This is a genomic window from Priestia megaterium, from assembly GCF_023824195.1.
Classification (GTDB): domain Bacteria; phylum Bacillota; class Bacilli; order Bacillales; family Bacillaceae_H; genus Priestia; species Priestia megaterium_D.
The window spans coordinates 1-56,519 of the sequence record NZ_CP085443.1 but is presented as its reverse complement, the minus strand read 5'-3'; the positions used below and the strand labels follow the sequence as shown (position 1 = coordinate 56,519).

The window sequence follows — 56,519 nt, the reverse complement described above, 5'->3', positions numbered from 1 at the left end:
CTTATGGTTTTATTTTATATGAAATAGCTATCTATTTCAAGGGCTTAGTTCATCAAAATCACGACATTGTTTTCCTTTTTCCAGGGAAACAGTGTCTTTTTTTGTTCCTTAAAGGGGATAATGAACAAATGACAAAGATATTAACTTGCTATTTAAAAGATGTAGATACTTTCAATGGGCGTTTCAAATGGTTATGGACCAACAAGTCCACGCTTCGTAAAAAGAAAGAAGAGTTTTTAGACATTCTTCGTACCCACTTTAAACAACAACAATCAGCTATACATAAAGAATTTCCTAAAAAAAGAATGGAAATGCTCGATCACGTCATCTATAACCTAGTGGCTACGGGCATTCAAGCGATCCGTTCTGAAACGCTTATGAAGAAATTCGATGTTTCCAAAAGTACGGTTTCTCGTTTTGTACGCTCGCTAAAAGCGACACCCTTTATACTTGTGGCACGATACATTAAAGAGGATGCAACAGGCACTCATCCTGACAGTTATGTATTTATCCTTAAAAGCCATAAGAACTTTCATCACATTTGCGACGAAATCTTTTTTGCCCATGATACAACAGGTATACAAGCGCTTCAACAAGAAGAAATGACCACTCCTGTGACACGTCCTGTGACGCATCCAGAAAGTGCTGAAAACGTTGATATAACAAGCTTAGAGGCCGATAAATCACCTGATGCCTTTATTAACCTTGATTTACCTGTAAATCATGTAAATAATCATTTAATGTCTGTTTCACAGGCCTTCACCTATATCAAAGGTGTTCCTAAGAAAGTCAATCAAGTATATGCAGGTAAGTATGGACATCAAATACAAGCCTTCTATGCTCGTATTCAAAATGCAGCAAAAGCTGTAAAAAGAGATACAGAGATTACGATTGAGAAAGAGCAAGTACACGAAGTGGCTTATTCAGCCATTGTTGGGTTAGATAAATATGTACATGAAGCCAATCAACAAGGGAATCCTTTATCCCTAGGGGATATGTGTCGATTAATCTATCAAATTGCGAAAAACCAATTCTACGAATTCGTAGAACCTAAAGGGCAGAATTATTCATCAGTATACGCACACCAACACGAAGTTATACATAACGAAAGTCAAACAACATTGGTTAAGCCCAAACATATTATCCGTAAGGAAATGATTCCTGATTGGTTAAAAGCTGAAGGAGATCAAAAAGAGAGTGTACAAGAAACAGAAGTTACGTTGGAACAAAAGCTTGAAATGGTTCAGCTGAAGCAAGATCTAGGACAAGATCTAACCCCAGAAGAAGAGAATTTGCTGCAGGAACACTGCTCAACGTACAGTTCGTTAGAAATGGCGAAACTGAAACAAGAATTAGGACAAGCATTAACATCTGAGGAACAAGAATTATTGTATCAACATGCTAAATTAAAGGAACCAGCTTCTTAATTTTTAAAAATAGTTAAAGTATCATAAGGATTTTCGCTATTTTTAACGTATTCAATGTTTTAAGAGAGGACTTGGCAGGATTTGAACCTGCAAGACGCCACAGTTGTATAGTGTAATACGACTGGCTGCTCTGCCATTGAGCTACAAGTATGCACATAGTCTCTGTTTATATGTACGACAGGAGAAAATGTAAGAAGTGAAGAAATCCCTTAGAAGCTAAATTATTATTAGGATATATTTATTTAGAACACTGTTCTGAATAATAAATAAATTTATATCTACGCAGGAGGAGAACATTATGCCACATAAAATTACGTTAACCGGATCAGCCACAGGACCACTACGAGAATACGATCGCTATGTTGCCTTTGATATGCGTGAAAAAGGGTCACCATCTGCGCCTAAAGGGTTGAAGAAGAGTACGTTTATTTCGTATACGGTATTTGTTGCAAAGAAGGCTTTTAACAAAACAGGTCTCACGAAAAAAAGTATTATGCATGAAAAAATCTTAATTCAAGGAGAACCAACATTAGACATTCCGATTGATGAATGCCCTGGTGAAGTAGGCGTAATCTGCTTCCAGATTACCGTTCTCCCGAATAAGAAAGACAAAGAAGGCAATGAATCAAACGATAAAAAAGAGGCCAAACAAGAGGCTTCTGCAGCGCAACAAGAAGTTGCTGCTACCAAACAGGAAGAAAAACCGGTAACTACTTCTCAACCTGTAGCAAAAGAAGAGAAGAAAGCTGAAACAGTACAGTCAGAAGTGAAGGAAACGCCTGTTCAAGCGAAAAAGGCGGAGCCACAAAAGAAACAGATGCCAAATCAGCCAAAAGGGACACAGGATGTTTTAAGCTTTGATGACATTATCGTACCTGAAGAGTTCTCAAGGACACGTCCAAACCCTGAAAAAACACAAAAGGTCATTGATTTTGTGAAACGCACAGGACGCTTAGATGAGCCTTTGACAATTGAAAAAGGGTCCAAGATTTTAAAAGACGGCTATCGTCGTTATGTCGTGGCCAAAACTGTCAAAATGGACAAAGTTCCGGTTACTTATGAATACGAGAAGTAAGTGAAGTGAAAGTAGAAGCGTTTAGGGGGAGAACGTCTTGACTCAAAATGAAAAAGAAAACCCAACGAGTGAACACATGGCTGATGTTATCGATTTCAATGAAAAGAAAGAAAAAAGTAACATCCATGTAGAAGAGGGAATCAAATGGTTAAGGCAAGCTGCCCTAGCTGGAGATAATGGAGCGATGAATGAGTTAGCGTTTCAATTATTAACCGGCAAGCTAGTGAAACAAGATGCTGAGGAAGGCGAAAAATGGCTCAGAAAATCTGCGGATACTGGAGATCGATGGGCCATGATGGAGTTGGGTTACCGTTTGCTCGTCGGGGAAGACCTGGATAAAAATCAGGCTGAAGGTGAAAAGTGGATTCGAAGATCTGCGGAGTTGGAGTATCCAATGGCTATGAGAGTATTAGGATACAGATTACTTGAAGGATTGGATATAGAAAAGAATGTAGAAGAAGGCGAGTATTGGCTTAGGAAAGCAGCTGATGTATATGAACCAATAGCTATGAGAATATTAGGCTATCGATTATTAACTGGAAAACATGAGTTGAAACAGAATGTGATGGAAGGTGAAAAGTGGTTACAGAAAGCAGCTGAAGCTGGAGAAACCATTGCGATGAGGGAATGGGGTAAATATTTAATTCATGGAGTGATTAAATAGCTGAACATAATAGCTTACCTTCAGCCAAGACTGTACTGACTACATTAACAACAGAAAAAACATATACCACCTCATAATTAGCTGATATTTTTGTTATCCAATAGTTCTTAAATAGAAAACCTTTTTTCTTTGATCTAAAGCAAAAAGGTTTTCCTGTGTGAAGTTCAATTTGGAAGAATATCTACAACAAAGACCGCCCATTATGTATCAGTGTATAAGGCGGTCTTAACTGTATTCATGCTATATGTTTATGACCAAAATATCGACACTATTCTAAAAAGACGTCAGGTAAAAAAGGCGATCGCTAATATCGCTGCCACACAGGCTAAATAGACATTCCCACTCCAATCCCTCTTTTCCTTTTCATTCACCGTATAGCTATTATAAGAACCTTCAATCGGTTCTATTTTTAGTTTTCTTTGTAAGGCTACTTCTTTACCTGAAATCAAGTTTGATTCCTCCATTATTTGATAATTGTAAGGTAGGAAACGTCCTTGTTCGTCTCTCAATCGGTTGCTGACGTCTTGCAGGCCCTGCTGCCTTTTCACTGGTAGAAGGCTGCTGTTTGGATTGAATAGTTGCTCCTGACATTGATTGGCCATCTGTTGATGTTCTAAGTAACGTAGAAGTGTTTGTAGACGTTCCTTTTCGCTCAAGGTCATCATGTTCTCCTCCTCCTTTCTCTTCGATGTTGGGCTCTTGTTCCATCCATAATGGGTGGGAAGAAGGCTGCCACGGAGAGGAGGGGAGAGGGACGTCACTCATTTTATACTGATTCATTAACGCTAAGAAAACAGGATTGTGCGCTGCAGTAAAAAGCGCACACCTCATAATTTGATTTCGGTCTAATTCTGTAGCTTGAAACAGACTATCTACATATGTACGATACAAAGAATGGTACCGCACGGTTGGTCGATAGGTGTCAACTTGATTTTTCGACTTCTTATTTCTCTTCATACGCGTTTTTCTCTTTCAAGATGACCTCTAACATCTGTTTGCCTTCTAGCGTTAAATAGACGTCTTTTCGACTTAGTAACGAGATTGCTAATTCTTTTGTCATCTCATTCGCTCCATTCCTGGTGGTTTATCCTGACGTCTTGTTGTGACGTCTCAATGAAGTATATGCTTAGTAGCTTGGACAATATCCCCTTTTTTTGTATACAGTATAAAAAAGGGGAGTTTAGGCAAGAATCCTTACTAACGAGTAAGGAGTGAATGACCATGTTATTTAATAAACTAGGGCAAAAAAGAACTAAATTCGGTTATTGGATTGATTCACAAAATGATATTAATCAATCAAAATTAATAAATGCATCAGGAATGAGCAAAGGAACAATTTACAGACTCTGTCACGATTCTAAATTCAAGCCTAAACACTCAACTGTAATATGTATTAATAAAGGTTTGAAAAAGTTAAAAAAAGATGTGAAAGTCGAAGACTTTATTTAATATAATTAACCCTTGCTTGTCTACTCTCATAAAATAAAGAAGAAAAATTACCGCAGTAGGTGATTAGTAGATGGTAATGGAATATATCCTTTTTTTTACTGCTAGGAGTTGGCTACTGGACTTTATTTTTCATGAAATGAATGAGAAATCGAAGGATGCTCTACCCATTGAAAGACGCTTATATAACCCCTTAGTGATAAATGACTATTCAGTACGCACGCCAGTAAAGTATGGTCCTTGTCGAATTGACTTTGTCATAGGTAGGCTTGCGATTGAATGTGACGGAAAAGCTTATCATTCTTCACCAGCGCAAAAGGCACATGATCGGAAGAAAGATGCTTATTTGAGGAAACAAGGATATAAAGTGATGAGGGTCAGTGGAAGCAGCATTTTAAAACGTATGCCTGAAGTTCTTAAAAGAGTAAAAACAAGGTTGAATTTAAAAAAAGAGAAGGCTAAAAATCCTTCTCTTTTTCATATATAATCATCTATTCTTATATACTCTTCTTCATGCCACAATCCCTGCATTCGCGCAAGAAAACGCCACCTTTTACCGAACTTTTGAAGTAAGCTGAGTTGTAGTGATAACATCTGCCACTTATCTGAATATAAAGTGTAGTCATACACTTTATCAAGATCGATTTCTTACTTTCACTATTCTTAATGTTTAATTTCTAAATGCTAGCCCATTGACCTGCAAAGCTTTTCTAAGTTTAGGTAAAGAAGCTGGTCCCATACCATGAAATTTTAGTATCTCTTTTTCACTAAATTTTGATAACTGCTGCAAAGAAGCTATCCCGTTGTTTTCCAATGCCCGTCTTGCTGGTGCTGATAGTATTGAAAGAAATCCATTGTCAGGTTTGCGTTCCTGCTCACAAATGGGGCAGGTCGGACAGTCACTACTTTTATAATAGTTGTGTCCTTTGTTACAAATTCTTAGATATTTCTTTGGAGTTGTCATTGTTAATCTCTCCTTTTCTCAAGAGCTTTTTTAGCTTTCTACCTCCTAAAAATTCTTCAATGGATGGTTTATTAAGAAACAAAAATATTATGCGTACAGTAAGCTATTTATCACTAGATGCTTTATTGTCTTGTTTCATGTAGTATAGTTACACTACAAATTATGCTAACACCTTACGTATTTACGTTTGAAACCAAGCCGGCCTCTATCTATCTCCTTTTGAATAGTTTCAGAAGCAAGAAGGATACTACTTTTTTTCTTGTCCTTCCTAACTTCCACTGGACCTACTGCCTTTGCGATTTCAATCGCCTTATCATGAAGTGGCAAATATGAGATTCCCACTGTATAGATAAAATTATTCATAGCTGATTTCGTTCGATCTGGAGAAGCATGAATCGTATTTTCCACTTGGTCAAGCATAGTAGAAATCTTACTTGCGCTAAATTCATGGTCCGGGCGATTACCCAAAAGCCAGCAATAACAGCTCCAGCCTGCTGACATTTTAAGTTCTTTATCGCTTGCGATCCATTTATCAGCAACAATTTGTGCAAAATCAGTTTCTGCCAAAGTCACTGCAACTACATAATCGGAAAGCATGTAAAAATACGCTTTATCGATCCAACGCTCAAAATCCTCCTCAGTCATCCTTGTTGGGTCTGCAATGATACCAGCAAAATACATAGCATCATAATTACCAGAGGCATAAAACTGCTCGGCTAAATGCTGGTTTTTCTTGATTTTCTTTGCAATAGGCTTCATTTTGCCTGTTGCCACTCCAAAAAGTGGATCTTGTGCACCATTTTTTATGTAAGTCTTTTTAATTCGTTCCGTACCGAGTGCTTCAAGTTCTTTCATAAAAATTTCAAAATCCATCATTTTGTCCTCTCCTTCTTTTCGGTTCATAAACTGGACCACCTTTTTTTAAAATTTAGCTTCCAATTTATCCTATGATTTCTAAGCCATTCGAGGGTTAGTTCACCGTTCATAATCTCCTTTTTATTTTCTCCAAAAAGTTGAACAGTCTTTCTTATCTAAAATATTAAACTCGATTATTTTCTTAAGTAATTCATAGTTTACTGGCTCAGTCCATAGAATCCGAAACAAGGCTTTGGTAGCGCTATACCCAGATTGAGCAATGTCATCAGCAAAGTGCGCAATACCTACTTCTTCAGGTGAAATGCTCAAATGATGCTTAGCTGAGGAAAAACCGACGATAAATGTACCATGATTAGTAAACATTGGCGTGTTCCACTTGATTTGTGGTTCCAAATTCGGGAAAGTATTAGCAACCCAAGCCAAAACTTCCTTTGTTCGGTCGCGGTGGTCAGGGTTATCGATATACGCTAAATATTCTGCCAAAACTCCCATGCCATTTCCTCCTAAAATAAAAAAATATTTTGAACGGTGCAGTCTTTCAATCTATTCCAATTTTACATGAAATTAACGTCAATAAGTTTACTTAATCTCATTTTATTTTTTAATTCAAATACGTCATCAATAAAGATAAATAGTTCCCCCAGCGAATCAACAAACTGAATGAACCCTGTCTCTGTTATGCAATGGCCTTGCTTATAGTATTTCGCAAAGGCATAGGCTCTTTCACGATACGAACAGCTAATATTTAAATAACAGTTCGTCATTATTAAAGTATCAATCGTACGCGATACGAATAATAATTTTCTTGATTTATCTGTTGTATATAAATATAATGTAACTGGAGTACGCAAAAAGAGAACATGAAATTTAAATATACTTTTCGGTATTATAATTTTTTCGATTCCATTCATTACCTATATACAAAAAAAGGATGTTCATTATAATGAAATTACAGTATAAAGAGATTAAAAGAGATACTCTAACTTAATGCTGTAGTTTCGTTAATTAAGTTACACATGGAATAAAACCTAAATTCCTTTAGCTTTCGGAGAAGATATATGTAGTTATTACGATTGAGATTTTTGAAAGCGATATCATTTCATTTAAAGAAAAACTTTTAAGACATTTAATTATTTTAACAAATTATAGAGATATCTAGTGTTATTGCTAACTTATCTCTAGACATTAGATAAAGGAGAAGATATTGTTTTATATGAAATGAGGGAATAATAGATTAGGATATTATTGTCCAATTCTAGGAGTATAAATATAGAAGTGACTTTTACTATATTTAGATGAATGTTAGACAAAAAACAGAACTTCAAAAAGGTTAAAAGGATAATGGAAAATCTCTTTATAAACGCTATTATATGCTCAAGTATATAAGGTGAGCCGAAAAAGTGTAATTTTACAATGAAGATTATGAAAACGCTTTACTGAAGGGGGAAGCTAATTTCAAATTATATGATTACCATTTATGTTAAAGATTATCCACACATTAGACTTATTTTTAATTATTGTCTTTTTTATGGACGCTAGCCTAAGCATAGGCTCTCTTTAAGTGTTTTAATGAACTAGAAATTGAAAGGGGTTACAACTGTGAAAAAATTGGGATTAGCTACACAAATATTTATTGGACTTGCGTTCGGGATTGCTATAGGCGCTATTTTTTATGGAAATAGTACAGTGATGGCCATTCTTCAACCTTTAGGTGATATTTTTCTTCACCTGATTAAAATGATTGTTATTCCTATCGTTGTATCCGCACTTATCGTATCTATAGCTGGTGTGGGTGATATTAAAAAGTTAGGAAGACTAGGTGGAAAAACCATTCTTTATTTTGAAATTGTTACTACAATTGCATTAGCAGTGGGCTTATTAGCCGCAAATTTATTCCATCCAGGTACCGGTATAGATATGGGGAACCTTGAGAAAGGTGATATATCCAAATATGAAGAAACATCTAAAACAACTGAGAGTACAGGAATAGGAGATCAAATCGTTCATATTATACCAACTAATATCTTTCAATCTCTAACTGAGGGGAATTTATTAGCGATTATCTTTTTCTCAGTCTTATTTGGTCTAGGAGTTGCAGCCATTGGAGAAAAAGGCAAACCAGTCTTAAACTTTTTTGAAGGCGTACTGGAATCCATGTTTTGGATGACAAACTTAGTTATGAAATTTGCCCCATTTGGTGTATTTGCTTTAATTGGTTTGAATGTGGCGAAGTTTGGAATTGGTTCATTAATCCCTTTAGGAAAGTTAGTACTCGTTATATACCTGACCATGATTTTCTTTGTTTTTGTAGTATTAGGTATTATTGCAAAAATGGCTGGAACTAATGTTTTAGTGCTTATAAAAATCTTAAAAGATGAGTTAATTTTAGCGTTTACAACCGCAAGCTCTGAAGCAGTATTACCAAGGTTAATGACTAAAATGGAGAACTTTGGTTGTCCGAAAGCTGTCACATCATTTGTTATTCCGACAGGATATACGTTTAACCTTGATGGATCATCCATTTACCAAGCAATTGCTGCACTTTTCATTGCACAAATGTATGGCATTCATTTATCTTTCATAGAACAAATTACACTTTTACTTGTGTTGATGTTGACTTCTAAGGGAATGGCAGGAGTTGCAGGAGCATCATTTGTTGTTGTACTAACAACACTGGGTTCAATGGGATTACCTCTAGAAGGTATGGCATTCATTGCTGGTATTGATCGCATTTTAGATATGCTTCGTACATCTGTCAACGTAGTAGGTAACGCATTAGCTGCTATTGTGATGTCTAAGTGGGAAGGCGGATTCGATAAAGAAAAAGCAAAGCATTATACAGATTCTATTAGAAAATCGGACGTAGCATAAAAATTCTTTTTATGTAAAGAAGGAGACCAATGTTATGGTAAATATCGAAACGCCTGAAAAACAAAATGTAAGAATTGAAAAAGATTTCCTAGGAACAAAAGAAGTTCCTACTTATGCTTATTATGGGATTCAAACTTTACGTGCAGTTGAAAACTTCCCAATAACAGGATACCGAATTCACCCAGAACTTATTAAAGCATTAGGAATCGTTAAAAAGGCTGCTGCTCTTGCTAATATGGAAACAAAAAGGTTATATGATGGGTTGGGTAATGCAATTATTGAAGCAGCAGACGAGGTTATTGAAGGAAAAAGAAACGATCATTTTATTGTTGATCCAATACAGGGTGGCGCGGGGACCTCAATGAATATGAATGCAAATGAGGTTATCGCAAACAGGGCTTTAGAGTTACTTGGTCATAAAAAAGGTTCTTATTCTGATTTAAGCCCTAATAGTCATGTAAACATGTCACAATCAACAAATGACGTATTCCCAACTGCTATCCACATTGCAACCCTTAATCTGTTAAATAAGTTACTAAAAACAATGCATTATATGCACAGTGTATTTCATAAAAAGGCAGAACAATTTGATTATATTATAAAGATGGGACGTACTCACCTACAAGATGCCGTTCCAATCCGTCTTGGTCAAGAATTTGAATCATATAGTCGTGTTCTTGAGCGCGATATGAAACGTATTAAGCAATCCTATGGACATCTATATGAGGTGAATATGGGAGCAACTGCAGTTGGGACGGGTTTAAATGCGGATCCACGTTATATCGAAAATGTTGTAAGATATCTAGCAAATATCAGTGGTTTACCACTTAAGAATGCCGATCATCTTGTAGACGCGACTCAAAATACAGATGCTTATACAGAAGTTTCTGCAGCATTAAAGATCTGTATGGTAAATATGTCAAAAATAGCTAATGACTTACGCCTAATGGCATCTGGACCCCGTGCAGGACTAGCAGAAATCACTTTGCCAGCTCGTCAGCCAGGATCTTCTATTATGCCTGGAAAAGTTAATCCTGTCATGCCAGAGATGATTAATCAGGTTGCCTTTCAAGTTATCGGTAATGATCATACAATTTGTTTAGCTTCTGAAGCAGGTCAACTTGAACTTAATGTTATGGAACCTGTTCTTGTTTTTAATTTACTTCAATCAATTAGCATCATGAATAATGCTTTTCAAACATTTACGGATTATTGCCTGCAAGGGATTGAGGCGAATGAAGCACATCTAAAAGAATACGTAGAAAAAAGTGTAGGTATTATTACAGCGATTAATCCTCATATTGGATATGAAGTGGCTGCTAGAATCGCACGAGAAGCAATACTAAAAGGTGAATCCGTACGTGAATTATGCTTAAGGTATGATGTTTTGACAGAAGAAGAGCTTGATCTTATTTTAAACCCTTTTGAAATGACTAATCCAGGGATTGCTGGAAACTCCCTTTTTGATAGAGAATAAACAGATTTTAATATGAAATGAAATTCACTACTATCATCTGTTTGATTCTTTAATTAATTAATATATGAAGGAGAAAACTATAAAAAATCTGTTGGATTAACGTTTTAGCTTTAAAACATGTGGTACACATATAGTACAACGCTAATATTATTGTTGGTTGTTGTGAGAAGGTAAATACTTAACTCATGAAGGGACTGATTAGTTTTGAAAGAATTAACAGCGACTTCAACAAACGTATTGCCTCAAATTGAAAGTAGATATTCGTATCTCACACAAGGCACTTTGGTTATGAACCGATATACGTAACGAAAGTGCCTAAACAAGGGCAAATGAACAAATTCTTAAACAGTATGGGAAGAAGCCTGTATCTCCTTAGATACAGGCTTCTTCTTTTCAAGTTTACATAAGATATGAAGGGGTTAGGTAGAAAAAAGCCACTTGTTTTATACAAGTGGCTTTTTATATTGGAGATGTATTAAATAAAATGTACAATACTAACAAAATAGATATTATGTAGCTCCTTCAGTAAGCTTACTTGTCTACTAAAAGAATAAAAAAGAAACTATACCACAGTAGGTGATTGTTAGATGATTATCGAATAAGTTATAGGCAGCAACATTGTAAATCGGATGCCTCAAGTTTTAGCAGAGATTTTGTTTTTTTAATGATTGCTAAAATATATATGAGGTGAGAATATGTGTGGAAGGTTTTCTTTAGCGACAGATATAAATGTGCTTCAAGAGCAATTTAATTTCGAATTTAATGATAAAGTAACAATTAATCCAAGGTTTAATGTAGCTCCCTCTCAACAAATTCTAACAATAGGATCTAATGGTGGAAAAAGAATTGGGTCAACGATGAAATGGGGACTAGTACCTTCTTGGTCTAATGATAGCAAAATTGGATATAAGATGATAAATGCACGAGCTGAAGGTATTGATTAAAAGCCAAGTTTTAAGACACCTTTTAAAGGCAAGAGATGTTTAATTGTATCTGATGGATTTTATGAATGGAAAAAAGAAGGGGAAAACAAGCAGCCTTCTCGATTTGTTATGGAAGATGGCCGGCCATTTGCATTTGCTGGACTTTGGGATGAATGGGATAAAAATGGTGAGCCTCTTTATTCGTGTACAATTATAACCACAACCCCAAATGAGATTACACAAGAAGTTCATAATAGAATGCCTGTAATTCTTGAAGAAGATGCATATGACTTATGGATGGACCCTAAAATGAATAATACAGAGTATCTTAAATCACTGCTAATTCCTTTTCCTGCGAAAAAGATGAAATCATATCCTGTATCTACAATTGTTAATTCACCAAAAAATGATGTTGCAGAGTGTTTAGCTCCCATTAACAGTTTATAAAGTAAAACAGTTCAATTCGCAATGTTGTGTACAATACTGCTGATATATAATTTCTGTACTTCTAGGGGTTGGACTATTATATAAAGCTATGTGGATCAATGGCAACAGTATCGTAAACTGTATACCTCAAATTTTAAAAATACGCCTTTGTAATAAGTACAACCTCTCATTCTGTACTAGTTGCAAATCTGGCGTTGATTCATTTGTACAATTTACTAATATGACACTTAAGTTTTTAAGGAGAGAGAAAATGGGAACATTATTTAATCAAACACCACGAAAAGATTATTTTGATAATGATGCTGTTAAATTTCTTGATACAGTAAAAACTCTTGCAAGAGATCATGGTCTGACAGTTGAAGAGACCTGTCGTATTTTAGAATTATCTATGAAAATTGATGATTATGATCGCAAAGATAGACAATTAGCAGGGTTGGGAAGATTAATAAAGGATTTAATTGAAGAAATTTCTATGTTAAAAGAAAAGTTATAACACGATAAATTAGGAAAAAAGCCTAGAGAGTAAGGTGTTTTTTCTAATTTAAGAGGCTTAAAACACAGTTGAATTAAAAAAGTGCCACTTATTTTATGGCCCCATCTATCCAAAATCAAAAAGAATTCATTGATCAATTGTTTGGATTATCATCATAATTTAGTGATTTAAAGGAAGCTGCCACTTTATATTTCTATAAAAGATTTTTTGTACTAGAACTATTAAGGGTCTTTTAACTCAAATTCACTTTACAGGCTATAATCCCTATCCCTAAGGAATTATTTACATAAAAATTAGCTTCCAATAAGATAAATAGAAGTTATATTTAGAGGAAGATGTTAGCAAAGAATTTCATAGGCCTAGTACATATAATGTAACTAGGGTATTTACGTAAATCTATTGTTGAATGCCGAATTTTCTAATGAAGGAGTGAGATTGTTGAAAAAGAGAATCTGTATTATTGGTAGTGGGGTAGCCGGACTGCACTTAGCTTATTCTTTAAGGAACGATTTTGATATTACGGTCATTGAACGTCAATCACCAGCTCAGATTAGAAGAGGTAGGATCATGTCCACCCAGGTACATTTTGGACCAACAAGGACACGTGAAACACGCTTTAATATGACAAAATGGGGAGAACAATCTCTTATTGAGAGTATTCATATTACAATTGGAAATCAGAAACTATTTGTAGGAAATTTGCAAGAACCTGCATTATCTGTTGATCAACGTTTATATTACTCACATTCTATTAATGACCTTGTAGAAAAAGGAGTTTCATTGCGTTTAGAAAAGGTAGATAAAGCGAGTGTGGAAGTACTAATAGATGAGTTTGATTTAGTTATTGATTGTACAGGAAAAAATGGGCCTCTTTTGCCGTTTTCAATCGAAGAGGATCTTTCTCCTTTTAAAACCCCTCAGCGAAAATGCATCGTTGGTTATTTTACGGGTATAAAAGCAAATGTTCCTCTAGGAGTAGGCGTAACGGTTCTTCCTGAGGTGGGTGAAATGTTTGAAATACCTGCAGTAACAGAACACGGTCCTGCTACTATAATGTTCATTATGACAATACCAAACAGTGATTTAGACGTATTTAAAGGAATAAAAAGTGCAGAAGAGTTTACTCTTAAAATGAGAAGCACAGCTCAACAGTTTTTCCCTGAAATTTATAATCGAATTGATGAAAAAAATTTTGCTTTATGTGATGAAAATAGCTTTCTTCAAACTGCCTTAACACCTATTATTCGAAAGCCATATCTTATGGTTAAAAACAAGCTGGTAGTGGGCTGTGGCGATAGTGTATTTCTAAACGATCCTATTACAGGTCAAGGTTGTAATCTCTCTTCCTATTGTGCGGAACAATTGTATGAAACTCTTATGGAATACAAAAATTCTAAGTGGGACGTAGAAACAGGAGAGTCTTATTGGAATCGAACGAAACAGTATGTAAAAGAGGTAACTGAATGGACAAATGCTATGACGAAACCATTACCTGAGCATGTCATTCAATTGCTACTTCAGGGTGCACAGGACCAAGTAAAAGCAAATGAAATTGCTGAATGGTTTGCCAATCCCACAAAAGCATATGAAGCGTTTACTTCAACAAAATTCATTGTTTAAAAATTATCTATTAAAAAGAAGCAGTGTACATAAGACACTGCTTCTTTTTAATTCATTGATGACGAAGCATTTCAATTTCTTCTATAGAAAGGCCTGTCAATTTACTTATTACGTTGTTAGCTATACCTTCTTGAATCATTCCAATAGCCATCGCTTTTATAGCTTCTTCTTTCCCTTTTTTTTCAGCTCTTTTTAAAGCAGACTTTTCATCTAATAACGCTTTTCTTCGTGCTTCATAAGCTAATAATACTTCTGGATCTTGACTCACACGTTCCCATTCGTCCATCGCTTTCTTTAATACTTGATCTTCTTGCATCGCAATCTCCTCCAATACCTGAGTGATTTCTTCATCTTCGGATGCTTCAAGTAATAATAACCATCGTACGAGTTGATCTTCTCGAGGATCTACCTCTCTGTTACGCCATTTAATTAATAACTTAGGTAGCTCCATAAAATGAATTTCGAGCATATCCGTTAAGAGTAACTTCTGTTCTCGCTCATATAACTGAAAGGTGGAGTGATAATCATGAATATGAGATAAATAACGGAAGTTAACAATGTTAATGGTGATTGTTTTACAAAGTTCTCCATAGTCCATGCCTTCTTTCATTTGACTACTATACATTTTGGACCAGTAATAGAGCGTTCGTTTTTCCATGTCATGTTTATTATTAAGCTGAATTTCAATATTGACACGACTTCCATCTTCTAGCTGCGCGTGTACATCCAAAATAGAACGTTTATCTTCTTGGTTTTCTTTATTAAAATGAGGATCTAATAATTGAACCGTTTGAATTTTCTTCTCATCTGGAAAACGGAGTGCTGCGTTTAAAAAGGCAGCTAAAATAGATTCATTTCCATGTGTGCCAAATAGTGATTTAAAAGCAAAGTCGACACGTAAATCTAATCGTTTTGTCATAATATCCTCCATCATCTCCATGTTTGTTATTAGTATACCATGGCTGTATGGGTTCTTTCTATTTCTCGCTTTATAGCGTAATAAATTGGCCATCAGGCATCTTTCGTCCTTCATTATTTATAAAGACAAAAAGTTTAAAAATAAAAGCTCTACAGTACTTCTGTTAAAAAAATTCATAAAAATGACGTGAATCTCTTTTAGACAAAGCGATATAATTCATAAAAACAACTACAGTTTTAAGTTAATTGTAGCTTTATGGTTTTACTTACATTATAAAAGGCACTTGCTATATGCAAGTGCCTTTTGCTACGTTGATATTTCTAAACAGCTATTATAAAAATAGATGCTCTTAAAGAGGTGACGAGTTCATGTCGGAAAACAACGTCATCTCTTATTATAGACCAAATTCCTTTATCCTGATACTAAAGTACAATAGTAAAAACACTATTTAGATCACCTTAAGTCCAACTATAACAAAATAGATAGCCTTCGAGATAAGTCAATGTTAATCATTAGAAACTTATAGAAAGGTTTTTAGGGTTTATTTACTTTAAATATGCTCTTTCTTTTCTCCTGTTTAATCCGTTTTAAGCGTAGTTCTATTTTTTTATCTAACGCTCTATATAGTATTTCGCTAATTGTGCATATGCAAAATAAGATTACAGTAATAATTAAAGGTTGTGGTACATGAAAATAGAAACACAGTATAACTACAAGTAGGGATATAGCGTAAATCGAGTTGATTACCCATCTTCTACTTCTATGAGCTTCAAGGCTTCTTTCAAGCAACTCTTTTTGTCCTTCTTCCCTGTTTATACCTTCTAAATTATTGTGTGTAAGGTTCATCGTTGTTTCTCCCCAAGAAAACTAATTTTGTATAATCTACGCATTAGTTTGTTCCCAAGTTGGCGCCTTCTTGGAACAAATAAGTCATAGTTTTTTCCTTTTTATTATAAATTAAACAATATTAAAAGTTATAACTAATTTTTCATAAAGTATCCAAGTAGTGAACCTTCTGTTTGTTAAACAAGAGTAATTTTAAATTTTATTCCTCCTTTTCAAGGCGATAGCATAGTTCGGTACTCTTAAAGAGAAAGCTAGCCTCTGATAATCTTTTATATTTACTGCCTTCGTGCATCCAACCTATACAAATCGAACATCAATGAGCGAATTTAACCTCATTTTATTCTTTAACTCAAATACGTCATCAATGAAGACAAATAGTTCACCCAGAGAATCAACAAACTGAATGAATCCTGTCTCTGTTATGGTTTGACCTTGCTTATAATATGTAAGGTACACTTGTTTATTTGTATGTAAGGCTTCAATTAAGGTGAAATTAATCTGTTCTATTTGCTCTTCTGTTAAAACAGGTTGAGCTACTTCTACTTGCTTATTTATCATTTCCTTTAACCCTATGTATTGCTCTGGCATAGTGGCGAATGGACGCCATTTTTTCATTCCTCTAGATTCCATATCTTTTTCCTCCTTAAGCTTTATGGCCACCCATAAGGCTATTTCGATAACGAGCTGTTGAATGAGGAAGGTGACTAGACGCACGTAGTACACTATTCTTGCCATAACGCAGCCGAATGTCATCAATCGTTTTGGCAAGAGCATAGGCTCTTTCACGCTGATCGATATCCTCAAATAAGCTCATTTGCTCCTCTTCTTGAATGCTCGTATTCGATAATGAAATGCCAATGGAGCGAATCGGCATTCCACTATCATAGGTATGTAAAATGGTTAAACAATACGGAAAGATATCTTGGCTTAAGTTTGAAGCTCTTCCCATTTTCTTTTGTCTGGAGAAGCCTCCAGCTGTTTGTTTGCTGTAGCCAATCGATAAATGGGCCGTTTGAGCCACCACTTGATGCATGCGCAAACGAAAACAAACATCATCCAAGAGTTCTAACAGCAATAATTCTACTTCTTTTCGGCTGCTATAATCCCGAAATAGAATTTGACTCTTTCCAAAGGAACGAGAACTAGGAATGTACACATCAGAAATACGACTAAAATCAACGCCATTTGCATGCTGATGGATTTCTTCCCCTAAGACACCAAATTCTTTACATAACATCTCTACAGAAGAAAGAGCGAGTTCTTTGATGGTGTGAATGCCTAACCGGTGTAAGCGTCTTTCCGTAGCAGACGAGATCCCCCAGAAATCCTTCATCGGATGAATGGACCACAACGTAAAGGGAATATCCTCATATCGCCAATAAGCAACCCCCGTTGGGCTATTCTTTGCCTCATGATCTAAGCTCACCTTCGCCAGTAAGAGATTCGGACCGATGCCTGCGGTAGCTGTCAGCTGTGTTTTGCGATAAATCTCATGGATGATTTTATGGGCTAATTCTTCTGGTGTTTTAGCGAATAAATGCAAAGAAGCTGTTGCATCAATAAACAACTCATCAATGCTATAGGCATGAAAGTCTTCAGGAGCCACATACTGTAACACCAAACTCGAAATATAGTTTGAAGCCTTGATATATCTCTCCATGGATGGATTCACCACATGGATATCTTTCCTTTTAGGAATGTCGAAAAGACGACTTCCTGTTTTGATCCCTTCTTTCTTTAATAAAGGTGTGGCAGCTAACACAACCGATCCCGACCGTTTGATATCTCCTACCACCGCAAGCCTTGTTTTCAACGGATCTAATCCTCGTATGACAGAGGAAACCGAGGCAAAAAACGATTTCATATCAATACAAATAATGACTCTGTTTGGTAGCTGCTCATAATCCATTGAAAGAACTCCTTAAATAAAAGAACGTTTGTTCTCTATATTATACACGAACAAACGTTCTCTATTCAATAAAAACCTCTAAAGTTTTCCCGATTATTGCTATTGCCTCTACTTCATCTTTCTACATTTTATAATTTAGGTGTCATTTACATAGTCACACGTATCACGTTTTAAATAGAAATCCACTGGGTACATGATATACACAATGGGGATGGAATTAAATATGAAAATAAGTTTTCGTTTAATTAAAATTTAAGGAGATGGGAGAATGGGAACGAGAAAACGAGTTGCAGGAACTTTTCATTCAGAGCAAGAAGCGATACATGCAATTAAGGGGTTAAAACGTCAGGGATATCGTGAAACAGATATATTGGTAGTAGCAAAGGATATCAATAATACTCTACAGCTAAGGGCCGAAATGAATGTAATGATAGAAGCAGGAACGCCAGCTGTAAGTTCGTTGGCAGGTGTGATGATGGACAGCTTTTTTACCATGATGACAGGTGGAATGATTTCTACTACCCAAGCTGGTGGTCTAACTTCAAAACTTGTTAGAATGGGTATTCAAAATTTCACTGCAAAACAGTGTGAAACGGATGTAAATAAAGGGAAAATCCTTGTCCTAATTGATGTGGATGAAACTCGAAAAATCCCTTCATATACTATGGGTAGGGAGTCTCAATACGAGACAGAGGAGCATAGGTCAGTGCAACTTCGCGAAGAGCAACTGGATGTAAGAAAAGAACGTGTTCAGACTGGGGAAGTACAACTTCGTAAGGAAATTGTAGAAGAACTACGAACTATCCAGGTTCCGGTTATGCGTGAGGAAGTCTACGTAGAACGTCGCCCGGTCATAGACGGTCAGTATGATGGTAGCCCATTGACAGAGAACGAAATCATTCGTATTCCTATTATGGAGGAGCGAATCGAAGTAACCAAGAGACCTGTGATTGTGGAAGAAGTGATCATTGGTAAGCGTAAAATTCAAGAGATTAAAGAGATGAAGGATACTGTTCGAAAGGAAGAAGCGCAAGTTGAACAGTCAGAACTTCCCGTGATTCCTGAACTTGCTGACTCTGAAATCTATCAAAACATGGATAATCACGTAGATCAAAGTTATCAAGAAGTTGCTGCTGCAATTGCCTCTGATGCTCCAAAAGAAGAAAAAGTTAAACTTTCACCCAACAAGAAACAAGAAGCTCAACTTAAAGTGACAACTTCTCCTGTTATCAAAGAGATTGAAGAGGTTACAGCCTCAGTAAGCAATCAGAAACCAGAAAATCAAGTTGAAGATACGGATATTAGTACTTCCGAAAAAGGGAAAAACAATGAGAAATCAACAAACAAGCAAAAAAATAAGTAAGTCTCCTCTATAGTTTATAATAGAGGGAATAATTGAGAAGATTTAAGGAAGGGCTGCCTAGCTGTATTGGCAGCTTTTTTTATTCCCCTTTAGATTAGCATAAGTAATGTTCCCAAAATCAAAAAAGAACCAAAATAACTCATTAAATGAGCATAAACAGGCAATATAATAAAAGTCCTGGAGATTATATCAAATTCCAACAGGTATTCTCACTAAATTCTAGAAATATTACTTATCAAAATGCTATATAAATATTTCCAATTATGATAAAAGCAGGTGATAAAATGGAACGAAAGAAGTTTATTGAACACATTGATAAGTTAATAGAACAATCTGATGCATGGAGAAAGGATGCGGAGAAAAGAGAAGACTGGAACAGTGCATGTTTTTACCAAGGTGAGGTTAAAGCTTATGAGAGAGTAAAGAGATTGGTTAATCAGCAGTTACATGTATAAATAAAAATTACAACCCTAACTCAAAAATGAGTAGGGTTTACTTTATTTCTTTTTCTAGTTTCCATAAGTTTGATTATAGGAAGTAGACTTTTCAATCTATTACTTTGCTAAAAACGTTCGTAAAACTACATGTATTTTAAAGAACGTTCGTAAATTATTTTTAAATTTAAACGAACGTCGAAAATGATAAATTTTTTATATAAACTCAAAGTCCGTAAACGTATACTTTTACGGACGATGTATTTGATTCTGTTTCAAAACGTTAAAGGAATAAAGTCAAGGGTTTCCTTTTAATTCTTCTTGTCTTAATTTTTCTCTTCTTCTTTCAGGTTCTTATACAACTAAAGGGGCAGTTTGATTGAGTAAGGGATCAGATGTTTTTTTCTAATTGCTATTTCTTGTTTATTTGGTATGAGTGCATCTGTAGAAGAGTTTGATCCATTAATTGAAACAGTGGGAGAAAACAATCCTGAAGAAACTAAACGAATAGAAGAAATGTTTGGCGGTACCCCTAAGTGAAAGTTAATGGATAATATTGTGATATGTAGCAGATTATTTAGAAATTATTGGTTAGTTATAATTCTTTACTAATCGTTCTAAAAATGTTATTGTTTAATCATGGTTTGAAATTCATGTCTTTATTTTAGAACGTTCATTCTATAATGGATTATGACGTTTGTTTTTGTTAGTATTGACTCATGAATTTTTTTAAGGAGAAATAAAATGGCTAGAAGTAAAGAATTCGACGAAAAAGCAGTATTAAGAAAAGCAATGGAGCTTTTCTGGGAACAGGGTTATGAAAAAACATCCATGCAAGATTTGGTTGATTATATGGGGATACACCGCAGGAGTATATATGACACATTTGGTGACAAGCGTTCATTGTTTTTAGCTTCCCTTAATCACTATGAAGAGCTCATCGTCAAGGAGATGGAAAGCATAATTAGCAGCACTTCATCCACTAAACAGGCGATACGTGATGTTTTTATTTTCATACTGAATGCCATTGAACAATACCCAAAAGGTTGTCTATCAGTAAATGCAGCCGTTGAATTATCTTTGTTGGACAAAGAAATTGGATGCATAGTTACAAAAATGTTTAACCGTACTGAAGATATGTTTAATAACCTAATAAAACGGGGCCAAGCTAGTGGAGAACTATCAAAAGAAATCGATTCTGATAACACATCTCGTTTCTTACACAACAATTTGGTAGGTATAAGAGTACTAATAAAAACTAATTATAATAAAAAAGAATTAGAAGGCATTATTGCTCTAGCACTTGCGGTGTTAGACTAGCTTTCTTTTTTTACCTTTTTTAGAACGTTCATTCTAAAATTAATGTGAAACAAACCATCATAATGCATACTTATAAAATCGTATTTTTAATTTCTAAGGAGGAACACAAAAATGACAAACTTTAAAATACCAACAGAATCAGAATTTATTGAAGCAGGTGGAACTCGTTACGCATACAGAAAATTTGGTACACAAGATGGTATACCAGTAGTATTTCTTGTTCACTTTAGAGGAACGATGGAAAACTGGGATCCAAATATGATTGAATCTATTGCAAATACACGCCCAGTAATCTTATTTGACAATAAAGGGGTTGGTGAGACCGATGGGCAAACACCTACTACGATAGCTGAAATGGCACAGGATGCAGGAACATTTATTAAAGCACTAGGATTAACTCAAGTCGATATTCTTGGTTTTTCAATTGGCGGAATGGTTGCACAAGAATTAGCGTTACAAGAAGGCAAATTGGTTAGACGAATCATCATGGCAGGTACTGCACCTAAATCGGGAATTAATCCAGATCCAGAGATCTTTGAAAGAATGAATCGACACGGTGGGAATGCAGAGGATGCTTTAAATGACTTCATGTTTTTCTTCTACCGTCCAACTGAAACAAGTAAATCTGCGGGAATGGCCTCTTTACAAAGAATTATTAATCAGAAAAAGGTTGAAAGTTCTGACCAAGTACAACAAGCACAATTACAGGCTATTGCAAATTGGGCACAACCAAAAACTAATAATGATTACGATTGGTTACAGAATATTAAACAACCTGTGCTTGTAACAAATGGTATTAATGATGTTATGGTTCCGACCAAAAATAGTTATATACTAACTGAACACTTACCAAAAGCACAACTCATTATCTATCCTGATTCTGGTCACGGACACCTATTTCAATTTCCTGAATTATTCGCCGAAAATGTTAACTCATTCCTGAATTCAACATCTTTATAAAAATAATATAACGATTAATAAGAGAAGTTATATGAGCAAATTATAAGAACCATTTTAAAACATGGATAAAAACAACAGATTACACTAAGAAAATAAGTTTTATTATTAAATAACAAAATGGAGATGTAAGAGTATGAAATATACGGTTATTACTGGTGCAAGTTCAGGTATAGGGTACGAATCAGCACTTGCTTTTGCAAAAAAAGGGAAAAATCTTATTTTAGTTGCTAGAAGAAAAGACAGATTAGAAAGTCTAAAATCTTTAATAAACGAATTATATAAAGATTTAGATGTGGTGCTAACAGTAAGCGACTTATCTAATCCAAAACAAGCTTACGATTTGTATAATAGCTTAAAGTCCTATGAGATTGAAACATGGATTAATAATGCTGGTTTAGGTGACTCTTCACAAGTAATTCAAGAAAATTTGGATAAAATAGAAAATATGTTAAAAGTTAATATTGAATCGTTAACTATCTTATCTACTTTGTATGCTAAAGATTATGCTGACTATGAGGGAGCTCAATTAATTAATGTTTCCTCTGCAATGGGTTATATGGTTGCTTTAGGGAGTGTTGTTTATTCAGCTACCAAGTATTATGTCAGTGCGTTTACTGAAGGGCTAGCTAATGAATTGATAAATAATAAAATTAGTGTGAAAGTTTTAGCGCCAGCAGTAACAGAAACAGAATTTATTAATAAATCTCTTAATGTGACAGAATTTGATTACAAAGCAGGGGTAAGTAACTACCATAGTGCTAAAGAAATGGCAGAATTTATGATAACCTTGTACGAAAGTGATAAAGTCATTGGAATTGTTAATGAAAAATATGAATTTAATTTGCTTGATGGTATTTACCCTATACTAAGAGGATTATAATTTTTTATATTATAATTAGAATAATCATTCTAATATACATTATTTATTACTATGGAGGACTAGTATGAATAAATTATTTGATCAATATCAACTAAAAGGATTGAAATTAAAGAATAGACTGGTAATGGCTCCAATGACTAGAAGTCGCGCTACGGAGAATGGGGTACCTGGAGAATTAACTCCAAAATATTATTCACAACGTGCTTCCATGGGATTATTGATTAGTGAAGGTGTATTTCCTTCTCCAGAAGGGCAAGGGTATATGAATACTCCTGGAATTAGCACAAAAGAACAAGTCGATGGATGGAAAAAGGTAATAGATGCTGTTCACGATGCAAATGGACGAATTTTTCTTCAGTTAATGCATGTTGGAAGGATATCTCATCCTGATAATTTACCAACTCATTATCAAGCAGTAGCACCTTCTGCAATTGCACCAGGTGAAGATATCTTTACTGCTACAGGTATGCAAGAGGTACCAGAGCCAAGGGAGTTAACAGAAATAGAAATTATGGAAACAATCAATGCCTTTAGAAAAGCTGCATTAAATGCTATCGAAGCTGGTGCGGATGGAGTTGAAATTCACGGAGCTAATGGATATTTGATTCACCAATTCTTAGGTGAAAATTCCAATGTTCGTTCAGATGAATTTGGTGGATCCATAAAAAAACGTGCCAGATTCGCAATAGAAGTGGCAAAAGCAGTAGTTGATGAGATTGGTGCTGATAAAACAGGATTTAGAATTTCGCCGATGAATCTTCTTGGTGGAGTAAACGAAGGACAACAAGGAGAAGAATTATATCGATATTTAGTAGGGGAGTTAAATAAACTAAATTTGGCTTACCTCCATATTATGCACGTTAATAGAGAACATTTATTAAAAGACATTAGAGGAATATGGGGAAATACTTTAATTGTTAATAGACCATCAAGACCAGTAGATCAAATTAGCTTGGACATTGATAATGGTTTAGCTGATTTATCCTCAGTAGGAGTGTTAGCATTAGCTAATCCTGATTTAGTAGAAAAACTAAAAAACAATATGCCATTAAATGATCCAAATCCACAAACATTTTATATTAATAAGGGTGAAGAAGGGTACACAGACTATCCTACAATGAATGAATGAAATAATAAAAATTGAAACCATCAATGTAAGAGTTGGTGGTTTCTTTTTAAAAAGGAGATGAAGAGTATGAAAGCTGCTCAAATACAAAAATACTCAAAAAAAATTGAAGCACAAGTCGTTGATATTCCTATACCGAGTATTAAAGATAACGAAGTATTAGTAAAGGTAAAAGTTGCTGCCATAAATCCACTTGAAATATTAAATATTACAGGAAGCGTAAAACTAATTCAAGATTATGAAATGCCTCTTACATTAGGAAATGAACTAACTGGAATAGTTGAAAAAGTTGGTGAAAATGTACATGAATTTAAGGTAGGAGATTCTATTTATACGAGACTCCCTATCGAGAAGATTGGAGCATTTGCAGAGTATGTTGCAGTTGATGCAGCAGCCATCTGGCATTTGCCGAAAAATTTAGATTATGTCACTGGAGCTGCTGCACCTCTAACTGGTTTGACGGCATTTCAAGGGTTAACAGAAGAGTTAGAAGCGAAAAAAGAGCAAACAGTGTTCATTCCAGGAGGATCCGGAAGCTTTGGCCAAATGGCTGTTCCAATTGCTAAAGAAATGGGATTGAAGGTCATTGTTTCTGGGAGTCCTTCTGCTAAAGAAAGGACGTTGAATGCTGGTGCGGATCAATATATCGATTACACGAAGGAAAATTATTGGGAAATACTAGACAAAGTTGATTATGTTATTGATACACTCGGTGCAGATGAATTTGACAGAGAGTTGTCCATTATCAAATCAGGTGGTCGCTTACTAAGTCTTCGTACAGGACCAAATAAGCAGTTTGCAATAGATCGAGGTTTTCCCAAATGGAAACAAATCCTTTTTGGACTAGTTGGTGCTAAATTTGATAAGAAAGCAAAAAAACAGGCTGTTCAATATCGATTTCTTTTCGTAAGAGCTGATGGAAAGCAGTTAGAAAAAATTACGAACATTATTGAAGAAAACAATATTGTTCCAGCTATCGATCCTACTAATTTCACAATTGATAACATTAACGAAGCACTAAACTTAGTTGCAAATGGTCATCCAAAAGGAAAAGTGGTTATTAAATTTTGAAGGTAAGTAGGAGGAGTAGCAATGTCGATTTATTATTCTTATATTGACGCACCTAACTTATTCATTCAGCAACAGAATGGTAAAAGGTATGCGTATAGAGAATTAGGAGAAAAAAAAGGAACCCCTATTATTTTATTGACACATCTATCAGCTAATCTTGATAATTGGGATCCAAGGGTTATCGATGGTCTTGCTAAAAGTCATTGGGTCATCGCATTTGATAACACAGGGGTCGGACTATCCAATGGTGAAGTACCAAACAACATCCCTCAAATGGCAGATGATGCTATCACATTTATAAAACTATTAGGATTTTTAAAGGTTGATTTGATTGCTTTGTCTATGGGCGGAATGATTGCGCAAGAATTAATTTCAAAAGAACCAAACTTGGTAAGAAAGGTGGTATTAGTTGGTACGGGACCTCGAGGAGGAAAAGGGATTTCTAATGTCATCCGTATTACTAATTTTGATCTTGTCCGTGCTGCCTTGACTTTTAAAGACGTCAAGACCTATCTGTTTTTTCCAACCACAGATAATGGTAAGAAAAAGGCTAAGGAATTTCTAACTCAAATAAAAAAAAGGAGAAAACATCGAGATAAAACAATTAGTTTAAAAGCTTATAGAAAACAATTAGATGCAATCACTAAATGGGGTAAAGAGAAGCCTGCAGATCTATCCAAAATTGTTCAGCCAACATTAATAATAAACGGAGATAATGATCGCATGGTTCCAACAGAAAATTCATATGACTTATCAAATAGAATTCCTAATAGTAAGATAATAATATTTAATCATGCAGGACATGGTTCTTTATTTCAATATCCAAAAGAGTTTGTCGAAATTGTACTAACATTTTTAAGTTAATGAACATTAAAATACAGACTATCCTTTTGAAAATATGAATATTAGTCTTCGTTTATCAATTATAACCAAAAGTGGAGGATGAGCATCCATCTCCATAATTAAAACAACGATCCTGGCAAAAAATATTGAATTATTTTAGCAAATATACATTCATATTTTTTGCTAAAATTTTTTTGGAAAGAAAGGAATCAAAATATTACCATGGATACCCTGTGCTGTTGCCCAACGATAGTTATATAAACCCCAAATTTCTTCATGGTCAGCAACTTTTTAATAAAATATTCATATCTTATATCGGGGAGTTGTTTAATGGCCAATTCAAATTCTTCTTTATTCATTATATTTTCCTCCACAACAACTCAAAGAGCTGATAATACGTGAATCTTACCGATTAACGAATAGTTTAGAGTGTTTGTTAGAATCATTATTTGAAGAAAAAGATTATTTATTACATTCTAAGTTTAGTGCTGATACTGCTACGGCAGCCTATCTCACCATTCTAGATGGATTATTTGTAGAGATGTTGTATGGAGGAAGATCAGAGAGTTTAGAGAAAAGAATCTCTTCAACTTGGGATGTCTTTTAGCAAGGAATTAATAGTAGTAAACGAGCATAGACATCAAGCTTTCTTAACTTTCATTTACGTAAATCTTTATTCATAACAAATGAAAGGAGGAAAATTCATGAAAAGTAGACAAGAAGCTATTAATTACTGCATGAAATATAGGAATGTATTTGAAGACCAACCGTTTCGAGATAAAAACTGGACTACCATTAGGCATAAAGAAAATCAAAAAGTTTTTGCATGAATTTTTGAGAGAGCCGATCATATTTGGATAAACTTAAAGGGTGAACCAGAGGTAAATCGTCATTTACGCCAAATTTATCATTCCATAACAAAATAAAAAGCCACCCAGTATTTGCAGGACAGGTGGCTTTTTACTATAAAATGCATGTGCAGACACATAATAACATATTTTTCAATATAAATACTACTTTTGATGTGTTCTAACATATGAATAAAAGGTGCGCTTTTTATTCATCTATTTGTCACTCAGCCCGAGAGGAAACGTTGATAAATCAAGGATGTATAAAAAGCTGCATAAACGATAAATTTAAAAAGCGAACGATCCCTTGAGTACCAAGGGTTCTTTTTTGAGTTGTGTACCGAAAAGAGGTATTATGTTAACTGAATTTGTATATCATATACAGTCAAAAAAGAGAAAAGACCTACTGTCATGAGATCAGTCCCCATGTTCAGTAGGTTTTTCTGCTGCGTCCTTTTATCAAACATTATGCTTAATTTCCACTTTTTAAGACTTTCGATAAAATTCAGTATGTTAACTAAATTTATATGCATTATATTAAATGGAAAAGCTAAATAGAGTTGTTTTTTTATTAAATCTAAACTTCCCACTTATACGTTGTAGAGAAAGTATCCTTACTTTTATTGGTTAGATAAACCGTTTTTCATTTGGCTTCTACTCATCATTGTTTGCATGGTTGGTGCTCCCGTCTTATTTCCATTTCCTTTTATTATCCAAATAACTAGAGTCCCAATTCCTATGCTTAAAAGTGACAGTAACATGCCTCTGTTATTATTTTTCTTCCGAAATAGGCCATTAACATTAAATAAAGAAGTTAGCTGCTGTACATTATTCATTATGCAAATTCCTCTTTGATAAGTGTTTGAAAGAAAACTCTCTTCCAACATCTTTATTTTTTGACGATTCTACATATATATACTGGAAAAATGATGCTATCACCACTTGGATTTTCAAATTATTTCCTGTAATTATTTTGAAAACAATGTAAACCTTAATACATATATGACTATTAGAAGGAGTGAAAAGGAATGAAGACAAAAAAATATGTACTGGGACTCTTATCAGTTATTTTATCAGTAGGTTTTCTTTTTGGTTGTAATGATAAAAAAGATGAAGCTGAGCCTGATCCAACTGAAGAACCGTCTGAACAAAAAGCTCAAAATAATCGTGACAACAATGATCTACGAGACGTGGGATTTCAACCCGACGGTGTTCAAAATAATAATGTAGATAATAATAATCAGACACGATTAGAAGTAGCTGATAAAGCTGCGGATCGTATTGCTAAATTAAATGAAGTAGACACTGCAAATGTGATTGTTACAAATGGAAATGCATACGTAGCTGTTGTTTTAAAGAATGAAGAAAATGGAGAAGTAACCGACCGTTTAAAAAAGAAGATTTCAGATCAAGTAAAAGCTACAGATAAGGATATTCGAAATGTGTATGTGTCATCCGATCCTGATTTTGTGAATCGTATGGAAGGGTACGGAAATCGAATTAATGAAGGTGCGACAAGAAATGGCCTATTTGAAGATTTTACTGAAACCGTTAAAAGAGTATTCCCTAACGCTCGTTAAATTAGAGTGATTGAACATAACAAGTCAATTTAGTATGTTCTAGAAAAATGTTTTATGTAAACCTACATCTTGTATGTAGGTTTTTAATTTTGTTAAAAAATATCATTGCTTTCTGTAATAAAACCATACAGTATCATTAACCTTACCTGAGTGTTTTAGAATTCTAACGATTATTCATCGAACAGTCATATATTTACGTATAAAACTTAATGAACAGTTATATTTACATGAGAAAAGAAATAGATTTGATAGAGTGACAAAGGGATTTCAAGCCTGAATAACATCAGAGAATTTGTAGAACATATAGAGCTGATAAAAAAGTAAAGAGAGGGAAACCAAATGGGAAAGAATCCAATGGGACAAAACAACAGTAGCTTTTCTGCAACAGGGCTGAGCAGTATGCGCGACGTGCTGACGCGGCACGTTGAGAGTGGAAAGATTCCTGGGCTCGTCGCTCTGGTTAGTCGGAACGGTGAGACGCATGTCGAAACAATCGGCACAATGCACCATGGGGGTAGCGCATTGATGCGTCGGGACACGATTTTCCGGATGGCCTCGACATCCAAACCTGTTACGATCGCGGCGGCGATGATCCTGCTCGATGAGTGCAGGCTACGATTGGATGACTTGGTAGAGACTTGGCTGCCGGAACTAGCCGATCGGCGGGTTTTGAAGCGCATCGATGGACCTCTGGACGATACCGTACCGGCACGGCGACCAATTACCGTACGAGACATTCTTACCTCGACTTTCGGGCTTGGCATGGATGTAACGTTGTTGGGCACTCCGATCATGGGCGCAATCTTTGCACAGGGACTCACGCCCGATTTACCGGAGCCAATGCCGGATCCGGATGAATGGATGCGCCGTCTTAGCACCCTTCCGTTGATGTACCAGCCCGGAGAGCACTGGCAGTATCACATTAGCAACGATTTACTCGGTGTGCTTGTTGCTAGAGTCACGGGGCAGCCATTTGAAACATTTTTGAGAGAACGCATTTTCGAACCTCTAGGGATGAAAGACACCGGCTTCCATGTGTCTGCTAACGAAATCGACCGGCTTCCGCCTCTCTATGCCCCCGATCCACAGATTGGAGAATTTATCATGTGGGACGAAGCGAAGGGAGGACGCTACAACCAACCTCCTGCATTCCAAGGCGGTGGTGGTGGACTGGTCTCAACTGTTGATGACTATCACGCGTACTTCCAAATGCTGCTGAATCATGGAATGCATGGGAACACACGAATCCTGTCTCGACCTGCCGTTCAACTAATGACTACCAACCGCCTCACGTCTGAGCAACAAGCAGCCAGAACCGCCATGGCTACCAATAATGTCCATATTTCATTCGGACAAGGTCAGCACGGCGGCTGGGGAATGGGGATGGCGGTGCGAACTTACCGCGGTGATTATGCGCCCATCGGCCAATTTGGCTGGGACGGAGGAAGTGGCACCTCTACCTACGCCGATCCGAATAACCAGCTCACCGGAATCCTGCTCACCCAAGTTGGGATGTCCACTGCAGATTCCGCACGGGTTATCCACGACTTCTGGACCATGATCTACCAAGCAATCGAAGACTGACACCCAGCCCGAAATTCATATATATAAAAGGCCTCTGCTAGAAAGCAGAGGCCTTTTATATATATTCCCGATAACATCCATTATGGTAACTACATATGTATATCATATACAGTTTTTTCAAAGGTTATGCTAGGTGAGATGATGATATCCATCATCTTGGGTAGTTTGCTGTAAATCTCATATTACTCCGTACTCTTTCTTTCTACTATGGATAACATAAAAGAAAGGATTAATAACACTACAAAGAAGAAGAATGAAAAATTAAGATTTGAAGACATCTCTAATAAACGGCTGGATATGGAAGGACCAAAAGACATTCCTAAAAAGTTGAAGAGATTATATACGCCTATCCCCATCGACATTTTCTCCTTCTCTATTGTATGAGGAATTTCAATATTAATAATTACACTTAAAGCACTAAAGCTTATATAGATAAATAATACTCCTAGTGTGGTCATAATCATAGAGTGAAGACTAAGAAAGATTAGAAGACCAAAACCTATTAATTGTAAACCAATAAATATAATCATTAATTTCTTGTTACTTATAAAATGAATAGCTTTCCTCACAAGTAGACTAATCAAAAATGCCACTATTGAGATACTACATAAGATGAGACCAATTAGGATAGCTGATACATGAAATGTTCGAATAGCCTGTAAAGGAAAAAGGAACAAAATAGCTACCATGGCTGCATTATTAATAAAGCTAACTAAGATTAATCTATTAAAAGAATAAGATTGGAATACGGAAAAATCAATAAATAACAAGACTCCTTGTTTTTTACTATGCAAGCCCAATAAGAGGATAGAAAGGACGCTTAAAATAAGCAAATATCCATTTAATTTCACTCCTAAAATAAAAGAAATAACAAAGAGAAATAAATAAAATAACCCGGAAAAATCAAAGGGTTTAGTCACTTTCTCTTTACCGGCATATCCAGATGGGACAAAGTAGTATAGGCCAAAAACTGTGAGTAAAGTCAGGCTCATAAATAAGAATAAGGACGGCCATCCCCAGGTATGAGTTAGTATTCCTCCCATCAAAAATCCAAATCCAGAACCTAGAGATAAACACCCTCCTATTAATGTAAGAGTGACATTTCGTTTAGCTAAAGGAAGATATTGATTTGCTATGATCATGGATAAAGCAATAAAAGAACTGCCCCCCATAGCTTGAATAATACGGCCTATCAGAACTCCAATATATCCATTAGATAAGTAGCCTATTACTGAACCTAAAGTTAATAAAAGGACCCCAATTATTAATAATTTTTTCATCTGAATATAGGAAGATAATTTGCTGTATGTGATTGAACCAAAAGTAATAATCAATGTATAAGAAATAACAATCCAACTGATTGCAGAGCTCGTAACATTCAAATCTTTTGTCATATCCTCAAGAGCCACGTTAAATAAAATAGCATTAGTGACACCAGATAGAATAATGAAACATAACGTTACAATGAGATAATTAGTCCGGTTTTTCATAAATAACTCCTCTTTAATCAAATAGTCATAAAACTTTAAAACTAATTAGTAAAAAAAAAGCTACTTTATAACGTAGCCAAAAATCCAGGAAGGTATTGTTTAAACATTTCGGTATTCAAAGAAACGTATTTAGTTACACCTTCTCGTTTAATTGTTACCAGCTGTGCATCAGATAAAATTTTCAAATGATAAGAACCATTTGATTTACTAATCCCTAAACTCCTTCCGATATCTGTACATCGCGGGCAATTTTCTTCTTGAGATAAGATACGAATAATATTTATTCTCTTTTCATCTGCTAATGCATTAAATATTTTAACTCTTTGAAGATCATTTGTTTGTTCTAAAGTCATAAAACTATTATATAATAATCAATTAAATTGTCAACTATTGTTATTTCCCTTAGAGATGGCAGCTTTAATTTATTTCTTAGTACCTAGAAAATGTTTTATGGTAACTAACTTTTCTTGTCTTATAAAAAGCTTCTTTGACAGGAATCCAATTATTCTATAACGAATTACTAAAAAGATTTTATATAAAGAAAAGGAGGCATTTACATGATTGTAAAAATCGAAGAATACGAATTACCTCATGTAGATTCAGGTCCTTATGGAATTACCTTGGGAAAAGACGGCGCACTCTGGTTTACACAACATAAAACCAATCAAATTGGGCGAATGACTGTAGAAGGTAAGTTGAAGCAGTTTAATGTCCCTACTATTAATGCAGGGGCACTATCCATCATTTCTACAACTCAAGGGGACATTTGGTTTGCGGAAAATAAGGCTAATAAAATCGGAAAACTGACAATAACAGGAGAGATTATGGAATATGTTTTACCTAACCCAGATTCAGCACCTTTTGGAATAACTGAAGGACACAACGGAGACATTTGGTTCACAGAAATGAATGGAAATAGAATAGGACGAATTTTACCATCAGGTGAAATAATCGAGCATGATCTACCGCATCCTGGTTCCTACCCTTCTTTTATTGTGGCAGGTTCTGATAATGCTTTATGGTTTACTCTAAATCAAAGTAATCAAATAGGGCGTATTACGTTAGAAGGAGAAGTAACTACATATCAGTTACCTACAGAACAAGCTGGTCCTGTAGGGATTACAAATGGTCCGGATGATGCACTTTGGTTTGTAGAAATTAACGGCAATAATGTTGGCAGAATTACCACTTCTGGAGTTATAAATGAGTATTCTATTCCTACCCCGAATGCTCGTCCACATGCAATTGTAACAGGTCCCGATAATGCTTTATGGTTTACTGAATGGGGAAGCAATCAAATAGGGCGTATTACCGTGAACGGAGAAATTACGGAATATCCTATTCCTACAACAAATGCAGAGCCACATGGTATTGTAGTAGGATCTGATAAAGCCTTATGGTTCGCAGAGGAATGTAATAAGTTGGGTCGATTGAGTTTTGCCCAAAAACCATGAGAGGCAGTGAATATTTATGAAATCAAATAAAGCACACGGCCCAAATCCTACAGATTAATATCTAATTAAAGGAAATGATGTTGTACAATTCATTAAAAATACAGCCACTAGGCCAAATATCATTGTAGGCGATTATTCTTATTACGATGCAAGAAACGGGGAATCTTTTGAAGATCAAGTATTGTACCATTATGAATTTTTTGGTGATCGACTTGTTATAGGGAAATTTTGTGCCATAGCCCCCGGCGTGACGTTTATTATGAATGGAGCTAATGATAGGATGGATGGCTTCTCAACGTATCCGTTTAATATTTTCGGAGGAGGTTGGGAGAAACATACACCCACGTTAAATCAATTGCTGTTTAAAGGAGATACGATAATTGGAAAGGATGTTTGGATGGGGACGGACACGGTTATTATGCCTGGGATTAATATAGGTGATGGTGCCATTATAGCAGCCAAGTCAGTTATTACAAAGGATGTGGAACCCTATACGATTGTTGGAGGAAATCCTGCACAGAAAATCAAAGAACGTTTCCCAGAACAAATTATTAATAAATTATTAGAAATTAAATGGTGGGATTTAACTATTGATATTATTTCTGCCCACATTGATGTAATAGTTAATGGAGACATAGAAAAGCTAGAAAAATTGAAAAATCACAATTAAGAAAGGACAATTATCTATAATTTCTATTAGGTTAACTAAAAATGTGTAGGGTACACGAATGAAAAAACACGAAGGTCTTTTGATAAATAGAGAGAATTATAACATGAGGAGGAGATTGAATTGAAGCTGCTACAAATTAGGCTATTAGTTAAGGATTTTAAAAAAAGTGTTGAATTCTATAAAGATTTACTCGGAATTCCAATAAGTTGGTATGAAGAAGAAATGGAGTATGCACTTTTCAATAATGGAGAAACGAAAATCGAGCTTTTATCTCAAAAGACCATGATAGAAGTAATTGGAAAGGAAGATAAGTCTTTAGGTGGCGAATCCCCATCAAACTTTTTACTTCAATTTGAAGTAGAAGACGTTGATAAGACCTATGATTATTTAAGAGAAAATGGGATTGAATTTGTTACTGAACCACACGATCGTAAAGAATGGAGATCACGTATTGCACATTTTCGGGATCCAGATAAGAATCTTATTGAAATATATAAAATGCTGTAATTAACCAGGAAATTTTCATACTCATTGTAACTCTGTTTCGATTTATTTGAACAGAGTTATTTGTGCTTCTACCCATAATTGTGATTATGGTGCGACAAGAAGTCGCTTTCTTACAGTGTAGCTAACGCTACTCATCTAGACGCAGAGATGATCTCCATCCGAAACGGCATTCTTGGTAACGAGTCTGTCGGTTGCATGAGGAAATGTGGAAACAGAGGACAAATGCATGGTCCAGAATACTACTAGGAGAAGATGGGTATGGGAAACAAAAGTGAAGGTTTGTAAGCTTCGTAAGGGTTAGCTCAAGATAATGCACAGCTTTGCTAAAGGCTGTAAGGTTGCAGTTTTAATTAAACCTTTTGTGCCTATAACAGGTTTTAAGTTAACTAGCTATACGTTGTCCACCTTGACCATTTAATTATGATACAGTGAGGAAGGGTTTCTCCAATTTTTAAGGAATTAATTATCAGTAGCAATAAACTTAACGAGGTATCTAGAGTAATGAAATAAATGGAAAATCGAATTAATTATTGTTACATGTAAATATAGATATTTATTTTGAAAGGGGCTGGGACTATGAGTGTTTCTATCTTAAATAATTTAGCGAGAAAAAAATATCTAAAAAGGACAAAGGGGAGTTCAACCAATGGACAGAAATAAATTCTCATCAATTGCCCACAGTAAACATTTATTTAGTAACCCGATAAGTGAAACTAAAATCAATAGAATTATAGATTTTCTTCAGTTAGAACCGCATGCAAAAGTGTTAGATATCGGGGCTGGGAAGTGTGAACTGTTAATACGTTTAGTTGAAGAATATGATATTGGAGCAACAGCCGTAGAGTTATATGAAGGTTCTATTTTAGAGGCAAAGCAACAGGCCCAAAAAAGAATCCCTGAAGAAAAAATTACGTACATTGTAAAAGATGCCAAACAAGTGGTAAGTGAATACGTCAATCATTTTGATGTAGGAATTTGTGTTGGTTCTACTCATGCTTTGGGGAGTCTGGAATTAACGTTACAATCTCTTAAAAGAAATGTTAAAAAGGGCGGCTTTATTCTAGTAGGAGAAGGATACTGGAAGAAGAAACCTAGTCAGGCATATTTAGAAGCACTTGGTGGAGCAGATGAGTCAGAATTAAAAAAACACCATGAGAATGTTTTTATGGGAGAAAGTATGGGGCTCGTGCCGATTTGGTCAGTTGTTGCAAGTGACGATGATTGGGATGAATATGAAGGACTATATGCTATGTCTATGGAAAAATATTGTTATGAAAACCCGAACGACCCTGATTGTGACAGTATGTTAAATAAAATTAGGTCATGGAAACGTACTTACCTTACATGGGGTAGAGATACTTTAGGATTTGGCCTTTATCTTTTTCAAAATCAATAAATTTCAAAAGAACCTGAGATACCTTCCATTATGGAACAAGGAATTTCAGGTTTTCTATTTTCTGTAATCCACATTATGATAACTAAATATTTATACGTTATACATATTTCTTTCATCAACTAACAAGCCAAATATTCCTTTTAATAGAGGTTCCGAAAAGATCCATTATGTTAACTGAGCTTGTATATTGTATATATAATTAGCCCAAAAGAGCCAAGACCTTACAAGGGAACTGGCTCTTTTATGACCTTTTCAATAATTTGTGTGTCGTTAACTAACTCTGTATATCGTATATAGTTAAAACAAAAGTATTAAGCCTTTATTTCTTCGGCTAAATTTTGGATTAATTCTTTTGTGGTTAAAACTGTAGCAAACTCATTGTCTAAAGTAGCTAGTGACACATTATGTATTTGGTCAGCTGAATAATACGTATTGTCTGCCCCTTTTATTGCAAATGCAGCTGTTGCATCTGATACTAAGTACGTTTCAAATCCGAAATTACCACTCATTCGAGTAGTAGTTGAGACACAGTGTGGAGTTGTTAACCCTACTATTACAACCTTTTCTATTTGGTTTTCTTTTAAATGTTTTTCGAGTCCAGTTCCTATAAATGCACTATTTACTTTCTTTTTAAAGATTGGTTCATTTTCAGCTGGGACTGCAACATCTTTAAAATCTGAACTTGGTTTACTAGGATGAAAAATCGAATCGTCGTTATCAGATAAGTGCTGAATATGTATAATTGGGTATTTCTTTTCTCTCCATGTCTTTAAAAGGACTTGAATATTGTCTTCAGCATTGAGGTTATTTCTTATCCCCCACTTTTCATCTTCAAAAGCCCTTTGAACATCGATAATAATTAAAGCCGTATTGCTGAAATCTTTTCTCATATGTAATTCTCCTCCACTCTTTTCTACATATTTTAACATTTATGTTAGATTGGTGAATTAAAAATAAGAATTTTATTTAAGTATATAACCTTCCAAGAAGCAGTATTATATTGGCTATTGGTGCTTATTATATACATTTCGAAGAAGGATAGATTTCGTAAGTTCGAGCTATATAATATAAGATTTTAATTTGATATAATATTATTTTGAATTTTTTACCACAAAAATCAATAGGGGGATACAATGAAATGAGTAAAAAAACAGCTTTGTTGCTTATCGATGTTCAAAACATCATGTTTTCTTATGAAGGTGGATCTTTATGGAATGAACAGCAAGTACTTAAAAATATTACTTCACTAAGGGAAAAAGCGCACCAATCTAATGTACCAATTATCTATATACAGCATACAGACTCCAGTTCCGATAGTATGCTTAGTGAAGGAAAAGTCACATGGGAAATCCACCGGGATGTTCGCCCCCTACCAACAGACACAGTTATTCAAAAATCTTCTTGGGACGCATTTTATCAAACAACTCTACATAAAAAACTTCAGGCACTTGAAATCGGAAAATTAGTCATTGCAGGCATGCAAACTGAATTTTGTTTAGATACTACTTGTAGAAGAGCATATAGCTTAGGTTATAAAGAGAATATCTTAGTAAAAGATGCCCATAGCACATTTGATACGACTGTGCTTTCAGCTTCTAAAATAGTAGAACATCATAATAATATGCTGGGTGGCAGATTTGTTACATTAAAAGAAGTAAACGAAGTTATATTTTAAGCTAATAAAAAACTTTTCAAAGGAAAAACAGCCCATACGACTTTATTTATAACTTTCTCTTACTCCTATGAAATAGGTATCTATAAATATTTGTCGAACTAATTAATACCCCCATTAAAAAAGAGTCAAAGTGAAAAATACAATAAACGGAGGAATTAATTTGCAAACTATGTTCCATTATAACTGGTTGGTTAGAGAAGAGTGGTATCAATGGTGTGAGAATATTCCACTAGAGGAATTGCTTCGGAAACGAACAGGAGGAGTAGGAGGAATATTACATACTCTCTTTCACATTGTTGATGTAGAGTGGAGTTGGGTTCGCGTTCTTCAGGGAAAGGATGATTTTCAGGAGAGTTTTGAGGAATATCAAAGCTTAGAAAAAGTTCGTCAGTTAGATACAAACTTTCAACCCGAGGTAAGAGAGTTTATTAGGTCTTGGAATCTAGAAAAAGAAAATAATATTCTTTATGACCCACAACCAGACGGAAGCATAGTAACTGATACCTGGGGAGAAGTTATGCGTCATATGATTGCTCACGAAATACACCATATTGGACAATTATCGGTATGGGCTAGGGAAATAGGAGAGAAACCAGTTTCAGCCAATTTAATTGGTAAAGAACTTGGCCATACATTGCCCAAAATTTAATTTAATGAACTCTATTGCGAGTTCTCATGGCTTGTAATTAAGAGACTATGGGCTTTTAAGTTTGGTATCTTCGATTACATGCACTACTCTTTACTAGTTACGGGAGGAAGGCACTCTCATGAATGCCTTTCTACCCAACCAAACTAAAGATTCGTGTAATATGAAATCCTGGTATGTCAGAGGCAGTTCAAGATCCATGGGCTTTCTTTTTTAGTTTCCATAAAACGGCTTATCGGTACTTATTAAATAAACGAATTAAGATATGTTTCTTTGTCACATATTAAAGCTTCAAGGTTAAGAGATTTAATTGTATCCTCGATATTTGTGTCTTTAGCTAGAAGCAATGTTATAAACGAATCATAAATTCCCATAAACGCAAAATCCATATTTTCATCTGTAATAATTGACTCATTAGGAGATAAGTTAGCTATTTCTAAAGATGACATATCGTTGATTTTAAATGAACCATTTGTGTCATGAATAGGTTCAGAAAAGTATAAAGTATTTGCCCCTTTCGAGCAGAGGATCTTTAATAAACTATTTAATATAAACAACGATGTACGATCTTCTTCAGGGTAATAAAAATCAGGATTAACCTTAACATAGGAAGCTAACTTTTTATATTCATCGCTAGACGTATCAGTCAGAGTTTGCAACGCTACCGATAATTCCTTGTAGGATCTTAAATTACTTTTGGACATTACTTCTTTCCATGATATTGGTTCCCCAAGGTTAAACATTTCTTCGTCACTAGGATATATATGCTGATAAGGGTTTTCCCTTTTTGATTTCTCCCAACCAGAGGGCATTTGAATAAAAGGATGTAATAGAATAGCAGCAGACTTAAAGCCATTAGGTAATTGAGATAAGATAGGTAAATCCCAGTCTAACCGTATATAATCCAACAATATATAAACATCTCCTTTTAATGTACTTAGTTACGTATATTTTATATGTATAGAACACTTACTTCTAGTTACCATAATGGGTTTTCTAGGTAGTTAAATAAAAAAGATTAGCTTCTTACAGCTAATCTTTTTTATTTAAGAGATAATATCCTAATTTCGAGACTAATATGAATGAGAATACTATCTTTAAGAATGTTTTAAAGGTAGTAATCATTACTGTAATAATCGATGGGACTTAGAGATAGCAACTAATTTTTCAACACAAGCTCTTACTATAATTCCAATTACAATATAATAAATAAAAGAGTATATATATTTCCATTTTATATAGATGACAAGATGCGCCCATATAGAAAAAGGTTCACCAATAAAAGCAAATGCGCTAGCCATACATATGAGTGAAACAATAAAAGATTTCCAGGTTCTAAAATATTGATACAATAACATGAACGTAACTGGAACCATGCTGAAATCAAAAGGTAAAGCGCCAGGATAAATGGGCAGGAATTGCGTAATGTACCCCCAGAAACGAAACGTAATTCCAATAAGATCTAGAAGAAATGTAATGATGATAATGAAGATACCAAACAATAAGGTTTCAAGGATTTGTTTACGGTTTAAAAAGATACTCCAAATGATCCAAGGAAGAATAAGAAAAACAAGAAGCAATCACCAGCTCCCTGTTAAAAATTCATCGTGTAACCAATACTTTATATCTAATTCTGCTATTTTATCTTGTAAGGACCTGACTCTCCAAAAATTCTCTATTCTTTTATCCATGGATTTATCCCCTTTATAATGATATACAACACTTTAATTTCCATTTTATTATTTGAGCATCTTATTGTTTTATGTAGCTCTTTATTACCTAAAAAAACATTCCCAATGAGGAACCAAAATTTCACATTGAGGTATTACACTGATATATATGGAGAAAATTAATAAAAAAAAGGAAGTTAGTGATGATAGGACTTATTATTGCAATTATTGCCTTTAATCTTATTGCTTTTATCGTAAATAAAAGACTAACAGCAAATCAAATAGTCCATATTTGGATATTTACAACTGCATTTCAATTAACTTTTGATCTTTATGTGAATTTTAAATATCACGGTTATTGGTACTTTACAAAAGGTGTGGATTGGAAGGCATTTCCCGCCCATGCTATATTAATTCCTCCTGTAAATATAATATTTTTGAATTGGTTTCCTTATAGAAATTTACTCAGTAAAAAAATAATATACTTAATCTATTGGGATATAGCATTAGTCCTTTATGAAGTTCTTACATTGCTTCCTGAACCTTGGGGATACTTTAGATATGGATGGTGGGATTGGTGGTATTCAGCAGCTATCAATCCTATCCTTCTTATGATTTTATTGGGATACTATAAATGGATATGTAAACTAGAAGAGAAAATTGTTCGTGGCCAATCGTAAAGCAAACATCACTCTTATATACGGTAAGGAGTAAATCTTGATTGCTTTATGTAGTAAATAGGTTATTGAAAAGAATGACGTATAGAATATGCATTTCTAATTTACATAACAGATCTTATCGAAAACAAAATATATTTTGTGAAAAATACGGTATTCTATGTTTTATTTTAAATTGGATAGGGTAAAGTATCTAGATGGATTGGAATTTTACAAGAAGCAGTCTTTTTTAGATCTGTTTCTTTTTTTAATTTAATAACTATAAAGTGAATAATGAATTGTTATGCTTTTTCTACATAATCATGATGTTAGTAGGTGAAAAAATGGAAGATGTATTGCTGAATAAAAAATTACAACAGATTACTGCCGTAATTTTAAATAAAAAAGAAGAATTTGCTGAACAAAAAAGACACTATCATTTTTATAATCATGATGTTTATGTTCAACTAGTTCCCTGGCGAGAGGAGTTAATTAAAATTTATGCAGAATCTATATCTATCGATGAAGAGCTTACTTTTCAAATCTTAGAAAAGTGGGGAATGGAAGTAGCAAATCTATTAACAACTCTTCAACTTCCTTTAGATATTGCTTTAGAAGAAATCAGTTATTATCGAAATCAAATTGGAGAAGTCATTACAGAAGAAGCAAAGAAAGAAAATTTTTCTTTTGATTTGTTCTCTAAAGTGATATCTAGATACAATTTAGTAGTAGATAAAGCTGTACACTGGGTAAGTAAATCTTATATGCAAGATTATACAGATAAGATTCAATCTGCTCAGTACGCTATAGATGAATTATCTATACCAGTAGTGCGTATAACAAAAGAAATTGGTGTAATTCCTCTTGTAGGAGAGATCGATACACATAGAGCTCAAATCTTAATGGAAAATGCATTAAAACAAGGTGATGCTTACAAACTACGTTGGTTAATTATTGATCTATCTGCCGTACCTATTATTGATACCATGGTTGCAGATCAACTCTTCAAAGTAGTTGCGGCTTTGAAACTTATAGGAATAGGTGTTGTGTTAAGTGGCATTCGTCCTGAAATTTCCCTTACAATGGTTCAGCTAGGTGTAAAATTAAGCGATATTGTCACATTCAACAGTCTTTATCGAGCATTAGATTACGCAAACTCTCAAATGAAGTAGATATGAATAAGTTTTTCACATATCAAAAAATGATTTTAGGCCGAATAGTTTTGCTTATTATGGCTTAGATCGCTCATTTTATAATTAATTTCTCATGTTAATAGTTAATTTATATAAACTAACCGAAGTAAATCCTTTGCTAATCATAGCAAAGGATTTACTTCGGTTTTATTAATATTCATTAAAATATTCTTGGATTTTTTTAGGATCCTTTGTTTTAGTTAAAGCAAGCATTAAGAGAATCCGTGCTTTTTGCGGATTCAACGAATCGGACGTAACAAACTTATCCTTATCATCTGATGTTTCATGCGTTACAACTCCACTTCCTACGCGGCTAGATCTAGTAATAACTACTCCTTTTTTAACCGCATCTCTAGCACCTGCCAAAGCAGCGTCAGATAGTAATCCATTTCCAGCTCCTGCAACTACTATTCCTTTTGCTCCTGCTATTACTGCTGTATCATAAAAGTATCTAGAATCATTTTGATACCCATATATGATGTCTACTTGAGGAAGTTTATCAAATTTTGAAATATCAAATACTGATTGTGTTGTATGCTTACGAGTTGGTTTATTATAAAATAATATCTTATCGCCAGCTATTTCTCCTACGTATCCCTGTTCTGGAGATTTAAACGTATCTACTGCGGTTGTATGTGTTTTTGTTATATAACGAGCTGCACCAATTCGATCGTTAAGCGTTACTAAAACTCCTTTATTCCTTGATTCTTTGGTAGATGCAACTTTCACTGCGTTATATAAGTTTAGTGGTCCATCTGCACTTATAGCTGTAGCTGGTCTCATTGAGCCAACCACAATCACAGGTTTTTCACTCTTTACTACTAAATCTAGAAAATAAGCTGTCTCCTCCAAAGTATCCGACCCGTGTGTTACTACAATCCCGTCAACATCCTTAGATGCTAATAAAGTATTAATTCGTTTAGCTAACTTTAACAAAATTGAATTACTCATATTTTGACTGCCGATATTTACGATTTGTTCTCCACTCACATTTGCTAGTTTTTTCAGCTGAGGAACAGCCTTAATTATTGTTTTAATATCAAGAGCTCCTGATTCGTATCCAGTTGTATCCGTGCTACTCTCAGAAGAACCTGCAATGGTACCGCCAGTAGCCAAAATCTTCACATTCGGTAAATCTTTTTTCACTGAATTTTTCACTGTCATTTTAGAAGCATTTGCTGATACATTAACGGATGATAAAGTCCCAGAAAATAATATAACGCCTGATAAAAAGGTGATCCCTAATATCTTTTTTAGTTCCATATGTATTTTTCTCCTTTTATGCAAAAGATATTTTCTGGTATTTTTGACAAGTTACGTGTAAAATATCCTAAAATTATTTGTGATAAATAAAGGAACTCCCCAAAGGAGTAGCAGGTTTAAGCCTGCCTTTGCTACATAAATGTTTCATAGCTGGTGAAACATCTATGTGAATGATTTATATCTTAATTGAGCAAACTACTCAAGATGCAATAGAGCATCATCTAACGACTATTGTTAATTCAACTTAAAGAAAAAGGCTATCTCTTTTGACTGGAAAGAGATGGTCTTTTTCTATTTTCAGACTGTATAGGCCATACAATCTTAGTTAAGTCGGGTAAGTTAGTCGCATCACTGCCCCTCGATTACCCGACTAAAACGTTTTATGAGCTAAATCACTTCTAATACACATGTAATGATTAACGTATTTTAGTGAAAATAACGTTAACCATTACATGCTTCGTAGAAAAAAATAGAGTCTTTTTCTACATGCGTTTAGAAAAATATTTCTCATTTTACTTTTTAATATCAAATAATGCTCCACAAATTCGTTATTTCATGACCATTCAGGAAGTTACAGCTTTATAAGCTGCAAAAAAACCTTAATAAAAGGGTTCTTTAGCATGATGTTTCAGATATTTTATATCATGCAAACCGGTCTCTACTTAAAATCAACGAAAGATTTTGTGGAAATTTATATTTACTTTGATTTGAAACGAGTAAAATTACTTAGTAACACTTTAGGATTTTTTGTAAATTCAAGGGAAGTTTTGTAGAAAGTATTTCATATGCGGAAAAAAACTAACATAATATATTTAATGTTAGTTTTTATAAGGAGTTTATTATAATGAATAATGAACACAATCTTTTGTTATGTAGAAGAGAAGTGAATCGCTTGAGAGAAGAATACAAGAATTGTGAAAAGGAACTGATTAAAAGTGAAATTCATAGGGATATTATATTATTGAGCGATGGGATAAAAGTTGATTATAAAGTAAATCGGTAGGAAATATACGTTCACTTATGTAATCAAATTTACTTATTTATTACACCAGTTTAACTTCATTTTCATTTCCTTGTAACTGGCATGCTTTATAATGAATTAGAGTAGTTGGACAATCATATGAAAGACAATTTTGAATTTAGGCGGTGGGATAATGAGCGAACAGACCTATTCTGACATACAACGTAAAAAAAACTCGATTATAGATTCTTTAATCCATTTAGGAATCTATAAAAAAGGAAACAAACAGCTCTATGAATTAACATTACATGAGTTAGAAACAGAGTATCATATAGTTAATCCAGCAATCCAAGACCTATCTTTTTAAGTTTTTGCTAATCAGAATTCATTTGTTAAGAGGAGGGTTAATCTATGTTTTTGAAAAAACTAATCAAAAATGGTTTAATTACGGTTAATTATTATGAAAATGGATCATTACAAACGTGTAAAGGCCATGTTTATAACCTTAATCTCCATGAACAGACCCTGTCTTTAAAAGATGAAAAACAAGGTATTTTCTTTATTCGTTTATCCGGTATTGAAGACATTTATTGATTTCCTTTATTTGATTTGAACTTAGTGAAGAATTTTCTCTGTTTTTTATGATAAATGGTCACTTTGTATGTATAAGAGATTTCTAGTTAGGGAGTCATAAAAATATCAAAGTGAAATAAAAAAGGGGGAGGAATGATGAGAGAAAACAAACAAATATGGTCTGACTTTATTGAGGAGGACCGATTTGAACTATATTCGTATCTTACTTATTTATTTAAACAATGTCACGATGAGAATCTAAGACAGTTAGAAGATGAAAATATAAAAGAATAAACCTATAAATAAAGCAAATTGGAAGGATAAAAAATGAAAATGAAAATAATGTAGGCGACCTTATGATTCTAATCGGATGAATAGGTCGTTTATTGCTTTTATAAATCTTTTCATAGAGAGCTAATTTGATGTCAAAAGAAAACGTAATGTTACATTTGAGGATTAATTTATGTAAACAGATTAAAGATTTACTAGAAGAAATAGCGCAGGGGAATTTAGTTTAAAAAAGAATATATATAAAATAAAACTTCCTAATTTTCTTTAAAGCTGGTAAGGAGAAAGTCTAATTATTAGTTTATGAATGATTTCTTTTTAGTCCTCTTAATATGGTATTAGTGCAAAAATCATCAAATCAAGCTAATTAAATTGCCCATGGGATTAACACGCCTTTACTACAGGAATAATTTCCCTCTTCCCCACTATCTTCTACGCGTATTCATACAAGTTCCCGTTTTCTAAAATAATACACTTATGTAACAGCTTCCCCCTGCAATATTACGTAGCATTTTCATTATAGAAAGTAGAGTGTTTCTTCTACACGCAGTTAAAAAGTTTTCTCGTTCAGTTTATAGTAACTATGTGGTATCCGGTTTTTAACCGTCTGAATTTTAGAAGGAGGAATACATTGTGAATACAGCTGTTAATGAATTGTATGATTTTGGAACAGTCGTAAAGGGGAAGCTATTAAATAATAATCTTTATGCTCATTATTTGAGTGATGCCATGAGAAGAGGAAATCATTTTGATTTTTTATATTATTTTTTGACAGCAACTGTAGATAGTCGAACACCTATACCTGAACATGTCTCTACTGTTTTTTTGAAGGTTCTTAGCAATAAAATAAAGTTGAGTGATCTTACTCCATTTATCATGGGAATGGTCGGGAAATAAACAAAAGTTAAGAGATATATGCCTTAAATCCTTTAATTGAGGCACCCATTTAGGAATCGGTTTAATAGTTCAGTTTAATCGGGATATGAATATGATTTAAAGATACGTCAATTACATTCGTTCCATTGATCAAATAAATCGATTAAATAACAGGAGGAGCACTTTATATGGATACTATATTAAGAGTATCATCAATATCAAATCCAAGTTCAGTTGCAGGTGCAATTACAGCCGTATTTAGAGAAAGAGGTAATGTAGAAATTCAAGTAATGGGAGCCGGCGCTTTAAATCAAGCGATTAAAGCTGTTGCGATTGCAAGGGGATTCATAGCTCCTAGTGGTGTTGATTTGGTTGTTGTTCCTGGGTTTACAAATATTTTAATCGATAATGAAGAAAGAACAGGAATCAAATTAATTTTAGGCCCTAGAAAAAAACGATAGATTTGCGTTAAGTAAAAAGGGCTTTTTAGCTTGTTATTGTCGATAATTGCTGTTATATAAACTAAAAAAGCATATAGTATGCATTTTCAAATGCAAAAAAACTACCTCAGGAGGTAGTTTTTTGAGAACATACACCATAATAAAATTGGAGTTGATGTTTCCATCTTTATAATCAATTTCAAATTTATAATGGTTTTATTCATCAAAAACTATAGTTATTTAACAGTTTGTTTTAATTCCTTTCCTGCTTTAAAAGCAGCCACTTTCGAAGCAGGAATATCTACTTCTTCACCTGTTTGAGGATTACGACCTGTTCGTGCTGCACGGTCCCGCACTTCAAATGTCCCAAATCCAATCAGTTGGATTTTTTCTTTCTTGGCAAGTGTGTCATAAATTGTTTCCAGTAGCGCATTTACAGCGTTTTCAGCATCTTTCTGTGTTAGTTCTGCTTTTGTTGCAACAGCAATAACTAGTTCCATTTTATTCATATTCAAACACCTCATCCTATTATTTTAACTTAGTATGTAGAGGTGTTAACCTAGCTTCTACACACTTGTTACCTTATAACATTAGATAGAAAGTGAAAAAAAACTCTTTTTGTATGATTTACATACGAAAATTCATATATTGTTTGGTATGATAAATTCCGCATAAGTATACTTAGATGAAAAGTATAAGTATAACTATAATTTTATAGATTTATTTATCTATATACTTCAATTACACGTTGCTGTTTTAGTGGGTGCTTTTGATATGCCATTATTTCTGATCGTCATAATTTGAAAGAAAGTATTTAAGCGTGTGAATTTCTCCTGAAGCTAGAAGATCTTCTTTCATTTTCATAACTCGAAGTTTTATTGTGTCACCCATTGTCGGGAAATTCATCATATCAAACCTATCTCCTAAACCTAATGGAATATTTTCCCCGTGCATGCTTCCTTCTTTAAAAAATTCAGAGGCTGGACCTTCCATCAATAAATTTCCATCTAAGTAAAACTCTACTTTTTCTTTTCCTGTGATTTTAGCCATAGCTTCCACTACCTTTTCCATAAGTTACTTCCGTTTAATGTTTTATATTATTCTGAATATTTTTGATGCCTATTTCCTATATTGGTTTAAAGATAAGTTAAATAAAATTGCAGGAAGTACAAATTGTATACCGAATTCTCTTTAACAAACAGAGTTATTTTTAAACCCAAGAGTTTCTGGTATGTTGACTAGAGATATATAAAACCTATACTGAGGAGATGAGTGCTAGTTGTATTCTTGGAGAGTAACGAAATATAACCCCTTAAAAAGAGATAATAATGGTTACTTTCTCAATGATGAATGGACCTGTTTTTCTGAAGTAGGAATAAATGTAGAGATGGATGAATATTTGAAAGTGGAAAAAAAGTATATTAATGCCGTTATAACATTCATGAATGAAATGAATATCAACAAACTTTATATAAAAGGGTTAGAACAATGGTCTGAAGATATAGAAGCTCAAGATGCAACTGAGTTCATATCAAAATTATGGATAGGACAATGGATAAGTATTCAAGAAGTAAAAAAGCTAGTAAAATTAACATTACGAAATGCAGTATGGTGTAAATTAGAGTTAGGAAACCAGTTCTTTGTCCATTTTGGCTATGATTATTATATGTACATAGGAACCTCTCAAAAATGTTTTAATGCTTTAGAAAAAGTAGTTTTAACAGGTCTCCATGTTGAGATGGTTGATTCCCCTTATCTATAACTTTGAAAAATAAATTTCTCAAATGTATGTTATATAAAGAATATTAGTTAATTAGCAGTCTTTGTTACTATTCGTCTAGAATAGTAAGGGTAGAAAAGATTCTGTATTAATATTACATATTTATATATATTTTTAGTGAATAGTGAAACTAATGATTTTCACAAAATACTTTATCATTTACTTAAGCATAACGACTGTTCTCGGAAATAATATACGAAAAGGCTCTTTATAGAAAAATAAATAAGCACCTTGATAAAATAGGGGTGCTTTTACGTATTTATTTCTTCTTTACCATAAAGTAATTCTTTCTTTAACGTATCAAAGTCTCTTTTAGCTACTTTTTCAATCTTATCAAATAATTCATCACCTTTGATTAATCCTTTTTCTTCTAGGATTTCTTCTAACGCTTTAAATCTTACTCTAGATAAAACAACCTCATTTACGGCATTAACCATCAACTTCTGATCTTTTGTAAGTTCTTTTTCTTTGGCTGGTTCTTGTTGTAACTTAATTCTAAATACGACTTTTGTGTCATCTGATATCTCTGCTGCTTGATAAAAAGTACTGTGTGTAATATTTTTCATTTTAAGTTTCTCATTCGTATCAACAATAGTAAGTTCAAAATGGGGGCTCTCGAAAAAGAAGTCGTATAAGTTATAATCTTTTTTTCCCATAACCGAAAATGCAAAACCAATCTTTTTTAGCTGCTCACCTGTAGTGGAATGTGTAGTGGTTTTTTCTTCAAAATTTTCAACGTTAAATTCAACATTATTAATAATTAATTGTTTCAACTCAACCACCTCTTTATAACTATTAATACGACGAGCCTTAAAAGATTCCCTGTTTTCTCAAAATAAAAAAGGACACTGATGAATTAGTATCCTTAAAGGATTATTTAGAAAGCCTCGCGCTTGAAAGGATAATTAGTGAAGGTTGATTGTAATGTCATATTTAAAGAAAAAATTATAATGTTTTGTGGTTATATAACAATGGTATGTGTGAAATTAAGGAACAAGATTCATTAGGAAAAGTTAAATTAGTATCAGTTTCTGAGTTTAAAGTGTTTAAAAAAACATCAGTTTTTTCTAATCCGATGTTTTTTAAGTACTTATAAATTTAGTTTAAAGCGTTAGAAAAGATAGATTTTCACGAATGAGTTGTTAACTTTCGTAAATTTTGAAGGGCAACAAAACCTGCTTTCGTTCCATTACCAACTAGAACTAAAGCAGTACATACTCCAAATGTTGCTAGATTTGAATGAGCAATCAATTGGGCAGAACAAAAACGAATATTACTTCTTGCAAGCTCAACGGCTTTTACCTCATATTTGAAATCACTAACTTTATAATTACCATACGAGTGTCTCATTCTAGGTAGATCCCCTTCGTAATCTAAAAACATGTTAGTTGAACTAGAATAAGATTTCATATGCAAATTTATAAGCTTGTCCAAATCTTGACTACACTTAATTGTTTTTTTATCTAAAAGTCCATAATTACTACCTAGATCAATTAATTCTTTCCTTTTTTTTGCAATGCACTTTCGTAAGTCTTTTATTTGACCTACTGAATTGATTACCATTAACATAGCTTTTTCTCACCTCATCGAAATTTTTCAGTTTCTAGGAAATTTAGTAGGTCTATAACAAAAAGATAGAGCTAATAAAAAATATTATGAGCAATATAAGATATAATGAAAACGGTTTCTACAAAACATATCAAAAAATTACAAGAAAATACAAAAATTATAGACATTAATGAGCTATCCCATTCGAAGAAGTATACTTTTTACTTTAAATAGATGTTTTTTAAGTCATTTTTTCACAGTCCAAAAAGGTGTACTTTTTGGGACTATCTATATTGGACAACCTTAATCACAAATTAATTATACATAGTTAAGGGGATTATGGTGCATAAGTGTTGAAATGTTGTTACTGAGAAGCTACCAGAAGAAGATATTCTTTATTTCGCGGGTCATTCATTCATTGCAATTCTGAGCGTTTCTCATAATACTGTTTTTAGTGAAGGAGTTGAGAAGATTGAAAAAAACCATATACTGGATTATTTTTATTTTGTTGATTATAGCTTATGTGACTGACGTAGAAAACATTGACTTAAAGGATTTATTCTCTTCATCACAAGAAAGTACCACATCCTATGATAGATAAAGTGATCTATTTTCCGACTGATAAATACTCTAAAACCGCAGCGCATATTGAACATACCATTAATGAAGGTAAGTCAGCTATTTGTACAATTAATCCTGATGGGGCAGAAGAGAACAGAAGCCAATCTTTAAAGGGGCTTCCTATTAAGTAAGGTTATGATAGAAGTGAATTTTCAATGACATTTTGTGGTGAAGGAGGAACAGGTGCAGAAATTGAGTATGCTAAGCCTGCTGATAATCGGAGCGCAGGTTCTTGGATATCTTATCAAGTCAATCAATTGCCGAGTGGAACAAAGGTTTTAATTCAGATAAAATAAAAAAGGAAAAATATGTGTGCATCTAAAATGAAAAGAACAGGTATTGTAAGGGAATTAGACGAATTGGGACGTGTGAAAATTCGATATGAATTATGTAAAGCTTTTGGGAGAGAAGATAATACAACATATTTAGAGCTACTCGTTATGGGCGGGTTTGTACAGGTACAGGAGACATTAAATGATCAAACATTGTTAGCATCGTACTTTAAAGCAATTGAATTAAAGCTAGATAAAGATTTCATTCTTATTCTTGAGGAAGAATTGAAAAGAAGGGCTCTACCCTTCATTACTAAAACAGATAGGAGTAATTAATTTAGAATTACGCTTCTATCTGTTTTTCCTTTTCTAGAACCCACATTAGAAATTCCTTTTCTTGATTAGTTAGCTTTCTATTTAAGGATTGTTCAAACTTTAAAACTAACTCTATAAAGCGCTGCATGTTATCCACTTATGTTATAACTCAACTCCTTGAGTTTATCTTTAAGTATAGGATAAGGTTAAGGTTTTTATTTTGTCAAATTTTGTTGGGTTTTAGTACTATAATTTAAGAATAAGCATAAGGAAGCCATTATAAAGATATTTCAATTAGACGACTAGCTCTTTTCTTTGGATGTCATATTGAGGTTAACTATGAGAAGGAGTGGAAGAGATATAAGCATGAATTAATCTTTGTAGATCAAGTAATCTGGACCATCAAAGATTTATTTTGAAAATGAAACATGTTAATTTAAAGTAAATAGCGATTAATGGAATCTCATCATAAAACATATATAGATAGACAGAGCTGAATTAGATAAAAAGAGAGTAAACCATCTTTTTTATTTGTTTGCTCTGGGAGAAAGTATTAATCATAGATAGGTGGTTCTGAGGTAAAAGTACTAAAATGTTGAAAAAGCACCCCTGAACGGGTGCTGTGAATTAAAGAAGTTCATCGTTCTGGTTTTTTAGGAACTTGCTTTCTAACTCTAATTGCTTCATTCGTCGTTGTAATCCTAAATTCTCTAAGTCTTGTTCTAACTCAGAAGATAAATCAGTTTGTTCTTTAGTATTCCCCATTTGTTCTCTAGTAGTTGCCAACCTCGTTTGTTCTTTTGAGTTCATATTAACAGCTCCTTTCTTGTGACTTTCTAGATTCGACATAGCAGATGAAATATCCTGTAAAAAGCCATTTACCTAGAAATGCAATAGCAGTACAATACAAAAAAACATCCGTTTACAGTTTACATAGGATGTTTTTATTCTACTCTTATTTCGTTTTCATCTTTATAGCCTGCTCCTGGCGAGCTTCAATTTTTTCTTCAATCTTTTCCATGACCTTTTTATCTTCTAGTATTTTATGTCTGTTTTCATTGACTAGGTTTTGAAAAGAGGGTTTTAACTTTCTCATAATGGCACTTCTTTCTCACTGTTTAGTTTAGTCCGTAGACAAGTATGATTATAACGGTTAAATGGAAAAAAGCAATTATTTGCTATCAATATCCCTATGTGTTACACTATATTTAACTTGTTTTTGTTCGGTATAAGATTGAGAGAAGAAAAAACCTTAAACAGAAGTTTTTATCTTGAAATAGTATGATTGGGCAAGAGAGGTAATACATTTGTGGAGTATTCCACAGCAGGAGGCAACATTATGACACAAGGTACAGTAAAATGGTTTAATGCAGACAAAGGTTTCGGTTTCATTGAAATCGAAGGCGGAGACGATGTATTCGTTCATTTCAGTGCTATTCAAGGTGAAGGTTTCAAATCATTAGAAGAAGGTCAAAAAGTAACGTTTGATATCGAGCAAGGTCAACGTGGAGCACAAGCTGCTAACGTTCACAAAGCATAATCAAAAGTGATAACAAAAAGGACTCCTTATGAAGGAGTCTTTTTTTATGGTCTTATAATTAGAAAACCATGATTTATCTACTATTAGTTCAATAGAAAACCCAGGCTTTAAAAAAAGCCTGGGTTTTAGACAAGACGATCGATACAAGGTATAACTAGTTATAACATACAATAGAAATAGAAAGCAAATGCAATTAAATTAACTATATTTTCAATTAAATTAAATAATATAGTAGTAATATTTAATCTATGCGATAGCATTGGTACAAATTATCTTCGATGGGGATTAAGGGGGATTTTATTAATAAGCCGTTCTCCAGCTTCCATGTGATTTCCACACAAAGGGCATTTTTGGTGGTTGTCGTAAGAGAAATCTTTTCTCATCCAGCCCTTACAATCTTCTACTGTACATTCCCAAACCTCTGTTTGTTCTTGAGCTAAAGGTTCTTGATTTCTTTTGCCGTAATAATACATACTAACATCACTACTCCTCATATCATATTATAGCTTATAAAGGAGTAATAATCATTTATATGAATTGGTGTTTTTTACCATTTTATTTTCATTGAATAATGCACGGAATTTTTGATATGAGAATTTCTAAACACTTGCTAATAATCTCCTAATCTTGAATTCGATTACATTAATCCACTAAAAATGTAAATAGCATGCCGTGCTATAATAAATAAGAACTAAATACCAGGGCAATGAACTATGGGAGAATTAAAACAAGAAGATCTAGATGCAGCTAAACTGTATGAGAAGGGATTTAAGGGGAGGCGTTTTATAAGCTTCTTTATGGTCATGAACCTCATTTTCACCATGGCTATAATAGGAGTTTTAATAGCTCCTCAAATTCACGAAATTTTTCAATAGGTAGCATTTGGCATATATGGTCTTACTGTACTTTCTTTCATCCTTATGCGTGAAGTAGCAATATGAATCTTTAGTAGTATGGATGCGAATTGGATAGAATTTTGGCTTTGTTTTCAGTGCGTTTGGCGCGATCACTATGTTCATCAATGTACTTTATTTTAAAGGAATTTGTCTTCTTATGTTGAAGGTGAAAATCATATACCAAAAGGGGAAATACAATGAATCCATACGAACAATTACAATTAAATAAAGAGTTAGAAGCGATTGCAAAAAAACGAATTGAAATTCATAAAAAGCGAATAAAATTATCTGAGGAGTTAGAACAGGACTTTGATAATAAAGATCTTCAAAATAGAATTATTGAGTTAGAGGAAGAAAGCCAAAAACTTAAGAAAAAAAGTGAAGCTTTACAGAATAACTTTTAAGCATCCTCTTAAGGATGCTTTTTTTGATTAAAGTAAGTTTTTAAAAATAGATAATTTTACCGAAGCTACATGTGTGAATTTGAGTGAATTACTGCTTTTTTACGTCGCCTCTAGGATTTCTTTCGAGCATCTAGCATAGCTAACAAAATAAAAAGGCAAAAAGAAGTTACTTCGTTGCCGCGTAAGCTTTTACCTTATTATAAAATGTCGCTTTTTTCATTTCTACTTTCTTCACAAATGCTACAGCAGTAACTTTTCCAGATGTCCATTCTTTCTTTGTGTGTATTACTAATAATGTTCATATCTTCTTCTTTTGCTTTTTACTTGTAACACTTACTGAAGTAGTACACCCCTAAACTAAGCCACCAACGCAATGAGGGTTAGTTTAGAGATTAGTTTAATCGTGGAATCATTTCGCTTATCACCGGTAATCAAGTGGTTATTTATAGGGACTTTCCAGAAGTTTCGCGACTTTTTGGCGACTTTTATTTCGAGTTATTATAAATAATAAAACTCCATTTTACCTCAAATTAAAATATATTGTCAATAAAATTTTGTAATGTTTTTAAAAAATGTTATAATAGTCTTACAATTGTTTTTTTAATCATATTTTGAATTCCACTTTATTTTTATGCAGATAGAATTATGGACACGTTTTTTCAATATCCGTGTTTAAACCGAGGGAAAATTCAAACAGTTGTGTGAGCTTTAAAGGTAAGTTAGTTGAATAAAATTATCAATTTACTATCTAATAGTAACCGAGTTTTTATTCTACAAGGAGGCCTAGAATGATGAATCTAATCAATAAGAAAGTTACACACAAGCATTTTGGTACGGGTAGTATAGTTAAATATAATGATTCTAGTATTGAAATACATTTCGCATCGGAAAATAAAAAGTTTGTTTTCCCCGATGTATTTGGAAAGCACCTAAAACTACATGATAAAAGTGTTGCTGATTCACTTGAACAAATTATACGAAAAAAGGAAATGGAACTAAAAGAGGAAGAATGGAAGAAGGAAGAGGAAAAAAAACTACAACGAAAAAACCAGGAACTTCGCTGGGGACATGAAAAACTTATGAAAAATCATAAACTTCATTCTGAATCACAAATGGTTTTTTGGTGTGACACAGAAGAACAGAATAGTTCTTTTTTAGAGTGGAAGGTTTTTTCAGGCGTAATAAAAAGTGGTAATAACAAGGGGAAGCCAACCAAACCCACCCGTTTGCACCAAAATAGTGCTGTCTTGTTAACAGCAATAGATTCCAGTATGCCTGAAAAAGACAGACGTATCTTAGGCGTCTATATGGTGAATGAAGATTTTATCGGTAAGCTTTGTGAAGATGGATATATTCCTGCTCATTCAAAATACAGACTCCAACTTACAGAACAGGAATCGGATCAGATGCTTTTCTGGGAATATTATGTAAAAGAAAGGTCATCCCAAAAAATGACATGGAATACAGGTAAATACCGTTATTTTGATAATTTATGGATGGCTCAAATTTTGCTTGATATAGTTTCGTTAAAAAGTGACCCAAAGGAACGAGAGCAGGCACAACAATTTTTTGAACATTTTTGTAAAATGAATCTCATAACAGCTGAGGAGTTACCAAAGCCTAATGGCGCATTAATGCGTATGTAAACGTTAGCCCAAAGATAATAAGAATGATTAGGGACTGACACATTTTTCCCACCCATCATTAATGGCGAACATTCCTTGGCTCTGTTCGCTAATAAAAAGGCAAGAGAAGAACGTAGGAGAGGTAGAAAAGAGACAGTAGGTCATAAAAAAATCTATAGAAAATAATCCTTTACTATTTTATGACTATATACTTTACTAGTAGTAACCTTTATTGGAATAACTATCGAGGAAAGGTTACTTACTTTTCGAGCCCATATACCAGAATGAGGAAAATCTATACGGATTGATGTAAGCTTTTCTCAGCTCTATTATAAGAATAATACGATAATCTTATTATTTTTAATAGGAGAGAAGATGAGGGATATAAGCGTCAAAATATTTAGTAATGGAGAAACAGTAACTATAAGAGTATCGAATGAATTAGTAACAATCTTAAAAAGTCATTATGTAAAAAACATGAAAAGATACTCTTATACGGTTACTAAATATCCAAGTACTTTTTTCTTTGAAGAAGAGTTAATGAAACAAGAATAATAAGTAGATAATGAGGAGATACACTTATGCTTAAATTTAAAGTTATTTTCGAATTTATAAATGGCAGGACAAAGGAATTAAAATTTGAAGCCACATCAAAGAAAGAAGTCATTAGTCATATAACAAAATATGAAAGATTCATTTCGAATGAAAAAGAGCTAGTGCACATCAATTTAAATAATGTGGTACAATTTATGGTTACAGAAGAAAAATAACAATAAAAACTAGGCATCTATTAATTGAGGTGCTTTTTATTTTAATAGATAGCCTGATTTAAGAAATAAGCAGCACTATAAGATTTAGAGCCTCTTGATTCCATGAGGTGTCATCAGTGGCAAGCACTTACGAAAAACAGGTGCTTTTTTTAATGTATTTTTGTAAGTCTTTTATTTGACCTACTGAATTGACTACCATTGACATAGCTTCTTCTGACCTCATCGAAATCTTTCAGTCTCTAGGAAATTTAGTAGGTTCATAATAAAAAGATAGAGCAAATAAAAAATATTATGAACAATATATGAGAGAATGAAAACGATTTCTACAAAACATATCAAAAAAATACAAAAAATATAGACATTAATGAGTTAATCAGTCCGAAAAAGTATACCTTTTAGTAGTAAGATGAACTACTTATTACTTATAGATTTAGCATAAAGATTGGGTTTTTCACCATACTTATAATAAGGATAAATTGAATCTGTTAAGTAGCCTAAAGGTGGTGAGTTTTTATGAAAAATAGAGATAAAAGACGAAAAAAGAAGCGTGACTTTTTAAAGGATTACTTGAAAAATAAGTTAGGAAATTGGAAGCCTAGACTTGGCAAAGAACCTACCTCTAACTCTAAGACGATGACTCATGAAAATAGAAACCTTGATTAGATAATATGTAGGTATTTAGAAGTTTTTCACCATGAAAAACAGCCCCACTTAGAAGTCTATCTCTAGGGGGCTTGCTTATGAGGCATATTTATTTAACGGCTTCTTTTAATTCTTTTCCTGGTTTAAAAGCAGGAGACTTTGAGGCCGGAATTGTCATTTGTTCACCTGTTTGAGGGTTACGACCTGTAAGCTCTGAGCGCTCACGTATTTCAAATGTACCAAATCCAACTAATTGAACTTTTTCTTCCTGAGCAAGCGTATTAGATATCGTTTCAAACAACGCATCCACAGCCTTTTTTGAATCCTGTTTCGTCAGTTCAGATTTTGTTGCAACTGCATCTACTAGTTCAGTTTTATTCAT

68 protein-coding genes, 1 tRNA gene and 2 pseudogenes are annotated in these 56,519 nt (G+C 33.9%); 45 read left to right on the top strand and 26 right to left on the bottom strand.

Annotated elements, in window-relative coordinates; all coding sequences use genetic code 11:
• Window positions 1–128 precede the first annotated feature (128 nt).
• Window positions 129–1,427 carry a replication protein gene (locus tag LIS78_RS27125; protein WP_252285432.1) on the top strand — a complete coding sequence of 433 codons (1,299 nt, stop codon included), beginning with the start codon at window positions 129–131 and terminating at the stop codon, window positions 1,425–1,427.
• A gap of 66 nt (window positions 1,428–1,493) precedes the next feature.
• On the opposite strand, the gene LIS78_RS27120 is transcribed toward LIS78_RS27125, so the two are convergent.
• A tRNA-Tyr gene (locus tag LIS78_RS27120) sits at window positions 1,494–1,576 on the bottom strand.
• A 149-nt stretch (window positions 1,577–1,725) separates the two neighbouring features.
• On the opposite strand from LIS78_RS27120, the gene LIS78_RS27115 reads away from it, so the two are divergent.
• The gene (locus LIS78_RS27115) at window positions 1,726–2,502 is read left to right on the top strand and encodes a ParB N-terminal domain-containing protein (protein WP_209151892.1); all 777 of its coding nucleotides are present in this window, start codon (window positions 1,726–1,728) and stop codon (window positions 2,500–2,502) included.
• Window positions 2,503–2,539: 37 nt separating this feature from the next.
• Window positions 2,540–3,166, top strand: a complete 627-nt coding sequence (locus LIS78_RS27110) for a tetratricopeptide repeat protein (protein ID WP_209151894.1) — start codon at window positions 2,540–2,542, stop codon at window positions 3,164–3,166.
• A gap of 284 nt (window positions 3,167–3,450) precedes the next feature.
• On the opposite strand, the gene LIS78_RS27105 is transcribed toward LIS78_RS27110, so the two are convergent.
• The gene (locus LIS78_RS27105; RefSeq protein WP_209151896.1) at window positions 3,451–3,615 is read right to left on the bottom strand and encodes a hypothetical protein; all 165 of its coding nucleotides are present in this window, start codon (window positions 3,613–3,615) and stop codon (window positions 3,451–3,453) included.
• Complete coding sequence (locus LIS78_RS27100; protein ID WP_209151898.1) at window positions 3,602–4,123, bottom strand: hypothetical protein; 522 nt, start codon at window positions 4,121–4,123, stop codon at window positions 3,602–3,604. The genes LIS78_RS27105 and LIS78_RS27100 overlap by 14 nt, the downstream gene beginning before the upstream one ends.
• Before the next feature lie 264 nt (window positions 4,124–4,387).
• On the opposite strand from LIS78_RS27100, the gene LIS78_RS27095 reads away from it, so the two are divergent.
• Complete coding sequence (locus LIS78_RS27095) at window positions 4,388–4,615, top strand: transcriptional regulator (protein WP_209151900.1); 228 nt, start codon at window positions 4,388–4,390, stop codon at window positions 4,613–4,615.
• Between the two features lie 70 nt (window positions 4,616–4,685).
• On the top strand, window positions 4,686–5,099 hold the full coding sequence (locus LIS78_RS27090) for an endonuclease domain-containing protein (protein ID WP_252285431.1): 414 nt from the start codon (window positions 4,686–4,688) through the stop codon (window positions 5,097–5,099).
• Between the two features lie 10 nt (window positions 5,100–5,109).
• On the opposite strand, the pseudogene LIS78_RS27085 reads toward LIS78_RS27090, so the two are convergent.
• The 4 genes and pseudogenes from LIS78_RS27085 to LIS78_RS27070 all read right to left on the bottom strand — a co-directional run bounded on the left by LIS78_RS27085 (window position 5,110) and on the right by LIS78_RS27070 (window position 6,944).
• Window positions 5,110–5,257 (bottom strand): annotated as a pseudogene (locus LIS78_RS27085) (DUF8096 family protein).
• 25 nt (window positions 5,258–5,282) lie between these two features.
• Entirely contained in the window at window positions 5,283–5,576 is a 294-nt protein-coding gene (locus LIS78_RS27080) for an RNA polymerase alpha subunit C-terminal domain-containing protein (protein ID WP_209151902.1), read from the bottom strand.
• A 165-nt stretch (window positions 5,577–5,741) separates the two neighbouring features.
• A complete protein-coding gene (locus tag LIS78_RS27075) occupies window positions 5,742–6,449 on the bottom strand; it encodes a DNA alkylation repair protein (RefSeq protein WP_209152025.1) in 708 nt (235 codons plus the stop codon).
• A 123-nt stretch (window positions 6,450–6,572) separates the two neighbouring features.
• On the bottom strand, window positions 6,573–6,944 hold the full coding sequence (locus tag LIS78_RS27070) for an iron chaperone (protein ID WP_209151903.1): 372 nt from the start codon (window positions 6,942–6,944) through the stop codon (window positions 6,573–6,575).
• Window positions 6,945–8,051: 1,107 nt separating this feature from the next.
• Between LIS78_RS27070 and LIS78_RS27065 the strand changes: the two genes are divergently transcribed.
• From LIS78_RS27065 to LIS78_RS27045, 5 genes and pseudogenes are all read left to right on the top strand, one after another.
• On the top strand, window positions 8,052–9,323 hold the full coding sequence (locus LIS78_RS27065; protein WP_252285430.1) for a cation:dicarboxylate symporter family transporter: 1,272 nt from the start codon (window positions 8,052–8,054) through the stop codon (window positions 9,321–9,323).
• 34 nt (window positions 9,324–9,357) lie between these two features.
• Window positions 9,358–10,800 carry an aspartate ammonia-lyase gene (aspA, locus tag LIS78_RS27060; RefSeq protein ID WP_252285429.1) on the top strand — a complete coding sequence of 481 codons (1,443 nt, stop codon included), beginning with the start codon at window positions 9,358–9,360 and terminating at the stop codon, window positions 10,798–10,800.
• A 695-nt stretch (window positions 10,801–11,495) separates the two neighbouring features.
• Window positions 11,496–12,170: pseudogene (locus LIS78_RS27055) on the top strand (SOS response-associated peptidase).
• A 250-nt stretch (window positions 12,171–12,420) separates the two neighbouring features.
• Window positions 12,421–12,663 carry a hypothetical protein gene (locus LIS78_RS27050; RefSeq protein WP_209151906.1) on the top strand — a complete coding sequence of 81 codons (243 nt, stop codon included), beginning with the start codon at window positions 12,421–12,423 and terminating at the stop codon, window positions 12,661–12,663.
• Window positions 12,664–13,092: 429 nt separating this feature from the next.
• The gene (locus LIS78_RS27045; protein ID WP_252285444.1) at window positions 13,093–14,283 is read left to right on the top strand and encodes a styrene monooxygenase/indole monooxygenase family protein; all 1,191 of its coding nucleotides are present in this window, start codon (window positions 13,093–13,095) and stop codon (window positions 14,281–14,283) included.
• A gap of 52 nt (window positions 14,284–14,335) precedes the next feature.
• Here the strand turns inward: LIS78_RS27045 and LIS78_RS27040 are convergent, their stop codons facing one another.
• The 3 genes from LIS78_RS27040 to LIS78_RS27030 form a co-directional block, all read right to left on the bottom strand.
• Window positions 14,336–15,202 carry an Rpn family recombination-promoting nuclease/putative transposase gene (locus LIS78_RS27040; protein WP_252285428.1) on the bottom strand — a complete coding sequence of 289 codons (867 nt, stop codon included), beginning with the start codon at window positions 15,200–15,202 and terminating at the stop codon, window positions 14,336–14,338.
• Window positions 15,203–16,345: 1,143 nt separating this feature from the next.
• A complete protein-coding gene (locus LIS78_RS27035) occupies window positions 16,346–16,678 on the bottom strand; it encodes a YolD-like family protein (RefSeq protein ID WP_209151908.1) in 333 nt (110 codons plus the stop codon).
• A 13-nt stretch (window positions 16,679–16,691) separates the two neighbouring features.
• On the bottom strand, window positions 16,692–17,957 hold the full coding sequence (locus tag LIS78_RS27030) for a Y-family DNA polymerase (RefSeq protein WP_252285427.1): 1,266 nt from the start codon (window positions 17,955–17,957) through the stop codon (window positions 16,692–16,694).
• A 268-nt stretch (window positions 17,958–18,225) separates the two neighbouring features.
• Between LIS78_RS27030 and LIS78_RS27025 the strand changes: the two genes are divergently transcribed.
• The 8 genes from LIS78_RS27025 (at window position 18,226) to LIS78_RS26990 (ending at window position 25,975) form a co-directional block, all read left to right on the top strand.
• Entirely contained in the window at window positions 18,226–19,320 is a 1,095-nt protein-coding gene (locus LIS78_RS27025; protein WP_252285426.1) for a YsnF/AvaK domain-containing protein, read from the top strand.
• 284 nt (window positions 19,321–19,604) lie between these two features.
• Window positions 19,605–19,775, top strand: a complete 171-nt coding sequence (locus tag LIS78_RS27020) for a hypothetical protein (RefSeq protein WP_209151911.1) — start codon at window positions 19,605–19,607, stop codon at window positions 19,773–19,775.
• Between the two features lie 723 nt (window positions 19,776–20,498).
• Entirely contained in the window at window positions 20,499–21,074 is a 576-nt protein-coding gene (locus LIS78_RS27015; RefSeq protein ID WP_209151912.1) for a TetR/AcrR family transcriptional regulator, read from the top strand.
• A gap of 111 nt (window positions 21,075–21,185) precedes the next feature.
• Window positions 21,186–22,034, top strand: a complete 849-nt coding sequence (locus LIS78_RS27010; RefSeq protein ID WP_209151913.1) for an alpha/beta fold hydrolase — start codon at window positions 21,186–21,188, stop codon at window positions 22,032–22,034.
• Between the two features lie 133 nt (window positions 22,035–22,167).
• Complete coding sequence (locus LIS78_RS27005; RefSeq protein ID WP_252285425.1) at window positions 22,168–22,914, top strand: SDR family NAD(P)-dependent oxidoreductase; 747 nt, start codon at window positions 22,168–22,170, stop codon at window positions 22,912–22,914.
• 64 nt (window positions 22,915–22,978) lie between these two features.
• Entirely contained in the window at window positions 22,979–24,043 is a 1,065-nt protein-coding gene (locus LIS78_RS27000) for an alkene reductase (RefSeq protein ID WP_209151915.1), read from the top strand.
• Window positions 24,044–24,109: 66 nt separating this feature from the next.
• Window positions 24,110–25,111, top strand: coding sequence for an NADP-dependent oxidoreductase (locus LIS78_RS26995; RefSeq protein WP_425334729.1), 1,002 nt, complete (start codon window positions 24,110–24,112; stop codon window positions 25,109–25,111).
• 21 nt (window positions 25,112–25,132) lie between these two features.
• The gene (locus LIS78_RS26990) at window positions 25,133–25,975 is read left to right on the top strand and encodes an alpha/beta fold hydrolase (protein WP_252285424.1); all 843 of its coding nucleotides are present in this window, start codon (window positions 25,133–25,135) and stop codon (window positions 25,973–25,975) included.
• Window positions 25,976–26,163: 188 nt separating this feature from the next.
• Here LIS78_RS26990 and LIS78_RS26985 read toward each other — a convergent pair whose 3' ends face one another.
• The gene (locus tag LIS78_RS26985) at window positions 26,164–26,313 is read right to left on the bottom strand and encodes a hypothetical protein (protein ID WP_209151918.1); all 150 of its coding nucleotides are present in this window, start codon (window positions 26,311–26,313) and stop codon (window positions 26,164–26,166) included.
• Window positions 26,314–26,658: 345 nt separating this feature from the next.
• Here LIS78_RS26985 and LIS78_RS26980 point away from each other — a divergent pair, with 345 nt between their 5' ends.
• Window positions 26,659–26,784, top strand: coding sequence for a hypothetical protein (locus LIS78_RS26980; RefSeq protein WP_434092385.1), 126 nt, complete (start codon window positions 26,659–26,661; stop codon window positions 26,782–26,784).
• Window positions 26,785–27,422: 638 nt separating this feature from the next.
• Here LIS78_RS26980 and LIS78_RS26975 read toward each other — a convergent pair.
• Entirely contained in the window at window positions 27,423–27,638 is a 216-nt protein-coding gene (locus LIS78_RS26975; RefSeq protein WP_209151919.1) for a hypothetical protein, read from the bottom strand.
• A gap of 192 nt (window positions 27,639–27,830) precedes the next feature.
• On the opposite strand from LIS78_RS26975, the gene LIS78_RS26970 reads away from it, so the two are divergent.
• Window positions 27,831–28,382: a YhcN/YlaJ family sporulation lipoprotein gene (locus LIS78_RS26970; protein ID WP_209151920.1), complete on the top strand. Its 552-nt coding sequence runs from the start codon at window positions 27,831–27,833 to the stop codon at window positions 28,380–28,382.
• Between the two features lie 354 nt (window positions 28,383–28,736).
• On the top strand, window positions 28,737–29,966 hold the full coding sequence (locus LIS78_RS26965) for a serine hydrolase domain-containing protein (RefSeq protein ID WP_252285443.1): 1,230 nt from the start codon (window positions 28,737–28,739) through the stop codon (window positions 29,964–29,966).
• 182 nt (window positions 29,967–30,148) lie between these two features.
• On the opposite strand, the gene LIS78_RS26960 is transcribed toward LIS78_RS26965, so the two are convergent.
• Window positions 30,149–31,456, bottom strand: a complete 1,308-nt coding sequence (locus LIS78_RS26960; protein WP_252285423.1) for an MFS transporter — start codon at window positions 31,454–31,456, stop codon at window positions 30,149–30,151.
• Between the two features lie 65 nt (window positions 31,457–31,521).
• On the bottom strand, window positions 31,522–31,809 hold the full coding sequence (locus LIS78_RS26955) for an ArsR/SmtB family transcription factor (protein ID WP_034651793.1): 288 nt from the start codon (window positions 31,807–31,809) through the stop codon (window positions 31,522–31,524).
• Between the two features lie 204 nt (window positions 31,810–32,013).
• Here LIS78_RS26955 and LIS78_RS26950 point away from each other — a divergent pair, with 204 nt between their 5' ends.
• The 4 genes from LIS78_RS26950 (at window position 32,014) to LIS78_RS26935 (ending at window position 35,483) form a co-directional block, all read left to right on the top strand.
• A complete protein-coding gene (locus tag LIS78_RS26950; protein ID WP_209151922.1) occupies window positions 32,014–32,910 on the top strand; it encodes a Vgb family protein in 897 nt (298 codons plus the stop codon).
• A 64-nt stretch (window positions 32,911–32,974) separates the two neighbouring features.
• Entirely contained in the window at window positions 32,975–33,580 is a 606-nt protein-coding gene (locus LIS78_RS26945; RefSeq protein WP_252285442.1) for a Vat family streptogramin A O-acetyltransferase, read from the top strand.
• A gap of 120 nt (window positions 33,581–33,700) precedes the next feature.
• Window positions 33,701–34,087 carry a VOC family protein gene (locus tag LIS78_RS26940; protein WP_209151923.1) on the top strand — a complete coding sequence of 129 codons (387 nt, stop codon included), beginning with the start codon at window positions 33,701–33,703 and terminating at the stop codon, window positions 34,085–34,087.
• Window positions 34,088–34,733: 646 nt separating this feature from the next.
• Entirely contained in the window at window positions 34,734–35,483 is a 750-nt protein-coding gene (locus LIS78_RS26935) for an SAM-dependent methyltransferase (RefSeq protein WP_252285422.1), read from the top strand.
• A gap of 311 nt (window positions 35,484–35,794) precedes the next feature.
• Here the strand turns inward: LIS78_RS26935 and LIS78_RS26930 are convergent, their stop codons facing one another.
• On the bottom strand, window positions 35,795–36,373 hold the full coding sequence (locus tag LIS78_RS26930) for a cysteine hydrolase family protein (RefSeq protein ID WP_209151925.1): 579 nt from the start codon (window positions 36,371–36,373) through the stop codon (window positions 35,795–35,797).
• A gap of 248 nt (window positions 36,374–36,621) precedes the next feature.
• Here LIS78_RS26930 and LIS78_RS26925 point away from each other — a divergent pair, with 248 nt between their 5' ends.
• On the top strand, window positions 36,622–37,158 hold the full coding sequence (locus LIS78_RS26925) for a cysteine hydrolase family protein (RefSeq protein WP_252285421.1): 537 nt from the start codon (window positions 36,622–36,624) through the stop codon (window positions 37,156–37,158).
• A 160-nt stretch (window positions 37,159–37,318) separates the two neighbouring features.
• The gene (locus LIS78_RS26920; protein WP_209152010.1) at window positions 37,319–37,807 is read left to right on the top strand and encodes a DinB family protein; all 489 of its coding nucleotides are present in this window, start codon (window positions 37,319–37,321) and stop codon (window positions 37,805–37,807) included.
• Window positions 37,808–38,049: 242 nt separating this feature from the next.
• Here LIS78_RS26920 and LIS78_RS26915 read toward each other — a convergent pair whose 3' ends face one another.
• The gene (locus tag LIS78_RS26915; RefSeq protein ID WP_252285420.1) at window positions 38,050–38,715 is read right to left on the bottom strand and encodes a DUF2711 family protein; all 666 of its coding nucleotides are present in this window, start codon (window positions 38,713–38,715) and stop codon (window positions 38,050–38,052) included.
• Window positions 38,716–38,928: 213 nt separating this feature from the next.
• Entirely contained in the window at window positions 38,929–39,384 is a 456-nt protein-coding gene (locus tag LIS78_RS26910; RefSeq protein WP_252285419.1) for a CBO0543 family protein, read from the bottom strand.
• 293 nt (window positions 39,385–39,677) lie between these two features.
• Here LIS78_RS26910 and LIS78_RS26905 point away from each other — a divergent pair, with 293 nt between their 5' ends.
• Together LIS78_RS26905 and LIS78_RS26900 are read left to right on the top strand one after the other, a co-directional pair.
• Window positions 39,678–40,154, top strand: a complete 477-nt coding sequence (locus tag LIS78_RS26905) for a hypothetical protein (RefSeq protein WP_209151928.1) — start codon at window positions 39,678–39,680, stop codon at window positions 40,152–40,154.
• 320 nt (window positions 40,155–40,474) lie between these two features.
• The gene (locus LIS78_RS26900; protein ID WP_209151929.1) at window positions 40,475–41,302 is read left to right on the top strand and encodes an STAS domain-containing protein; all 828 of its coding nucleotides are present in this window, start codon (window positions 40,475–40,477) and stop codon (window positions 41,300–41,302) included.
• Between the two features lie 171 nt (window positions 41,303–41,473).
• Here LIS78_RS26900 and LIS78_RS26895 read toward each other — a convergent pair whose 3' ends face one another.
• Window positions 41,474–42,586: a type II asparaginase gene (locus LIS78_RS26895; protein ID WP_252285418.1), complete on the bottom strand. Its 1,113-nt coding sequence runs from the start codon at window positions 42,584–42,586 to the stop codon at window positions 41,474–41,476.
• A gap of 844 nt (window positions 42,587–43,430) precedes the next feature.
• Between LIS78_RS26895 and LIS78_RS26890 the strand changes: the two genes are divergently transcribed.
• The 6 genes from LIS78_RS26890 (at window position 43,431) to LIS78_RS26865 (ending at window position 45,745) form a co-directional block, all read left to right on the top strand.
• Entirely contained in the window at window positions 43,431–43,589 is a 159-nt protein-coding gene (locus LIS78_RS26890) for a hypothetical protein (protein WP_252285417.1), read from the top strand.
• A 151-nt stretch (window positions 43,590–43,740) separates the two neighbouring features.
• Window positions 43,741–43,914 carry a Fur-regulated basic protein FbpA gene (locus tag LIS78_RS26885; RefSeq protein WP_080743217.1) on the top strand — a complete coding sequence of 58 codons (174 nt, stop codon included), beginning with the start codon at window positions 43,741–43,743 and terminating at the stop codon, window positions 43,912–43,914.
• A gap of 44 nt (window positions 43,915–43,958) precedes the next feature.
• Window positions 43,959–44,141, top strand: coding sequence for a YolD-like family protein (locus LIS78_RS26880; protein ID WP_209151932.1), 183 nt, complete (start codon window positions 43,959–43,961; stop codon window positions 44,139–44,141).
• 135 nt (window positions 44,142–44,276) lie between these two features.
• Window positions 44,277–44,414, top strand: coding sequence for a hypothetical protein (locus tag LIS78_RS26875; RefSeq protein WP_230185045.1), 138 nt, complete (start codon window positions 44,277–44,279; stop codon window positions 44,412–44,414).
• Window positions 44,415–45,041: 627 nt separating this feature from the next.
• A complete protein-coding gene (locus LIS78_RS26870) occupies window positions 45,042–45,305 on the top strand; it encodes a hypothetical protein (protein WP_209151934.1) in 264 nt (87 codons plus the stop codon).
• Between the two features lie 167 nt (window positions 45,306–45,472).
• Window positions 45,473–45,745 carry a stage V sporulation protein S gene (locus tag LIS78_RS26865; RefSeq protein ID WP_209151935.1) on the top strand — a complete coding sequence of 91 codons (273 nt, stop codon included), beginning with the start codon at window positions 45,473–45,475 and terminating at the stop codon, window positions 45,743–45,745.
• Window positions 45,746–45,960: 215 nt separating this feature from the next.
• On the opposite strand, the gene LIS78_RS26860 is transcribed toward LIS78_RS26865, so the two are convergent.
• Entirely contained in the window at window positions 45,961–46,233 is a 273-nt protein-coding gene (locus LIS78_RS26860) for an HU family DNA-binding protein (RefSeq protein ID WP_252285416.1), read from the bottom strand.
• Window positions 46,234–46,504: 271 nt separating this feature from the next.
• Window positions 46,505–46,795, bottom strand: a complete 291-nt coding sequence (locus tag LIS78_RS26855; RefSeq protein WP_192101183.1) for a hypothetical protein — start codon at window positions 46,793–46,795, stop codon at window positions 46,505–46,507.
• 208 nt (window positions 46,796–47,003) lie between these two features.
• Here LIS78_RS26855 and LIS78_RS26850 point away from each other — a divergent pair, with 208 nt between their 5' ends.
• Window positions 47,004–47,486 carry a hypothetical protein gene (locus LIS78_RS26850; protein ID WP_252285415.1) on the top strand — a complete coding sequence of 161 codons (483 nt, stop codon included), beginning with the start codon at window positions 47,004–47,006 and terminating at the stop codon, window positions 47,484–47,486.
• A 269-nt stretch (window positions 47,487–47,755) separates the two neighbouring features.
• Here the strand turns inward: LIS78_RS26850 and LIS78_RS26845 are convergent, their stop codons facing one another.
• Together LIS78_RS26845 and LIS78_RS26840 are read right to left on the bottom strand one after the other, a co-directional pair.
• The gene (locus LIS78_RS26845; protein ID WP_252285414.1) at window positions 47,756–48,286 is read right to left on the bottom strand and encodes a hypothetical protein; all 531 of its coding nucleotides are present in this window, start codon (window positions 48,284–48,286) and stop codon (window positions 47,756–47,758) included.
• A gap of 346 nt (window positions 48,287–48,632) precedes the next feature.
• Window positions 48,633–49,073, bottom strand: coding sequence for an aspartyl-phosphate phosphatase Spo0E family protein (locus LIS78_RS26840; protein ID WP_252285413.1), 441 nt, complete (start codon window positions 49,071–49,073; stop codon window positions 48,633–48,635).
• 569 nt (window positions 49,074–49,642) lie between these two features.
• On the opposite strand from LIS78_RS26840, the gene LIS78_RS26835 reads away from it, so the two are divergent.
• The 3 genes from LIS78_RS26835 to LIS78_RS31725 are packed head-to-tail and all read left to right on the top strand — an operon-like array spanning window position 49,643 to window position 50,281.
• Entirely contained in the window at window positions 49,643–49,804 is a 162-nt protein-coding gene (locus tag LIS78_RS26835; RefSeq protein ID WP_245210732.1) for a hypothetical protein, read from the top strand.
• A gap of 24 nt (window positions 49,805–49,828) precedes the next feature.
• On the top strand, window positions 49,829–49,969 hold the full coding sequence (locus LIS78_RS26830) for a hypothetical protein (protein ID WP_245210733.1): 141 nt from the start codon (window positions 49,829–49,831) through the stop codon (window positions 49,967–49,969).
• Between the two features lie 27 nt (window positions 49,970–49,996).
• On the top strand, window positions 49,997–50,281 hold the full coding sequence (locus LIS78_RS31725) for a sporulation histidine kinase inhibitor Sda (RefSeq protein ID WP_425334731.1): 285 nt from the start codon (window positions 49,997–49,999) through the stop codon (window positions 50,279–50,281).
• Window positions 50,282–50,887: 606 nt separating this feature from the next.
• Here the strand turns inward: LIS78_RS31725 and LIS78_RS26820 are convergent.
• On the bottom strand, window positions 50,888–51,070 hold the full coding sequence (locus LIS78_RS26820) for a hypothetical protein (RefSeq protein WP_252285412.1): 183 nt from the start codon (window positions 51,068–51,070) through the stop codon (window positions 50,888–50,890).
• A 145-nt stretch (window positions 51,071–51,215) separates the two neighbouring features.
• On the bottom strand, window positions 51,216–51,356 hold the full coding sequence (locus tag LIS78_RS26815; RefSeq protein ID WP_080743162.1) for an FbpB family small basic protein: 141 nt from the start codon (window positions 51,354–51,356) through the stop codon (window positions 51,216–51,218).
• 243 nt (window positions 51,357–51,599) lie between these two features.
• Between LIS78_RS26815 and LIS78_RS26810 the strand changes: the two genes are divergently transcribed.
• Window positions 51,600–51,800 carry a cold-shock protein gene (locus LIS78_RS26810; RefSeq protein ID WP_013056497.1) on the top strand — a complete coding sequence of 67 codons (201 nt, stop codon included), beginning with the start codon at window positions 51,600–51,602 and terminating at the stop codon, window positions 51,798–51,800.
• A gap of 269 nt (window positions 51,801–52,069) precedes the next feature.
• On the opposite strand, the gene LIS78_RS26805 is transcribed toward LIS78_RS26810, so the two are convergent.
• Window positions 52,070–52,273 (bottom strand): cold-shock protein, encoded by a 204-nt coding sequence (locus tag LIS78_RS26805; protein ID WP_016763693.1) that lies wholly within the window; start codon window positions 52,271–52,273, stop codon window positions 52,070–52,072.
• A gap of 620 nt (window positions 52,274–52,893) precedes the next feature.
• On the opposite strand from LIS78_RS26805, the gene LIS78_RS26800 reads away from it, so the two are divergent.
• From LIS78_RS26800 to LIS78_RS26780, 5 genes are all read left to right on the top strand, one after another.
• Window positions 52,894–53,100 (top strand): hypothetical protein, encoded by a 207-nt coding sequence (locus LIS78_RS26800; protein WP_252285411.1) that lies wholly within the window; start codon window positions 52,894–52,896, stop codon window positions 53,098–53,100.
• A gap of 791 nt (window positions 53,101–53,891) precedes the next feature.
• Window positions 53,892–54,746, top strand: a complete 855-nt coding sequence (locus tag LIS78_RS26795) for a malate synthase (RefSeq protein ID WP_252285441.1) — start codon at window positions 53,892–53,894, stop codon at window positions 54,744–54,746.
• Window positions 54,747–55,100: 354 nt separating this feature from the next.
• Entirely contained in the window at window positions 55,101–55,280 is a 180-nt protein-coding gene (locus tag LIS78_RS26790) for a hypothetical protein (RefSeq protein WP_245210728.1), read from the top strand.
• Between the two features lie 26 nt (window positions 55,281–55,306).
• A complete protein-coding gene (locus LIS78_RS26785) occupies window positions 55,307–55,495 on the top strand; it encodes a hypothetical protein (protein WP_053488355.1) in 189 nt (62 codons plus the stop codon).
• A 513-nt stretch (window positions 55,496–56,008) separates the two neighbouring features.
• Window positions 56,009–56,158: a hypothetical protein gene (locus LIS78_RS26780; RefSeq protein WP_209151828.1), complete on the top strand. Its 150-nt coding sequence runs from the start codon at window positions 56,009–56,011 to the stop codon at window positions 56,156–56,158.
• Window positions 56,159–56,246: 88 nt separating this feature from the next.
• On the opposite strand, the gene LIS78_RS26775 is transcribed toward LIS78_RS26780, so the two are convergent.
• Window positions 56,247–56,519, bottom strand: coding sequence for an HU family DNA-binding protein (locus LIS78_RS26775; protein ID WP_252285410.1), 273 nt, complete (start codon window positions 56,517–56,519; stop codon window positions 56,247–56,249).

Coding starts and splice junctions, on each gene's coding strand:
- LIS78_RS27125 (WP_252285432.1), top strand. CDS start 129: ATGACAAAGATATTAACTTGCTATTTAAAAGATGTAGATACTTTCAAT.
- LIS78_RS27115 (WP_209151892.1), top strand. CDS start 1,726: ATGCCACATAAAATTACGTTAACCGGATCAGCCACAGGACCACTACGA.
- LIS78_RS27100 (WP_209151898.1), bottom strand. CDS start 4,123: ATGAAGAGAAATAAGAAGTCGAAAAATCAAGTTGACACCTATCGACCA.
- LIS78_RS27095 (WP_209151900.1), top strand. CDS start 4,388: ATGTTATTTAATAAACTAGGGCAAAAAAGAACTAAATTCGGTTATTGG.
- LIS78_RS27090 (WP_252285431.1), top strand. CDS start 4,686: ATGGTAATGGAATATATCCTTTTTTTTACTGCTAGGAGTTGGCTACTG.
- LIS78_RS27080 (WP_209151902.1), bottom strand. CDS start 5,576: ATGACAACTCCAAAGAAATATCTAAGAATTTGTAACAAAGGACACAAC.
- LIS78_RS27075 (WP_209152025.1), bottom strand. CDS start 6,449: ATGGATTTTGAAATTTTTATGAAAGAACTTGAAGCACTCGGTACGGAA.
- LIS78_RS27070 (WP_209151903.1), bottom strand. CDS start 6,944: ATGGGAGTTTTGGCAGAATATTTAGCGTATATCGATAACCCTGACCAC.
- aspA (WP_252285429.1), top strand. CDS start 9,358: ATGGTAAATATCGAAACGCCTGAAAAACAAAATGTAAGAATTGAAAAA.
- LIS78_RS27050 (WP_209151906.1), top strand. CDS start 12,421: ATGGGAACATTATTTAATCAAACACCACGAAAAGATTATTTTGATAAT.
- LIS78_RS27040 (WP_252285428.1), bottom strand. CDS start 15,202: ATGACAAAACGATTAGATTTACGTGTCGACTTTGCTTTTAAATCACTA.
- LIS78_RS27035 (WP_209151908.1), bottom strand. CDS start 16,678: ATGGAATCTAGAGGAATGAAAAAATGGCGTCCATTCGCCACTATGCCA.
- LIS78_RS27030 (WP_252285427.1), bottom strand. CDS start 17,957: ATGGATTATGAGCAGCTACCAAACAGAGTCATTATTTGTATTGATATG.
- LIS78_RS27025 (WP_252285426.1), top strand. CDS start 18,226: ATGGGAACGAGAAAACGAGTTGCAGGAACTTTTCATTCAGAGCAAGAA.
- LIS78_RS27020 (WP_209151911.1), top strand. CDS start 19,605: ATGGAACGAAAGAAGTTTATTGAACACATTGATAAGTTAATAGAACAA.
- LIS78_RS27015 (WP_209151912.1), top strand. CDS start 20,499: ATGGCTAGAAGTAAAGAATTCGACGAAAAAGCAGTATTAAGAAAAGCA.
- LIS78_RS27010 (WP_209151913.1), top strand. CDS start 21,186: ATGACAAACTTTAAAATACCAACAGAATCAGAATTTATTGAAGCAGGT.
- LIS78_RS27005 (WP_252285425.1), top strand. CDS start 22,168: ATGAAATATACGGTTATTACTGGTGCAAGTTCAGGTATAGGGTACGAA.
- LIS78_RS27000 (WP_209151915.1), top strand. CDS start 22,979: ATGAATAAATTATTTGATCAATATCAACTAAAAGGATTGAAATTAAAG.
- LIS78_RS26995 (WP_425334729.1), top strand. CDS start 24,110: ATGAAAGCTGCTCAAATACAAAAATACTCAAAAAAAATTGAAGCACAA.
- LIS78_RS26990 (WP_252285424.1), top strand. CDS start 25,133: ATGTCGATTTATTATTCTTATATTGACGCACCTAACTTATTCATTCAG.
- LIS78_RS26985 (WP_209151918.1), bottom strand. CDS start 26,313: ATGAATAAAGAAGAATTTGAATTGGCCATTAAACAACTCCCCGATATA.
- LIS78_RS26980 (WP_434092385.1), top strand. CDS start 26,659: ATGAAAAGTAGACAAGAAGCTATTAATTACTGCATGAAATATAGGAAT.
- LIS78_RS26975 (WP_209151919.1), bottom strand. CDS start 27,638: ATGAATAATGTACAGCAGCTAACTTCTTTATTTAATGTTAATGGCCTA.
- LIS78_RS26970 (WP_209151920.1), top strand. CDS start 27,831: ATGAAGACAAAAAAATATGTACTGGGACTCTTATCAGTTATTTTATCA.
- LIS78_RS26965 (WP_252285443.1), top strand. CDS start 28,737: ATGGGACAAAACAACAGTAGCTTTTCTGCAACAGGGCTGAGCAGTATG.
- LIS78_RS26960 (WP_252285423.1), bottom strand. CDS start 31,456: ATGAAAAACCGGACTAATTATCTCATTGTAACGTTATGTTTCATTATT.
- LIS78_RS26955 (WP_034651793.1), bottom strand. CDS start 31,809: ATGACTTTAGAACAAACAAATGATCTTCAAAGAGTTAAAATATTTAAT.
- LIS78_RS26950 (WP_209151922.1), top strand. CDS start 32,014: ATGATTGTAAAAATCGAAGAATACGAATTACCTCATGTAGATTCAGGT.
- LIS78_RS26935 (WP_252285422.1), top strand. CDS start 34,734: ATGGACAGAAATAAATTCTCATCAATTGCCCACAGTAAACATTTATTT.
- LIS78_RS26930 (WP_209151925.1), bottom strand. CDS start 36,373: ATGAGAAAAGATTTCAGCAATACGGCTTTAATTATTATCGATGTTCAA.
- LIS78_RS26925 (WP_252285421.1), top strand. CDS start 36,622: ATGAGTAAAAAAACAGCTTTGTTGCTTATCGATGTTCAAAACATCATG.
- LIS78_RS26905 (WP_209151928.1), top strand. CDS start 39,678: ATGATAGGACTTATTATTGCAATTATTGCCTTTAATCTTATTGCTTTT.
- LIS78_RS26900 (WP_209151929.1), top strand. CDS start 40,475: ATGGAAGATGTATTGCTGAATAAAAAATTACAACAGATTACTGCCGTA.
- LIS78_RS26895 (WP_252285418.1), bottom strand. CDS start 42,586: ATGGAACTAAAAAAGATATTAGGGATCACCTTTTTATCAGGCGTTATA.
- LIS78_RS26890 (WP_252285417.1), top strand. CDS start 43,431: ATGAATAATGAACACAATCTTTTGTTATGTAGAAGAGAAGTGAATCGC.
- LIS78_RS26885 (WP_080743217.1), top strand. CDS start 43,741: ATGAGCGAACAGACCTATTCTGACATACAACGTAAAAAAAACTCGATT.
- LIS78_RS26880 (WP_209151932.1), top strand. CDS start 43,959: ATGTTTTTGAAAAAACTAATCAAAAATGGTTTAATTACGGTTAATTAT.
- LIS78_RS26875 (WP_230185045.1), top strand. CDS start 44,277: ATGAGAGAAAACAAACAAATATGGTCTGACTTTATTGAGGAGGACCGA.
- LIS78_RS26865 (WP_209151935.1), top strand. CDS start 45,473: ATGGATACTATATTAAGAGTATCATCAATATCAAATCCAAGTTCAGTT.
- LIS78_RS26860 (WP_252285416.1), bottom strand. CDS start 46,233: ATGAATAAAATGGAACTAGTTATTGCTGTTGCAACAAAAGCAGAACTA.
- LIS78_RS26855 (WP_192101183.1), bottom strand. CDS start 46,795: ATGGAAAAGGTAGTGGAAGCTATGGCTAAAATCACAGGAAAAGAAAAA.
- LIS78_RS26840 (WP_252285413.1), bottom strand. CDS start 49,073: ATGTTAATGGTAATCAATTCAGTAGGTCAAATAAAAGACTTACGAAAG.
- LIS78_RS26835 (WP_245210732.1), top strand. CDS start 49,643: ATGATAGATAAAGTGATCTATTTTCCGACTGATAAATACTCTAAAACC.
- LIS78_RS26830 (WP_245210733.1), top strand. CDS start 49,829: ATGACATTTTGTGGTGAAGGAGGAACAGGTGCAGAAATTGAGTATGCT.
- LIS78_RS31725 (WP_425334731.1), top strand. CDS start 49,997: ATGAAAAGAACAGGTATTGTAAGGGAATTAGACGAATTGGGACGTGTG.
- LIS78_RS26820 (WP_252285412.1), bottom strand. CDS start 51,070: ATGAACTCAAAAGAACAAACGAGGTTGGCAACTACTAGAGAACAAATG.
- LIS78_RS26815 (WP_080743162.1), bottom strand. CDS start 51,356: ATGAGAAAGTTAAAACCCTCTTTTCAAAACCTAGTCAATGAAAACAGA.
- LIS78_RS26810 (WP_013056497.1), top strand. CDS start 51,600: ATGACACAAGGTACAGTAAAATGGTTTAATGCAGACAAAGGTTTCGGT.
- LIS78_RS26805 (WP_016763693.1), bottom strand. CDS start 52,273: ATGTATTATTACGGCAAAAGAAATCAAGAACCTTTAGCTCAAGAACAA.
- LIS78_RS26800 (WP_252285411.1), top strand. CDS start 52,894: ATGAATCCATACGAACAATTACAATTAAATAAAGAGTTAGAAGCGATT.
- LIS78_RS26795 (WP_252285441.1), top strand. CDS start 53,892: ATGAATCTAATCAATAAGAAAGTTACACACAAGCATTTTGGTACGGGT.
- LIS78_RS26790 (WP_245210728.1), top strand. CDS start 55,101: ATGAGGGATATAAGCGTCAAAATATTTAGTAATGGAGAAACAGTAACT.
- LIS78_RS26785 (WP_053488355.1), top strand. CDS start 55,307: ATGCTTAAATTTAAAGTTATTTTCGAATTTATAAATGGCAGGACAAAG.
- LIS78_RS26780 (WP_209151828.1), top strand. CDS start 56,009: ATGAAAAATAGAGATAAAAGACGAAAAAAGAAGCGTGACTTTTTAAAG.
- LIS78_RS26775 (WP_252285410.1), bottom strand. CDS start 56,519: ATGAATAAAACTGAACTAGTAGATGCAGTTGCAACAAAATCTGAACTG.